General features: G+C 57.2%; 49 protein-coding genes and 1 pseudogene (2 of these 50 cut by a window edge). 20 read left to right on the forward strand and 30 right to left on the reverse strand.

Annotated features, from left to right (window positions below; translation table 11 throughout):
• The 12 genes from fdhF to AC2FJW_RS03325 all read right to left on the reverse strand — a co-directional run.
• Positions 1-663, reverse strand: the beginning of a protein-coding gene (gene fdhF / locus AC2FJW_RS03270) for a formate dehydrogenase subunit alpha (protein ID WP_496749196.1). 2121 nt of this gene lie to the left of the window's left edge; the window shows 663 of its 2784 coding nt (coding positions 1-663); its start codon is at positions 661-663; the stop codon falls past the left edge of the window.
• Positions 664-676: 13 nt separating this feature from the next.
• Positions 677-2380 (reverse strand): NAD(P)H-dependent oxidoreductase subunit E, encoded by a 1704-nt coding sequence (locus AC2FJW_RS03275; RefSeq protein WP_496749197.1) that lies wholly within the window; start codon positions 2378-2380, stop codon positions 677-679.
• A gap of 85 nt (positions 2381-2465) precedes the next feature.
• A complete protein-coding gene (locus tag AC2FJW_RS03280) occupies positions 2466-3347 on the reverse strand; it encodes a LysR family transcriptional regulator (RefSeq protein WP_142640095.1) in 882 nt (293 codons plus the stop codon).
• Between the two features lie 282 nt (positions 3348-3629).
• Complete coding sequence (locus AC2FJW_RS03285; protein WP_496749198.1) at positions 3630-5411, reverse strand: thiamine pyrophosphate-binding protein; 1782 nt, start codon at positions 5409-5411, stop codon at positions 3630-3632.
• Positions 5411-6820, reverse strand: a complete 1410-nt coding sequence (locus AC2FJW_RS03290; RefSeq protein ID WP_496749199.1) for an aldehyde dehydrogenase family protein — start codon at positions 6818-6820, stop codon at positions 5411-5413. Before AC2FJW_RS03290 ends, AC2FJW_RS03285 begins: the two co-directional genes overlap by 1 nt.
• On the reverse strand, positions 6801-7730 hold the full coding sequence (locus tag AC2FJW_RS03295) for a sugar phosphate isomerase/epimerase family protein (protein ID WP_496749200.1): 930 nt from the start codon (positions 7728-7730) through the stop codon (positions 6801-6803). Before AC2FJW_RS03295 ends, AC2FJW_RS03290 begins: the two co-directional genes overlap by 20 nt.
• Positions 7731-8165: 435 nt before the next feature.
• Positions 8166-9002, reverse strand: a complete 837-nt coding sequence (locus tag AC2FJW_RS03300; RefSeq protein ID WP_496749201.1) for a citryl-CoA lyase — start codon at positions 9000-9002, stop codon at positions 8166-8168.
• Positions 8999-10891, reverse strand: a complete 1893-nt coding sequence (locus AC2FJW_RS03305) for a bifunctional sugar phosphate isomerase/epimerase/4-hydroxyphenylpyruvate dioxygenase family protein (RefSeq protein ID WP_496749202.1) — start codon at positions 10889-10891, stop codon at positions 8999-9001. The genes AC2FJW_RS03300 and AC2FJW_RS03305 overlap by 4 nt, the downstream gene beginning before the upstream one ends.
• Positions 10891-12186: a TRAP transporter large permease gene (locus AC2FJW_RS03310; protein WP_496705417.1), complete on the reverse strand. Its 1296-nt coding sequence runs from the start codon at positions 12184-12186 to the stop codon at positions 10891-10893. The genes AC2FJW_RS03305 and AC2FJW_RS03310 overlap by 1 nt, the downstream gene beginning before the upstream one ends.
• On the reverse strand, positions 12183-12758 hold the full coding sequence (locus tag AC2FJW_RS03315; RefSeq protein ID WP_496692302.1) for a TRAP transporter small permease: 576 nt from the start codon (positions 12756-12758) through the stop codon (positions 12183-12185). Before AC2FJW_RS03315 ends, AC2FJW_RS03310 begins: the two co-directional genes overlap by 4 nt.
• A 30-nt stretch (positions 12759-12788) precedes the next feature.
• Complete coding sequence (gene dctP, locus AC2FJW_RS03320) at positions 12789-13799, reverse strand: TRAP transporter substrate-binding protein DctP (protein WP_496749203.1); 1011 nt, start codon at positions 13797-13799, stop codon at positions 12789-12791.
• Positions 13800-13899: 100 nt separating this feature from the next.
• Positions 13900-14982, reverse strand: coding sequence for a Gfo/Idh/MocA family protein (locus AC2FJW_RS03325; RefSeq protein WP_496749204.1), 1083 nt, complete (start codon positions 14980-14982; stop codon positions 13900-13902).
• A gap of 209 nt (positions 14983-15191) precedes the next feature.
• On the opposite strand from AC2FJW_RS03325, the gene AC2FJW_RS03330 reads away from it, so the two are divergent.
• The gene (locus AC2FJW_RS03330) at positions 15192-15845 is read left to right on the forward strand and encodes a GntR family transcriptional regulator (protein ID WP_496692299.1); all 654 of its coding nucleotides are present in this window, start codon (positions 15192-15194) and stop codon (positions 15843-15845) included.
• A gap of 374 nt (positions 15846-16219) precedes the next feature.
• Here AC2FJW_RS03330 and AC2FJW_RS03335 read toward each other — a convergent pair whose 3' ends face one another.
• From AC2FJW_RS03335 to AC2FJW_RS03355, 5 genes are read right to left on the reverse strand one after another with little or no spacing between them, the layout of a single operon-like run.
• Positions 16220-16594: a nuclear transport factor 2 family protein gene (locus tag AC2FJW_RS03335; RefSeq protein ID WP_142638874.1), complete on the reverse strand. Its 375-nt coding sequence runs from the start codon at positions 16592-16594 to the stop codon at positions 16220-16222.
• A complete protein-coding gene (locus AC2FJW_RS03340) occupies positions 16591-17487 on the reverse strand; it encodes an alpha/beta hydrolase (protein ID WP_496701111.1) in 897 nt (298 codons plus the stop codon). Before AC2FJW_RS03340 ends, AC2FJW_RS03335 begins: the two co-directional genes overlap by 4 nt.
• Complete coding sequence (locus AC2FJW_RS03345; protein WP_281973656.1) at positions 17484-17966, reverse strand: flavin reductase family protein; 483 nt, start codon at positions 17964-17966, stop codon at positions 17484-17486. The genes AC2FJW_RS03340 and AC2FJW_RS03345 overlap by 4 nt, the downstream gene beginning before the upstream one ends.
• Complete coding sequence (locus tag AC2FJW_RS03350; RefSeq protein ID WP_496696862.1) at positions 17966-18643, reverse strand: glutathione S-transferase family protein; 678 nt, start codon at positions 18641-18643, stop codon at positions 17966-17968. Before AC2FJW_RS03350 ends, AC2FJW_RS03345 begins: the two co-directional genes overlap by 1 nt.
• Entirely contained in the window at positions 18636-19826 is a 1191-nt protein-coding gene (locus tag AC2FJW_RS03355) for an LLM class flavin-dependent oxidoreductase (protein WP_496709669.1), read from the reverse strand. Before AC2FJW_RS03355 ends, AC2FJW_RS03350 begins: the two co-directional genes overlap by 8 nt.
• Before the next feature lie 101 nt (positions 19827-19927).
• Here AC2FJW_RS03355 and AC2FJW_RS03360 point away from each other — a divergent pair, with 101 nt between their 5' ends.
• Together AC2FJW_RS03360 and curA are read left to right on the forward strand one after the other, a co-directional pair.
• On the forward strand, positions 19928-20545 hold the full coding sequence (locus AC2FJW_RS03360) for a helix-turn-helix domain-containing protein (RefSeq protein WP_496692294.1): 618 nt from the start codon (positions 19928-19930) through the stop codon (positions 20543-20545).
• 658 nt (positions 20546-21203) lie between these two features.
• Entirely contained in the window at positions 21204-22235 is a 1032-nt protein-coding gene (gene curA, locus AC2FJW_RS03365) for an NADPH-dependent curcumin/dihydrocurcumin reductase (protein ID WP_496749205.1), read from the forward strand.
• A gap of 678 nt (positions 22236-22913) precedes the next feature.
• Here curA and AC2FJW_RS03370 read toward each other — a convergent pair.
• The gene (locus tag AC2FJW_RS03370; RefSeq protein WP_496749206.1) at positions 22914-23150 is read right to left on the reverse strand and encodes a hypothetical protein; all 237 of its coding nucleotides are present in this window, start codon (positions 23148-23150) and stop codon (positions 22914-22916) included.
• A gap of 332 nt (positions 23151-23482) precedes the next feature.
• On the opposite strand from AC2FJW_RS03370, the gene AC2FJW_RS03375 reads away from it, so the two are divergent.
• The 4 genes from AC2FJW_RS03375 (at position 23483) to AC2FJW_RS03390 (ending at position 28643) form a co-directional block, all read left to right on the forward strand.
• Positions 23483-25114 (forward strand): arylsulfatase, encoded by a 1632-nt coding sequence (locus tag AC2FJW_RS03375; RefSeq protein ID WP_142638882.1) that lies wholly within the window; start codon positions 23483-23485, stop codon positions 25112-25114.
• A gap of 97 nt (positions 25115-25211) precedes the next feature.
• A complete protein-coding gene (locus tag AC2FJW_RS03380; RefSeq protein ID WP_496749207.1) occupies positions 25212-26189 on the forward strand; it encodes an HAD family hydrolase in 978 nt (325 codons plus the stop codon).
• A 56-nt stretch (positions 26190-26245) separates the two neighbouring features.
• Positions 26246-28189 carry a cytochrome c3 family protein gene (locus AC2FJW_RS03385; RefSeq protein ID WP_496749208.1) on the forward strand — a complete coding sequence of 648 codons (1944 nt, stop codon included), beginning with the start codon at positions 26246-26248 and terminating at the stop codon, positions 28187-28189.
• Between the two features lie 145 nt (positions 28190-28334).
• On the forward strand, positions 28335-28643 hold the full coding sequence (locus AC2FJW_RS03390) for a hypothetical protein (protein ID WP_496749426.1): 309 nt from the start codon (positions 28335-28337) through the stop codon (positions 28641-28643).
• Here AC2FJW_RS03390 and AC2FJW_RS03395 read toward each other — a convergent pair.
• Positions 28629-29246 (reverse strand): annotated as a pseudogene (locus AC2FJW_RS03395) (tyrosine-type recombinase/integrase); the annotation flags it as partial. The gene AC2FJW_RS03390 and the pseudogene AC2FJW_RS03395 overlap by 15 nt on opposite strands.
• Before the next feature lie 340 nt (positions 29247-29586).
• Positions 29587-31869: an adenosylcobalamin-dependent ribonucleoside-diphosphate reductase gene (locus tag AC2FJW_RS03400; protein WP_496749209.1), complete on the reverse strand. Its 2283-nt coding sequence runs from the start codon at positions 31867-31869 to the stop codon at positions 29587-29589.
• A 128-nt stretch (positions 31870-31997) separates the two neighbouring features.
• Here AC2FJW_RS03400 and AC2FJW_RS03405 point away from each other — a divergent pair, with 128 nt between their 5' ends.
• The gene (locus AC2FJW_RS03405; protein WP_281973647.1) at positions 31998-32429 is read left to right on the forward strand and encodes a DUF1489 family protein; all 432 of its coding nucleotides are present in this window, start codon (positions 31998-32000) and stop codon (positions 32427-32429) included.
• Here the strand turns inward: AC2FJW_RS03405 and hisG are convergent, their stop codons facing one another.
• From hisG to hisS, 3 genes are read right to left on the reverse strand one after another with little or no spacing between them, the layout of a single operon-like run.
• Positions 32430-33119, reverse strand: coding sequence for an ATP phosphoribosyltransferase (gene hisG, locus AC2FJW_RS03410; protein WP_271952535.1), 690 nt, complete (start codon positions 33117-33119; stop codon positions 32430-32432).
• Positions 33116-34204 carry an ATP phosphoribosyltransferase regulatory subunit gene (locus tag AC2FJW_RS03415; protein ID WP_496749210.1) on the reverse strand — a complete coding sequence of 363 codons (1089 nt, stop codon included), beginning with the start codon at positions 34202-34204 and terminating at the stop codon, positions 33116-33118. The genes hisG and AC2FJW_RS03415 overlap by 4 nt, the downstream gene beginning before the upstream one ends.
• 3 nt (positions 34205-34207) lie before the next feature.
• On the reverse strand, positions 34208-35695 hold the full coding sequence (hisS, locus tag AC2FJW_RS03420) for a histidine--tRNA ligase (protein WP_496749211.1): 1488 nt from the start codon (positions 35693-35695) through the stop codon (positions 34208-34210).
• A gap of 128 nt (positions 35696-35823) precedes the next feature.
• Between hisS and AC2FJW_RS03425 the strand changes: the two genes are divergently transcribed.
• On the forward strand, positions 35824-36018 hold the full coding sequence (locus tag AC2FJW_RS03425) for a SlyX family protein (protein WP_142638896.1): 195 nt from the start codon (positions 35824-35826) through the stop codon (positions 36016-36018).
• A gap of 4 nt (positions 36019-36022) precedes the next feature.
• Here AC2FJW_RS03425 and AC2FJW_RS03430 read toward each other — a convergent pair whose 3' ends face one another.
• The 3 genes from AC2FJW_RS03430 to dnaE all read right to left on the reverse strand — a co-directional run bounded on the left by AC2FJW_RS03430 (position 36023) and on the right by dnaE (position 40199).
• Positions 36023-36376, reverse strand: coding sequence for a hypothetical protein (locus AC2FJW_RS03430; protein WP_496749212.1), 354 nt, complete (start codon positions 36374-36376; stop codon positions 36023-36025).
• A gap of 20 nt (positions 36377-36396) precedes the next feature.
• Positions 36397-36609, reverse strand: a complete 213-nt coding sequence (locus AC2FJW_RS03435; protein ID WP_496749213.1) for a YMGG-like glycine zipper-containing protein — start codon at positions 36607-36609, stop codon at positions 36397-36399.
• Between the two features lie 89 nt (positions 36610-36698).
• A complete protein-coding gene (gene dnaE / locus AC2FJW_RS03440; protein WP_496749214.1) occupies positions 36699-40199 on the reverse strand; it encodes a DNA polymerase III subunit alpha in 3501 nt (1166 codons plus the stop codon).
• Positions 40200-40542: 343 nt separating this feature from the next.
• Between dnaE and xdhA the strand changes: the two genes are divergently transcribed.
• From xdhA to AC2FJW_RS03480, 8 genes are all read left to right on the forward strand, one after another.
• Complete coding sequence (gene xdhA, locus AC2FJW_RS03445) at positions 40543-41904, forward strand: xanthine dehydrogenase small subunit (protein WP_496749215.1); 1362 nt, start codon at positions 40543-40545, stop codon at positions 41902-41904.
• Positions 41901-44225, forward strand: a complete 2325-nt coding sequence (xdhB, locus tag AC2FJW_RS03450) for a xanthine dehydrogenase molybdopterin binding subunit (RefSeq protein ID WP_496749216.1) — start codon at positions 41901-41903, stop codon at positions 44223-44225. The genes xdhA and xdhB overlap by 4 nt, the downstream gene beginning before the upstream one ends.
• On the forward strand, positions 44225-45160 hold the full coding sequence (xdhC, locus tag AC2FJW_RS03455) for a xanthine dehydrogenase accessory protein XdhC (protein WP_496749217.1): 936 nt from the start codon (positions 44225-44227) through the stop codon (positions 45158-45160). The genes xdhB and xdhC overlap by 1 nt, the downstream gene beginning before the upstream one ends.
• On the forward strand, positions 45157-46674 hold the full coding sequence (locus AC2FJW_RS03460) for an ABC transporter ATP-binding protein (protein ID WP_142638946.1): 1518 nt from the start codon (positions 45157-45159) through the stop codon (positions 46672-46674). Before xdhC ends, AC2FJW_RS03460 begins: the two co-directional genes overlap by 4 nt.
• 35 nt (positions 46675-46709) lie before the next feature.
• The gene (locus AC2FJW_RS03465; protein WP_142638948.1) at positions 46710-47792 is read left to right on the forward strand and encodes an ABC transporter permease; all 1083 of its coding nucleotides are present in this window, start codon (positions 46710-46712) and stop codon (positions 47790-47792) included.
• Between the two features lie 2 nt (positions 47793-47794).
• On the forward strand, positions 47795-48715 hold the full coding sequence (locus tag AC2FJW_RS03470; protein ID WP_142638949.1) for an ABC transporter permease: 921 nt from the start codon (positions 47795-47797) through the stop codon (positions 48713-48715).
• Positions 48716-48749: 34 nt separating this feature from the next.
• Positions 48750-49823 carry a BMP family ABC transporter substrate-binding protein gene (locus tag AC2FJW_RS03475; RefSeq protein ID WP_281973637.1) on the forward strand — a complete coding sequence of 358 codons (1074 nt, stop codon included), beginning with the start codon at positions 48750-48752 and terminating at the stop codon, positions 49821-49823.
• Positions 49824-49968: 145 nt separating this feature from the next.
• Positions 49969-50727 carry a nuclear transport factor 2 family protein gene (locus AC2FJW_RS03480; RefSeq protein WP_496749218.1) on the forward strand — a complete coding sequence of 253 codons (759 nt, stop codon included), beginning with the start codon at positions 49969-49971 and terminating at the stop codon, positions 50725-50727.
• 15 nt (positions 50728-50742) lie between these two features.
• Here the strand turns inward: AC2FJW_RS03480 and AC2FJW_RS03485 are convergent, their stop codons facing one another.
• Together AC2FJW_RS03485 and AC2FJW_RS03490 are read right to left on the reverse strand one after the other, a co-directional pair.
• A complete protein-coding gene (locus tag AC2FJW_RS03485) occupies positions 50743-51975 on the reverse strand; it encodes an HlyD family secretion protein (RefSeq protein ID WP_142638954.1) in 1233 nt (410 codons plus the stop codon).
• Between the two features lie 3 nt (positions 51976-51978).
• Positions 51979-52383 (reverse strand): hypothetical protein, encoded by a 405-nt coding sequence (locus AC2FJW_RS03490; protein ID WP_142638956.1) that lies wholly within the window; start codon positions 52381-52383, stop codon positions 51979-51981.
• A gap of 145 nt (positions 52384-52528) precedes the next feature.
• Between AC2FJW_RS03490 and AC2FJW_RS03495 the strand changes: the two genes are divergently transcribed.
• The 3 genes from AC2FJW_RS03495 (at position 52529) to AC2FJW_RS03505 (ending at position 54650) form a co-directional block, all read left to right on the forward strand.
• Positions 52529-53596: an NAD(P)/FAD-dependent oxidoreductase gene (locus AC2FJW_RS03495; RefSeq protein WP_496749219.1), complete on the forward strand. Its 1068-nt coding sequence runs from the start codon at positions 52529-52531 to the stop codon at positions 53594-53596.
• The gene (locus tag AC2FJW_RS03500) at positions 53593-54246 is read left to right on the forward strand and encodes a DUF938 domain-containing protein (RefSeq protein WP_496749220.1); all 654 of its coding nucleotides are present in this window, start codon (positions 53593-53595) and stop codon (positions 54244-54246) included. The genes AC2FJW_RS03495 and AC2FJW_RS03500 overlap by 4 nt, the downstream gene beginning before the upstream one ends.
• A 68-nt stretch (positions 54247-54314) precedes the next feature.
• Entirely contained in the window at positions 54315-54650 is a 336-nt protein-coding gene (locus AC2FJW_RS03505; RefSeq protein ID WP_142638962.1) for a carboxymuconolactone decarboxylase family protein, read from the forward strand.
• 65 nt (positions 54651-54715) lie between these two features.
• On the opposite strand, the gene AC2FJW_RS03510 is transcribed toward AC2FJW_RS03505, so the two are convergent.
• Entirely contained in the window at positions 54716-57223 is a 2508-nt protein-coding gene (locus tag AC2FJW_RS03510) for a GcvT family protein (RefSeq protein ID WP_496749221.1), read from the reverse strand.
• A 141-nt stretch (positions 57224-57364) separates the two neighbouring features.
• Positions 57365-57671: the 3' portion of a hypothetical protein gene (locus AC2FJW_RS03515; RefSeq protein ID WP_496749222.1), read on the reverse strand. Its footprint extends 1040 nt past the window's final position; the window shows 307 of its 1347 coding nt (coding positions 1041-1347); its start codon lies beyond the right edge, outside the window; its stop codon occupies positions 57365-57367.

Genomic DNA, 57671 nt, shown 5'->3' on the forward strand with positions numbered 1-57671 from the left:
CTTTTCGTCCAACACAGTGGCTGGCATCAATGCACCGGTCGGACAGGCCTGAACGCATTCACCACAGGCTACACAAGTAGAATCGCCCATCGGGTCGTTCTGATCGAACACCACCTGCGCAGTGTGACCACGCCCGGCCATCCCGATCACATCATTGACCTGCACATCCCGGCAGGCCCGGACGCAGAGGTTGCAGTTGATGCAAGCATCCAGATTAACCCGCATCGCGATATGGCTGTCATCCAGCAACGGGATTTTCCCAGGCTCTTTGGCCGGGAACCGGCTGTCGCTGACATCGTTCAGCGCGGCCATATCCCAGAAATGGCTCGAAGCATCATGCGCGACCTCAGGCTGATCAGCTACCAGCAGTTCCATGACCATTGCGCGCGATTTCTCGGCCCGGTCGCTGTCGGTCTTGACCACCATGCCCTCGGCGGCGGGGCGGATGCACGAGGCGACCAGAGTACGCTCCCCCTCGACCTCGACCATACAGGCGCGGCAGTTGCCGTCTGGTGTGTAACCCGGTGCAGGTTTGTGACACAGGTGCGGGATGATCAGGCCTTGGCCGTTGGCCGCGTCCCAGATCGTGGTGCCCTCGGGCACGGTGACGTCATCGCCGTTCAGATTGAAGGTGACGGTCTTGGTTGGGCTTGCATCAAGCATGGCTCTGTCTCCCTCAGATTTCGTCAGCGAAGTGTTTCATGACCAAGCGGATCGGGTTCGGGGCCGCCTGCCCCAGACCGCAGATCGAGGCATCGCCCATGACCTGACACAGGTCTTCCAGTAAATCCTGGTCCCACGTGTCAGCCTGCATCAGCTTAACCGCCTTTTCGCAGCCCGCCCGGCAGGGCGTGCACTGGCCACAGCTTTCATCTTCGAAGAACCGCAGCATGTTCAGCGCCGCATCGCGGGCAGTGTCCTGATCGGACAGAACCACCACGGCGGCGGATCCGATAAAGGTGCCATGTGGCTGCAGCGTGTCAAAATCCAATGGGATATCGTCCATCGACGCAGGCAGCAGACCCGAGGATGGACCGCCGGGCTGATACGCCTTGAAAGTCTGCCCTTCGACCATGCCACCAGCGGCCTCAATCACGTCCAAAATGGTCGAACCCGCCGGCAGCAGGTAAACACCCGGCTTGGCCACCCGCCCCGAGATTGAATAGCTGCGCAGGCCCTTGCGACCATTTTTTTCGACAGAGTTCAGAATCTGCGGCCCTTCGCGGCAGATTTTCGACACCCAATAGAGCGTCTCGACATTGTGCACCAAGGTCGGACGGTTAAAGACCCCAACCTGCGCCACAAACGGAGGCCGGTGACGCGGCAAGCCTTTCTTGCCTTCGATCGACTCGATCATCGCGGATTCTTCGCCGCATATATAGGCACCGGCACCCCGGCGCAGATCGATATATCCCTTTTCAACCAGGCCAGCTTGTTCCAGCTCGGCAATCTCGCGGCGTAGAATTTCCAGCACCGCCGGATATTCATCGCGCATGTAGATAAAGCAGGTCTCGGCCTCTACCGCCCAGGCAGCTATCAGCATGCCTTCAAGGAAGACATGCGGCGTGCGCTCGAGGTAGTAGCGATCTTTGAACGTGCCAGGCTCGCCTTCATCGCCATTCACGGCCAGATAGCGGGTGCCTTCGTTCATGCGAACGAAGCCCCATTTCTTGCCGGACGGGAAGCCAGCACCACCCAGACCGCGCAAGCCCGAGGACAGGATGTCTTCCTGTACTTTCTCCCAATCACCGCTCTCGCGCAGCTCTTTCAGCTTGGCATAGCCGCCGTTTGCTTCATATGCCGCAAAGGTTTCATAGGCGGGCAAATGGGCGTGGGTATCATCCGCAGCAATCGCAGCCTGCACCTTTTCAGGGGTGGCATGGTCGATATGGTTATGCCCGATCTCCAGCACAGGCGCAGTATCGCAACGACCCATGCAAGGCGCACGCAGGACACGGACGTTGGAAGGATCAAGACCGTCTTCCAACGCCTTTTGCAACTGCTGGGCACCGGCCATTTCGCAGGACAGGGAATCGCAGACGCGGATGGTCAGCGAGGGGGGCGGTGTTTCATCCTCTTTCACCACATCGAAATGGGCATAGAAGGTGGCGGTCTCGTAGATCTCGGCCTGACCGATGCGCATCTCGACGGCCAGCGCAGCAATATGATCGGCGCTGATATGGCCATGCGCATCCTGAATCAGATGCAGAAATTCGATCAGCAGGTCGCGGCGGCGGGGACGATCGCCCAGCAGGCGCGTGATCTCGGCCTGTGCCTCATCCGTGAACTGACGGCCTTTGGGCGTGTGCCGCCCCTTGCCTTTACCTGACTTCCAGACGCCCTTGGGTGCGCCTGATGGCTTGGTATCTAATGGTGCCATGATGCCCTCCGATTCAGGCCCCGTGTCTCATCAGACTAGCATATCGTCAAATCGCATATTTCAATCGCACGATAACGACACCTTATCACCGCAAAGACGTCACCACCGCGCGCAACGCTCCAACCGTTGGCAGTTCCGGATCGCGTGTCAAGGTCGCCAGACAGATAGGTTTGCTGACCACCGGATCGACCAAAGGCAGAACCTTTGTTCCCTTCAGATCCCCCAACGCCCGTACCAACACGCGTGGCACCACTGTGGCCGCCAATCCCTCACGCGCCATAACCATTGAGGCAGTGAACCCGCTGGTTTCCGCGACCACATGAGGATGCAGGCCCTGTTCGGCGAAAATCCGGTCTAATATGCGGCGGTTCTGCATCTGCGGTTCAAGTAGGCTGACCGGAAATTCGGCGACCCGCGCCCAGGGAATTGGCCCCGTTTCGTCTGTCATATGAGACGGGATCAACAGGACATAGGTTTCTTCATACAGCGACTGTACCTGCCGCAAATCGGTGCCGATACTGTCGCCATATGTGATGCCCGCATCCAGACTGCCTTCGTCCAGCCGATGTTGAATGGCCGTAGCCGACATCGTTTCGATCCGAGTGATGATGCGCGGATGCGCCTGCTGCAGACGCTTGATCAACCGGCCCGTAAAGGCGATTGCGGTCGGGATCACGCCCAGTATCAGAGTCCCCGTGATTTCCCCCTTTGCCGCCTGCACCTGCTGTTCCAAGGCCTTGGTGTCGTCCAGAATGCGCCGCGCCCGCTGGACGATCATCTCGCCCTCTTCGGTCAGGCCCTGAAACCGGTTGGCGCGGCGGACGATGGACACGCCCAACCGATCCTCTAGGTTGCGAATACGCATTGAAAACGCAGGCTGGGAAATCCCGCATTCCTCGGCTGCCTTTGCAAAATGCCGGTGCCGCGCCAAAGCGCTGAGCAGTTGCAGGTCGCGGATTTCGATCATGTGGCGGCATCACTCATATCAGGTCGGTGCCGACACTAGCGGAATTCCTTGGGATGAGGAAAGCAGGAGTTAAACCCGGCCCCTCAACTCCGCATTCAACATCATGCGCCAAACGTTGCCACGCAATGTTTGAAGGACCCCGGCGCTTTGGAGGTGTTCCTCTTTTTGTAGCCCGCTACTGGTGATGCTGTTTGATTTTTCTTCGCTCACCTCTGCGAGAATGAAACCACTGCAGGCCTGTTCGAGGCACACCCCCGGTGAGGCATTCCTCGAACAGGCTTTTCACGTCGCAACGTGGGATACATCTTTGTCTGGTGAGTATATGTCCAAGATGTTCCAATGTCCGGTCGTTGGTGTCGGGTTATTGATCATTGGGACATCAAGAACAGTGGGTTTACCGCTGGCTATCGCCGCTTCCAATGCGGGCAACAGCTCGTCAGCAGCGCCCAGCCTGTGCCCCTCTGCGCCGTAGGCCCGTGCAATTTCTGCATAACCCGGTCCGTTGGCCGGCGCTTCGGCCGACCCTGGGAAGGTTGTACCATAGGTCAAACCGTAATGCGCCTTCTGAAGACCTGCGATCGTGCCGAAGGCGTTGTTGTTCATAACCAGCCAGATGATACCCAGATCAAGCTCGACCGCAGTCGCAAGCATCGACGGGTTTTGGCCGAAACCACCATCACCAACCAGGCTGATCACCACACGATCAGGTGCTGCCAGCTTCGCGCCGATCGCGCCCGGAGGGCCAAAACCCATTGTAGCAAAACCACCTGGGGTCAGGATCGAACCGGGTGTCAGGATATCGAATTGTTGTCCGACGCCGTTCTTATTCCATCCGACATCCGTTGTGATGATGGCATCCTCGGGCAGTGCCTTGCGGGTATCTGCCAGAATACGCTCGGGCATCATCGGAAACGCTGATGAGGTGGCCATTTCCACATTGCGTGCTTTGAAGCCCATCCGGAAATCAGCAATCTTTTGTTCAACGGCGGGGCGCTTGAAACCGCCCGGATACATTTTGCGGGCAACCCGGCTGAGGACGCGCAACGCAGCCTTGGCATCCGCAACAACGCCGATCTCGGTTGGATAGTTCCGGCCGATCTCTTGCGGTTCGATGTCGATATGAATGACCTTCGATCCGGGAATATTGAACGTGTAGCCAGGGTACCAACTTGAACAATCAGCCTCTTTGAACCGTGTTCCCACGGCAAAGATGTAGTCCGCGTTCAGGCAAGACTGATTAACCAACTCGGTGCCCCAAAACCCGGTCATTCCCAAAACAAGCGGATGGTCGTCCCGCAGGGCGCCTTTACCCATCAAGGAATGCGCGACGGGCAGTCCCATGTGTTCAACGAACTCGCGCAGTTCCTCGCTGGCCTGTGCCAGTAGGATACCACCTCCTACATATGCGACTGGGTTTTCGGCTTTAGCCAACGCTTCGACAATCTCGCGCGCTGTCTCGTCGTCAATCGACGGTTTCTTGAGCGCGCGCGTGTTGTCGCGGATACGGTCGAAACTGTCCGCGGGGATCACCTCTGAAAAAATGTCCATAGGGACATTGACCAGCACCGGCCCGGGCTGGCCACTTTCGGCCAGATGGAACGCCTTCTCCAGTATCTCAGCCATCAGGTCTGCGCGGTCCACCCGCCAGGCGCGTTTGACAAAGGGGCGATAAATCTCCCACTGGGCAGCGTCCGCGTGCAGGTTAACCTCCTGATGCGGATGCTTGCCATAGTAATGCGTAGGAATGTCACCCGCGATCACGACCATGGGGATACAATCCAACGCCGCATTGGCGACCCCGGTGGCGCAATTAGTTAGTCCCGGGGAGAGATGGGACAACACCACCGAAGCCTTGCCCGTCACGCGCGCGTAAGCGTCCGCCGCGTGGCTGGCGATCTGTTCGTGCCGCACAGTTACGAAATCAATGGGACTTTCCGCCAGCGCGGCCAGAACCGCGATATTCGTGTGCCCGCACAGGCCGAATACGTGCTTGACCTCACGGCGTTCGAAAAAGTCAACGATATGTTCGGCAACGGTTTTGCTTTCCAGTTTCGCTCCGTCCATCACGCGACCTCCTGTCCGTAGAACTCACCGAACAGCTCCGGCTCCGAGGGGCGATCCTCAGGCGTAGGACGACTGACCCAAGTGTAGTTCATCATATGTTTCATGGTGACGTTTTCATTGGTGATGTTCCCGCCCCAGATGCCGCAGCCGAGGCTGCTGGTCATAGGCATGCCATTGGTCCAAGCACCAGCGTTGGCCTTGGACTGAGGCTGTCGAACCATCATGCGGCTGACCGGAGCCAGACGCGCCAACCGGTCGATGTGATCGTCATTATGGCTATAAATCCCGCAGGAATGGCCCTTACCTCCGGTGTTATAGATCTGGCTGACCGTTTCCAGCGCGTCATCGAATGTGTCGAAGTGATATAGCGCCATCAGCGTGGTCAGTTTTTCCTTGGAGAACTTATGCTGCGGCCCGATTTGCCCCTGATTTTCAACCATCAGAAACTTGCGATCTTCTGGGATGTTAAAACCGGCGACTTTGGCCGTTTGCTGAGGCGGACAGGCGATGGTCGGGAACGTACGGTTACCCTTTTCATCCCACATGGCCGCTTCGAGCATGGCCTTCTCTACGCCAGAACAAAGATAACCACCTTCGGCTTCAAGCGCCTTGACCATATCATCGTAAACCGAGCGCTGGATGATAATGTTGCCATCTGCCGAACAACCAGACCCAAAGTCAGACGTCTTTGAAATCCGTGTATTTTGGGCAGCGATATCCAGATCCGCAGTTTCATCAATGACGATAGACGAATTGCCTGCGCCGACACCGTAAGCCGGACGCCCTGAACTATAGGCCGCTTTAACCATCGGCTTCCCACCTGTTGCCAGCGTCAGATCACAAATCTCCATCAGGTGCTGGGTAAGAGGGATCGAAGGTTTGCGGATCGATTGGAACAAGTCTTCCGGGGCTCCTGCTGCTCGACAGGCTGCGCGCATAACCTCGACCATTTCATAGGTCGTGACTGCTGTGCGTGGATGCGGGCTGAAGATGACCGCATTACGGGCGTTAGCGGCGGAAACACCGGTCACCGGTGGTGTCATCGCCGGGTTTGTCATTGGGATCAGGGATGCGATCACACCCGCAGGCTTGGCGTATTTCACCAGGCCTTTTTCCTCATCAACCTCGACGATCCCAGTCGACGGGGTGCGCAGGACATCGCGCAGTACCATGTGTATTTTGAACCGCTTTGCAGGGCGTCCTTCGCGGTCACCAATGCCGCTTTCGTCCACCCCCTGCTGAGCCAATCGCGTAAAGGTTTTTTCGTTCCCCGCGTACCACGCTATGGCCTGAGACAGACGGTCCAGCCTGTCCTGTTCCCAATCCTCGATTTTGGCCATGGCCGCGCGGGCACGTTCCAACATATCAGCCGCCAGTCGGCGGTCGTCTTCAGTGAGCTCTTTGCCCATGATGATCCTCTTGGTGTTTTAGAATTGCTGCATTGGGCATGCGGCGCTGAGATCGCGCCTCACCGAATGTTCGCTTGGCGTGGCTCAGACAGCGACGCGCGTGCTCTTCGTATCCCAACTCGGCCACGCGGCTTTGGTTGGGCAGTTCAATGGAATAGTCGACAGGGGGCATCCGCTCGATGACGCCGGTGAAATCAATCCAACCTTCACCGGGATAAAGCCGCGCATCGCGGGCCAGTTGGATCATGCCCTCACGCGTATCCGCGATGCCTGGTAGACAGTCAGAGATATGCAGAAAGTGAAACAGGTCCGAAGGGACGTGCAGCAGTTCTCCCAGATCCACCCGACTTAGGTGCAGATAAAGCGTATCGACCAGAATACCGCCATTCGGCTGATCGGAGGCGCGGACAATATCCAGCGCCTCGTCCAGTGTACGCAGGCGTGAAAAGCTGGGGAACTCCAGATCGACCGTCAGCCCGTAGGGCGCGGCCAGTTCGCAGGTCTCGGAATAGACGTCAATCAGGAAGTCGCGATCATCACGGGTGTTGGTCCACGCGCTCATGATCATGCGCTTTGCACCAAGCTCTCCGCCTATTTCCAAAGAGGGTTCAAAACTGCGCGGGTCGACATCTTCGGTGATGCGCGCAAGCTCGACATCAAGAACTTTCAAACCCGTAGTAGAAAGAGCGGTTTTGGTGGCCTGCACCTGTGCCCTGTCGATCGGGGATTGAGTAAACTCACCGGGCACATGCATCGGAATGAAACGCGGGCTGACGGCATCGTAACCGGCCCGGGCAGCAATGTAGACTAGCTCGGGCGGCGTGCAGCCGATCAGCGTCAGATGCGCCAAGGAATAGAGAGAGGGGCATGAGCCGGCCTCTTCGGGTTTCACCATGAACGACAGCTCCATACGTCTGCGAATCTAATTTTCATCATACTTAGTAAAAAATATCTGATATTTTTTAAAATATCAACTCTTAGCGACGCGGCTTAAACTGAAACCACCGGACGGGCTCCCGGTCGGGTTTAATCATTTTTTTACAAAAGCTTATATGATGATCCAATCGCTCTGAACTGGCGAGGCCCCACAGAGGCATCGTGAAATCGGACGCGTCTGCGCCGTGATCATCACCGGGATAGGCAAGCCAATCAGCCGGAACCCTGGCGCCATCAAGGCGCGCAGGCTCTGGCGATGCCGTATTGATCGGCCTTGGTGCGGCTTTCTGAAGAATCGAGGCTGCCGCAGATCATGACTTTGGCATTGGGAATTATTGAATGTGGTTTTAGATCGACATCGTTTATACGACCAACGCCAACAGGGCCGGCCCGGAAAGATCTAGATGTCTCACATCTCATCATTCCTGTCTTCGTAGAGGGGTAAGTAATTCGGGGGCATAGGGCCTTTGTTCCGACCGCCCTGGTTCATCTGTTCCCAGGCGTGGGCAAGAATTCCAACCGAACGGGACAAGCAAAACAGCCCCCGCGACAGGGGCGCGGGAAAGCCAAGTTCGCAAAAGATCACGGCTGTCGCGCCATCGATGTTCATCGCAATCGGCCGACCGCCCCGTTGACGACCAAGTTCGGCCTGAACCCCTTCTCCGATGTCTGCAAAGCGACCTGAAACGGTGCCATCATTTGCCGCATTGCGAACGAGCTGCATCAGCCGGGGTGCACGCGGATCGACGGGCTTGTGAAACCGGTGTCCGAAACCTGAAACGATCTTGCCGTAAGTCTCGCGCCAACTGTCCAGACCATTCCGAACAGCATCATTCAGCGATGCCCCGGCATCTATGCGATCGGCGATATCATAATAAAGCTCGGCGCACTGCTCGCCTGCTCCGCCATGTACATCGCCCAGCATATTCACTGCAGTCGCGATCGCATTATTGAGACCTACTCCACAAGTAGCAGCCATACGCGCAGCCGCAATCGAGGGAGCCTGCGGGCCGTGATCCACACCTGCGACCAGAGCGGCCTCAAACAGGCGCGCCTGAGCATCGCCCGGCAGATCGCCTCGCACCATCATCCAGATCATCTGCGGAAAGGATACATTCCCGATCAGGTCCTCTATGGCGTTGCCACGAAATGCGATGTACCCGGGCTTCATATCGATGATGGAGGTGCGCCACCATTGGCGAACGGCGCGCTCATCACTTGTCATGTTTTCATCCAGCGCGCTCATGGCGTTTGCACCTCTTTCGCCGCCTGAGTTTTCCTTTGCGCGGCGAGGCGAATAGGGGCGTTGCGCGCGCCAAAACCTGCATAACCAGCGCGGCGTTCAACGATTTCAAAGAAAAAACCGTTGAAAACGGGACGGCTATAGATCTGAAAATACTCTGCTCCCCCCGCGCGATCATAGAGGATATTGCCCCCATGCAGTTGGGTGATCAGGTCGTCACTCACCCCAAAAGTCGCCTGCAGATCAGCATAATAGTTTTCTGGAATAGTCAGGCTGGGGAAACCAGACTTAAGCAGTTGAGCAGAGGTTTCAAAAATATCATCGGACTGGAAGGCGATATGTTGAACACCTGCCCCAAAGCCTTCTTCAAGGAACGATGCCGCCAGCGTTCGGCGACCGACGGCCCCGTTCAAGTTCAGACGCACTTCGCCTTCGGGGCTTTCGATGGCCTGGCTTTGCACGACGCCCGACGGGTCGGCCACGTTCACGATTGGCGACTTTGCCATGTCGAAGGTCGAGATGTAATACAGCAGCCAGCTTTGCATTTCATCGTGGCGCATTGTCTGTGCCAGATGGTCGATACGGCGCAATCCGGCGGGTTGCATGGCTTTGGTTTTGGCAACCGGTTCGAATTCGATATCCCATACCCGATGCAGATCGGATTTCTCATCGATGAAATGAACGACGTTGCCACCAACACCACGGATTGCAGGGATATCCAGCTCTCCTGTTCCCACCGGCTGTAAGAAATTCGGGGCGCCCAGCGCGGTTGCACGTTGAACCGTCTGATCCGCATCTTTGACACGCAATCCCATATCACAGACCGATGGGCCATGGCCCAGAAACGCCGAATGGGCAAAGCCTTCTTTTTCGGTATTCACAACGATGTTGATCGCGCCTTGCCGCCACAATTCGACAGACTTGGTGACGTGCTTTCGCTCCATTCGAAAACACATTGCTGACAGCAGGTCTGCCAGTTGTGCCCCGCTTGTTTCATCGGCTGCAAACTCTACGAATTCGAAGCCTGACGCATAAACGCGTTCTGGCAGGTTTGGGATGCCGAAATCGGTTCCCGGCTCGGTCCGGAATACCTCATCCAGGAGGTTCACCAGCGACCTGTAGCTGTCTCGGGCAAGTGTTCGGCCGCCGGGTTGAGGAGCTGCTTCGTTGACGCGCGCAATGGACCAATGCCCTTTGTATCCTGCTCTGGCCAGCACGCGCACAAAGCCTGCTAGGTTAAGTGATCCAAGCCCAGGTAGAAGCCCGAAGTGCCTTTTGAGTCTGCGAATATCCATCTCAAGCCGGGGCGCATCGGACAGTTGCACATGGAACAATCGCTCTCCGGGAATGTCCCTAAGGCGGGCGGGTTTGGAACCGTCAGCGAGCGAGAAGAAAGAGTTTAAAGCCAGTCCAAAGTAAGGGCTGTCAATCGCCTCGACGACGCGCAACGCCTGTTCGTCCGAGTGAATGAGATCGGACCACGGCAAACCCATATAAGCCAAGCGAAGCCCCATCCCTTTTGCAATCTCGGTCGCTTCGCTGAGGTCTGAGATCACCTGATCCTCGGTGGCAGCAGGGTCCACTTCGAATGCAGAGCCAATTAGCAGCAGATCCGTTCCCAATTCGCTCATCAGATCGAGTTTGCGCTTCAGCCGATCAAAGGCACGTTCCCGCTCGCTGTCGGCCTGGCCTTCAAGGTTATGGAAGGGTTGCAGCAGACAAATCTTTAGTCCGAGATCTGATGCAATGTCCCGAATTCGCGATGGTGGCCCGTCAAAAGCGGTCAAATCCGGTTCATGCAACTCGACACCGCTAAAGCCCGCATCAGCGATTGCACTTAGTTTTTCGGCCAGATCACCGGGGATCGACGTTGTCGAAACCGAGAGACACATTACCCCTGATACCCAAACATACGCGGCAACCACAGAACCAGATCGGGCATCAGCATCATGATCACCAAGGCGAAAATCAACACCGCCAAGAAGGCCCAAATCTCGGAAATGATTTCACGCAGTGGAATATCCGAAACAGCATTAATTACGAACAGCAGAATCCCGTAGGGCGGCGTGATCAGACCGATCATCGAATTCACGACGACCAGCACACCGAAATGCACCAGATCAATACCAAGCGCTTCGCAAGTCGGGATGAACAAGGGCACAATCACCAGAATGATCGTTGTCGCGTCCAAAACGCACCCCAGGGCAAGGATCAGCAGGTTGACGAGGATCAAGAAGACGATCGGACTGACATCCGAACCTTCCAGCAGCGCCGAGATAGACTGTGGGATTTGCTCCTGAATCACGATGAAGTTCAAAATGAACGCGCCACCAATGACAACTCCAACCGCTGCAGAAGAACGGGCGCTGTCAACGAAGACCTGATAAAGGCCACGGAACGACAAGGCGCGATAGAAGAACCCTGCCAGCAGCAGGGCATAGAGTGCGGCCACGGCCGCGGCCTCGGTCGGTGTCGTGACACCCCCGTAGATGCCATAGAGCAGGATGGCGGGCATTAGCAGCGCAGGAAACGCATTGGCGGTTTTGGCGGGCAATTCGCGCAACGGAACAGGTTCTTCCAAGGCAAAGTTCCGCTTTCCTGCCAGATAATAGTTCATCGCCATGAGGACGACGCCCATTATCAGTCCCGGCAGAATACCGGCCAGAAATAACGAACCGATAGAGGCCTTGGAAACAAGCGCGTACAATACCATCGGGATTGAGGGCGGAATGATAGGGCCGATTGTTGCCGAGGCCGCCGTGATTGCGGCTGCATAGCCTCGGCTATAGCGGCCATCTTTGGTCATCATCTCAATGATGATTTTACCAATTCCCGCCGCATCCGCGACAGCAGAGCCGGACATGCCGGAAAAGATCAGAGATGCCACTACGTTTACGTGTCCGAGGCCACCCTTGAAACGCCCGACCGCCGCAACGCAGAAGTTCAGCAGTCGATCCGTGATCGACCCCGCATTCATGATATTGGCGGCGACAATAAACAAAGGCACGGCAAGCAGGATCGTGCTTTTGTAGAAGCCTTGTAGGATCTTCTCGCCCGCTAGGGCGACATCCAGTCCGGCCGTGCCTAAATACACCAATGAGGCTAAGAGGATGGAATACCCAATAGGTGTCCCAATGCCCGCCAGAAGAAAAAGAGCGAGCAGGCAGGAAAGAAGTTCGATACTCATTTATTTGCTTCCTCGTCGTCTACGACGTCGACACGGGGATGATCGTCAACCACGTTGTACCCAACGACCAGTTCCAACTCTGTTTTTGGAGGGCCATTGCGCAAGACGTCGAAGAATAACCACGCGTATCGCGCTGCTACGACCAGCATGAATACCGCATATATCGAAAACACAGTGCGCAACGGTATCTTCTCGCCCGAGAACGGATTGCGGACAGTCGCTGTCTTGCGGATTTTCATCCAGTCGATGTAGTCCCAGGTCGGCAGGAAGCTATAGAGCATCCCGATCACAATCGCTGCGGCCGCCAGCATTGCAAAGATCTGGCGAACGCGCGTCGGCACCGAAAGATAGATGATGTCGAACTTCACATGATCCCGTTCGCGCACGATAAAGGCGCAGCTGAAGAAGATCACCCAGACCCAAAGAATGCCGATCAATTCTAGCGTCCAACCGGCGGGTGTAAAAAAATACCGCAAGAGAATTTGCAGAAGGAAGATCAGGAAGATTGCCGCCAGCATCCCGCCGGCAATCGCTTCGGTCAGTCGGGAGAACCCCTTGATAAAGGCCTTCATTGCGGTTCTCCCTCTCTTGTCTTGCTGAACTTAGTTGCCCAGAGCGTTAATCCGATCCAGAATCCCCTCGGGCCAAGAGCCAGCGAATTCGCTGTCCAGATACATGGACTGTACCTGATTGCGGAACGCATCGAGATCAGGTTCGTAGATCTCCATCCCTTGCTCTTTCAGGAAGCTGACAAGGTCCTCTTCTTTCTGAAGCTGCTTTTGGCGACCAGATTCCGCGGCTGCGTCTGCGGCTTCCTGAACTTTAGCCTGCTGTTCCGGTGTCAGCCCGTCCCAGACACCCTTGCCAATGGCGATATAGTTAAGGTCCACCAGATGCGACGTCAGAACGATCTGATTGGTCACTTCATAGAACTTGGCGTCAACCACGGTCGGCAGTGGGTTGTCCTGACCGTCAACCGCACCTGTCGACAGAGCGGTGTAAACCTCTGAGAAGGCCATTGGCGTCGGGGCTGCACCCAGAGCCTTGCCTAGAAATTGCCATGCGTCAGTGCCCGGCATCCGAAGATTCACGCCGTCCAAGTCCGCTGGTGTCGTCACGGTCAGTTCATCTTTGGGCTGGCGCAGGTTCACCTGACGTCGGCCCAGATACATAACCGACAGGAGTTTAACACCCAGCTCTTCCTCAGCCTTTTGCTTGAACGCATCCATCAAGGGATCGGTAAAGACAGCCACCTGATGCGCGGCGTCCTGATGGACATAGCCTGCAGTAAAGATCGAAAACTCAGGGAAGAACTGTGCGAGTTCCTGCGCCGAGGTAATCGACATTTCCAGGTTGCCCCGGCTGATGGCGTCAAGTTCGGTGCCCTGTGCAAAGATTGTGCCGTTATAGCTGGGCTCATAATTTGCGAACTCGGCAACCATTGGCGCGAAGACATCTGCCATGGCGACCGAGCGCTGGTCGGTCTCCGATCCTGATGTTGCGAGGCGAAGTTGCACTTTGTCTTCCGCCAGCGCACCACTTGTTGCGCTAAACAGAACACCGGTTGCGACCAGGGCTGATACTGCAGCCCTACGGGTAAGTTTGGTAATCACTTTGCTCCTCCCTGAGACATCATGAAGCTTCTTTTTTGCGATTCAGAGTTTTGACCTATTTTGGACATTTTGCAAGATTTTTTACAAAATATCAGATATTTTATATTACAGATACATTTGCCTTTGGCGTATTTTGCAGGCTTTTTATCCTGACCTTCTCGCCCATTCTGCAGGAATTCTGTATAGCTTCAATGACTTGAAGTGTTCTGAAACCTTCCCATCCGGACACAATCGGATCTGCTTCGTGCCGAGCAACTTCAACAAAGTGCCTGAGTTGATTGACCAGCGGATCAGATGCACCCTTCTTCAACACGGTTGATGAGATTGGCGTCCACCAATCCCGTTGATCACCTTGGTAGTTCCATAGTCGAAGATCAGGTACGGACAACGATCCATAAGAACCACCGATCATGTAGCTACTCTCCGCTGTCGACGGATAGATTGGATATTCCTGAGACGTCATCTCCCAGCTCCACGGGGCGACGATGCTGTCGGACACGCTTATGGTCCCAATCGCTCCGCTTTCAAACGTCAACAGAGCCCCGGCGACATCTTCGTTGTCATAACCGCGTTGCGATGAAGCCGACTGCGCCTGTACCGCCACGACCTCTCCGGCCAGATACCGCAGAAGGTCCACATCATGGACAAGATTGACCGAAATGGGCCCTGCACCGGGTTTCTTTCGCCAGGGCGCGGCATCAAAATATTCGTCGGGCTTATAGAACCAGCAATTCGCGTGGACAGCACGAACATCCCCAATCCTCCCATCAACAATAGCTTCTTTGGCTGACTTGATCAGGGGGTTATGCCGACGATGATGTCCGACCATCAGAGGCACATTGGCCCTCTCCGCTTCCTGGACAAGCTCCAGTGCTGCGGCAGCTTCCACGGCGATCGGTTTTTCGACGAGAACAGGACACCCATGTCGCACACATGTAAGGCCTTGTTCGACATGAAGCGTCGTAGGGGTCGCAAGCACAGCGCCGTCCGGCGTCTGAGTTGCAAACATTTCCTCAAGGGTCTCGTAGCATGCCACCCCGTGCTCAACGGCGTAAGCACGGCCTTCGTCACTGGGATCGACGACCGCAACAAGGTCAACATGGCGCAACGCCCGGATAGCGTCTGCGTGGCGGCGTCCAACAAGGCCAATGCCAACAATGGCAATGCGAAAGTTCTTAGACACTTTTGCTTCCTTCCGGATGGTTCGAAAAATCCCGAAACCGACATTTGCGACTGAGCTGCATTGCTCAATTTGGACATGAAGGTATTGGGGTTTTCGCGATTCCGCAATAATATATGATATTATTATTTTTACCATACATCAGTTGGGATTGCTGATGTCTCCGAAAAATGCTAATTGAACGAAGAAACTGAGAATATCGGGTGAAACGCATGGCGAAACAGCCGTCTACGATAGGTGCAAGCACCTATCAGCGCATCAAGCGGGATATCATCTTCGGGGCGCTGCAACCCGGTTCCAAACTGAAGCTGGACGCATTGAAGGAACGCTATGCGGCGAGCCTTTCGACACTTCGTGAAACCCTAAACAGGCTTGCCAGCGATGGGTTTGTCGAAGCTCCCGAACAACGGGGATTCCTGGTTGCGCCGGTCTCCCGAGAAGACCTGACCGAAATATCAGAGCTGCGTGTCCTGTTGGAATGCCACGCGTTGGAGTTGTCCATTGCGAACGGCGACACGGATTGGGAAGGCAACCTCGTTGCCGCACATCACAAACTGCACCTGATAGAACGGCAACTTCTCAAGGGCGACGAATCCGAGAAAGAAACCTGGAAACGTTATGATTGGGAGTTCCACCAAGCGATGATCGCGGCCTGCAACTCCAAGAACCTTCTGTCTCTGCACTCGATCATCTACGACAAATACTTACGTTATCAGATGCTCGTGCTGACCAATCGTGGCGAAGAAGCCATCAAGGAGCATAAGGGTATGTTCGATGCAGCATTGGCCAGAGACGCGAACACGGCAAAGAGGTTATTGGAAGACCACATTCGAAATGGCCTCGCGCATACCTTGGAGGCTATGTGACCTCTCCCCCCTTTACTGTGACACCGGTACTTTTAAGCTAAGAGCTGAATACGGTGATGCAGTGCTTCCGATGGCGTCTCAGGATCTAGTTAGAAATCTACATCTTCAGCGTGCCCCTGAGCAGCTTTTCATCATCCGATGATGGTAAAGCACTTCTTCTCGCTCTCTTCGACAATCCTGTGCAGTTCCTCGAACCGATCCTTGTTCCCATTGGTAATGCCAAGTTTGGGCCTTAGCTGTTTTCGCATCTTTTCATTACGCAATAACGGATTGCGCGAAACGGAGCTTGATTGCCGATGCAGCGGTTTGTCAAAGCGAGATAGGTTCCCTCTTACAAAACTGCTGCGTGCTTGGCTGCATCAAAGGCTGTCGGGTCAGCTTGTACGTTGCTTGTAATACGTGTCTTTGTGGACAATCAGCCCGTCTCGGTAGGTCAGGATGTCAACGCTTAGAAACTCTTCTTTTGAACCATCCTTGTGCACGGCTGTACGGCGATATTCGCAATAAGCCTTGTTGCCGGAAATAGCGCAGTCGAGCGTTTCCCAATGCACGTTCGCGACCTTTTCAAACAGGGCTGCAAAAGCACCACGAATGGTTTCGGCTCCTTCCAGACGCACGCCATGTTCTTCGGGGCCAACAGCGTGATCAAATGTAGCGTCGGTTGCGAAGTGTCTCATTACAGAATCAATGTCATTGGCGTTAAACGCGTCACCGACAGAGTCGACTAGGTCTCGGGTCAAAGCGGTCATGATTTCGGTCCTTTTCCTTGAAGCATATCGCAAGTGTGTTTGAAGAAGGGGCTCGCCGGGTCGACCAGCACATTCAGTTCGTCAAAGTGATCCACATCGGGCACGAAATAGAGACCCATCTTGCGGTCTGCTGTTTCGTATTTTTCGACATACATTCGTGCTTGCCTGTGGAACTCATCGGTTTCCGCGCCGCCGACGACGACCAGCTGAGGGGCATTGGTACCCGGAGGGTGCTTGGTCATCGGGCTTTCGGCCTGGGCTTCTGCCGGATCCATTCGGATGCCCGCATTCAAAGCCTCGGTCAGGCGGACCGGCTCAAGATAGCTGAGCGGTGAGACCGGAATGCCAGATTTAATCAGGTCTGCGGGCAAGTCATCGTCAAATGCCGGCCAATCGGTCGCCATCATCATCTGGGTAATATGGCCGCCAGCGGAATGGCCCATAACGCAGAGACGGTCTGGATTGATGCCCAATGCGCCCGCGTTGCGCCAGACAAAGGACATGGCCTCACGCGCTTCTTCTGAAATTCTCGTGATGGTCACAGACGGGCAAAGATCGTATCCGATGACAACAACATTGAACCCCGCCTCAACAAACGGCGGCGCAATGAAGCTGTAGATCGATTTGTCGCCACGCTGCCAATAGCCGCCGTGGAAATAGACCAATGTCGGTGCGGCGGTGTCCGCGCAGCGGAAGACATCCAGCTTTTGTTTTTCGCCTTCTCCATAGCGGATATCTAGGCTGCAATCGGATGTTGCACGCGCGTGCGCGCTGTCGCGGCTCCACCCGGGAATGACGGTCACTTCATAGTCCGGCCGCCCAGCCCGCAAATTGTACTGCGCGTCGAATTCGTCAGGGCTGAACCGGGTGTGGAAAGTCAGATGATCACTCATGATACTGCCTCCGATTGGGGCGCGGAAAAGAACGCGCCGCGACAAAAGACCAGCGGAGGAACGGGTGCATGGGCATAGTTCACGACACGTCCCAAGAGGATTTCATGATCACCCGCATCAACCCGGTTGTGCACGGTGCATTCCAGATGCGCAGATGCACCGGGGACCAAAGGCGTCTTGGCCCCAGGAGTCCATTCCGTATCGGCAAACCGGTTTTCCACATTGCTGGCAAAATGCAACGCCAAAGCTTTCTGATCCGCGGACAGGATGTTGACCGCGAAATGATCTGACCTGGACAGCGTCGGGAACACACGACCCGATTTTGCGACACAGACAGAGATCACAGGCGGTTCGAGTGAGACCGAGGTGAAGGAGTTGGCGGTCAGGCCCCATGGCATGCCCTCGGGGTCATAAGTGGCCACGATTGTGACCCCTGTCGGAAAAGCGCCTAGCGCACGGCGAAAGTCACGCAAGTCCATCACAGAACTCCTTCACTGACACAGGCCTTTTCAAGGGCGGCCCACTCATCCGGGTTTGTGCCGAAATGACGCATGACGTGACCCCGGTATGCGGGGCGTTCCGCCAATCGTTCGTACCACGCTTCGACATTGGGCAACGGTGGGCGGTCGACCTCGACATTGAAATAGCGATACGCCACGCAACCCAGCGGAATATCCGCCATGGTAAAGCTGTCGCCACAGACATAGGCCTTATCCGCAAGGTGCTGATCCAGAATGTTCAGCGTTTCATGCGCCTCATCGCGAAGTTTGGCGATCTGTTCCTGGTCCCGTTGGTCGGATTGGGTGCGCACAGTTGCAAAAAACAGGTAAATCACCGGCCCGAAGGCGCGGCTGGCGGACCACTCCATCCATTGATCCGCGATGGCGCGGGTCTGTAGGTCAGAGGGGCTAAACGTTCCCGCGCCGTACCGGTCGCAGAGATACCGCACAATGGCGAGGCTTTCCCAAAGCGCGAAATCCCCATCGCGGATCGCCGGGATCATTTTGTTGGGATTGATCTGCGCGTACATATCAGTGTCGAGCTTGCCAAAGCTGCCCCCGGCCAGTTGCAGCGTATAGTCCAATCCCAACTCATTGGCTGTCCAAATCACCGGAATAACGTTTGATGAATAGGGCCGCCCCCAAATTTCAAGCATGCTCCAACATCCTTTTCTGCGCGATGGATTGTGTCCCGAATTTTGGAACGACATGCTCAAACAGTCGATGCCAACTGGACAGGATTTTCTCGTAGGGAACGCCAGTGTATTGCTGCATCAACATGAGGTGGTCGAGGCCGATGGTTTCCTGCCGCTCGGCAAAACGATCCGCTACATATTCGGCGTCACCAACCACAATGATCCCGCGTTTATTGAGGAAATCGAACCAATCCATCTCTTCGTCCTCAGAAGTCATCTCTTCGCCGACATCAAGATAGCCATGTTTTGTCCACTCGCCCTTGGGGCGCGACCCGCCGAGGAATTCGTAATAGGCATTGATCGGGCCACGAATGGTGTTCACCGCCTCCTCCATGCTTTCACCGACATAGAACGCCGTGCAGACGCCAACGCCTTCTCCTGGTTTCACATCGCGCCCTTCACGTTTGGACAGCGCCTCGCGGTAGGGTTCCCAGCAGGCCAGTGTCGCCTTGGGTCCAGCGGCCATCGAGATCACACCCCACCCTTTTTCACCAGCAAGCTTGAATGTGGGAGGCGCATTCGACATGAGCCAGACCGGCGGGTGCGGATCAGAATACGGGCGTGGATGCACGTATATCGCTTTGTACTCGCCATTCTCGTCGTGATAGCGCGGGTCCAGCGGTTCAAAAAAACGGTTGGTTTCTTTCCAGCCTGGAACTGGGAACTCATAGAACTCACCTTGATGGGTGAAGGCGTCGTTGGTCCACGCCTTCAGAATAATATCCAGGCTCTCTTGATAGAGGCGCATCACCTTGGCGTTGTCGCGCCGATCCGCATCCGAGTTGAACTGGATGGTCGAGCGCTCATTGATGCCCTTGGCGACACCAAAATCGAACCGGCCCAGCGACATGTTATCCAGCATCGCCGCGTCTTCGGCCACGCGCAATGGGTGCCAGTCCGGCAAGATGATGGGCGCCGTTCCAACCCGCAGTTTTGTGCAATGAGCAGCCACATGCGTACCCATCTGGATCGGGTTGGGCGGCGCGTTCATATAGCCGTTATGGGCAAAGTGATGTTCTGTGAACCAGGCGGTCGTGAATCCAGCCTGCTCTGCCAGCGAACATTGTTCGAGGATCATCTCCAGTGTCCGGATCCAGGGAATCGTCTCACCAGGACTGAAATTGGCAATCAAATCAAAGCGCATAGCGATCTCCCGGACAGATGTGGTAAGTTGAATTATCACCCAATTTTCAACTAAGTTGAATTTTACTCGAAAAATCAACAAAAATCTCTTATCCCGAATGCATGAATAGCAACGTTACTGATACTGACACTCAACGGCTTGGCAGCGAAATCCGCGAAGTGCGCAAGGCGCGTGGCCTGACGTTACAAGACCTTTCGGAAACGGTATCCTGCTCGACGGCGTATCTGAGCCGGATCGAGCTGGGATCAGCAAAAGCATCGGCGGAGCTTCTGCGAGAGATCAGTGAAGCGCTCTCGGTCGATCCCAACTGGTTCTTTCCCAAGCAATCGGGTGTCGGACCATTGGAACGCAAACATGTCGTACGCAAAGAAAATCGCAGGGCGCTTTCCAACATGTACACGCGAACAACCCAGGAGTTGGGATTCGAAGACGAACTGCTATCCAGCACACTATCCGGACAATGCTATCTGATCCTGTCACGGTTCCGCCCAGGAGCCGGTACACCGCCTGAACCCCAGGAAGGTTATTCTTTCGAGGGCGAGCAACATGCGATCGTCTTGAGTGGCGAAGTGGAGCTGCGCCTTGGTGAAGAAATCATAGTTCTTCGCAAAGGCGACAGCTTTTCCTACCCTTCAATGATCGCGCATCGGTTCCGCAACCGGACTGACAAAGAGGCCACAATGGTCTGGGCGATGTCGCCAATACGAATTACTTGGTGATTGTTGGCCAGCTATCACTATTGCGAGAATTGCTTTTGATACAAAGCAACGGATAATGGCATTCGGAAAAGCCCACAGATCTGACCTAACTGCTTGGGCCAAAACCAGTCATTTGGTCAATAGAGACAACAGTTGGCTTTGTCCTGCGATCTGTAAATTCGACCACTAATCGCCGCTACGGTCTGCATGAATGGTTATCCTTTCCGCTGAACAGCGGCACCAGATCCTCCACTCGCGCTGCATTTGAGACGCTGCGTGCGCTTGCAGCTAACCAACGCGATCTCGCTCTCTTCGATATGACCATCGACAGTAAATTGTGCGGCTGTGGCTTGGTCACGATTGAAGTCTATGATGTCATGGCTTCTGTTCAGATCCATGAGCAAGCTTCAGACCTGCAAAGCAAGACTCAGAGACCCCTCCACTTCGAGATTCATGAAGGAACCAGAACCTCAGTCGAGAGGTGAATGGAAGACGAACCAAAGGTCGGGTTTGATTACTTTTTAGCAGGGCGTTTCCATGAGCGTTTGGGCATTTCAATGCGCAGATCGTGCGTGATTGGGCCACGTCTATAGGTTTTTCGAACTCGTTGGTGCTGTCGTGTTGCTCTGCAGCGGAATTTGGTCTCTGTTGCAAGAAAGCCGTCTTATGAGAGGTCACAATGCCCCAAACATCCGCCACCAATCGTCGTATTGTTCTCGCCAATCGCCCAACCGGACAACCGGACGAGAATACACTGCGCCGCGAAACCACGAGCGTTCCTGAACCTGGACCAGACGAAATGCTGGTACGTACGGTGTACCTGTCGTTGGATCCTTACATGCGTGGCCGAATGAATGACGCAAAATCCTATGCCGAACCCGTTCCGATTGGCGGTGTTATGACGGCGCAGGTCGTCGGGCAGGTGGTCAAATCCAACATCGAAGGATACGAAGTCGGAGAGTATGTGCTCAATACAAGCGGGTGGCAGGATTTTGCTGTCTCAGACGGAACGCAGGTCGTTAAGTTGGGTAAATCTCCGGACAACCCGTCTTGGTCGCTCGGAATTCTCGGAATGCCAGGCTACACGGCTTATGCCGGGCTTCTGAAAATCGGGGAGCCAAAAGCCGGTGAAACAGTTGTTGTGGCTGCCGCAGCCGGCCCGGTAGGCGCAACAGTCGGTCAGATCGCAAAGCTAAAAGGATGTCGCGTAGTGGGCATCGCAGGCGGTTCTGAAAAATGTGCTCATGTAGTCGAAAACCTTGGATTTGACGCGTGTTTGGACCATCGATCTGATGATCTGGCGGCGCAACTGCGCGAGGCTTGTCCAAGTGGAATTGACGTGTATTTCGAAAACGTTGGCGGCAAAGTTCTCTATGCCGTATTGCCGCTCTTGAACCCGTTTGCACGGGTGCCCGTCTGCGGGATTGTATCCTGGTACAACCTGCCCGGCCTACCGGACGGCCCGGATATGGGCCCTGCGATCATGGGCACGATCCTGCGGATGAAAGTCAGAATGCAGGGTTTCATAATCTTCGACAACTTCGGTGCCGACGTGTATCAGGAGTTTGTCCGCGATATGACGGCTTGGCTCAAAAACGGTTCAATAAGCTACAAGGAACATATGGTTGAGGGGCTGGAAAATGCTCCGGAAGCATTCAATCAACTGCTGGCCGGCGGAAACTTTGGAAAGATGGTCGTAAAAGTTGGTTAGCCGGACACGCAGCCAGACATTGCATCGTTCTTTGGATGGTTCCATCGTCAAAGTAACGGCCCAAAGCTGCAGTTGAGCCAAAGGTTCGATCTTCTCGGCTGATCCCGAAATCTGCCATTCGGACTACTGGAAGGATGCGCCACTTTCAGAAGTTTAGTCGCCCGCCACGGCATTTGGATAACGCTCGACAGGGATTTTGCGTGGGGGCACATTGCTCTGGGAGGCGTATATGTCGCCAGCGGCGACGCAAATGCAGCCGTCGACGCTGTGCATCAGTCACTTATCCTCGAACCTAACGGATACGAGGCTAACCTCTTCATGGGTTTCTATCTCCAGTTTGCGGGGGACGCCGCAAGTGCCGTGGACTATCTGTTGATCGCCAAACGTCTTATTCCTGTGCAGACTTACGCGTAGACGCTGCCCTATGAATGTTCGCTCCAACAACCCGGTCTCTAGGTTGGTGCATCTCACCTTTGTGCAGACTGGGCTGATCGTGTTGAAAAACTCCGATTTTCGTGAAGATGGGTGAAATACTTGCCTGCAGGAGGCCTTTCCGAGAATTCGTCGAGGGGTCGGCCTAAAACTCGCGTTGACATTGTCCGGAGCTCTCAGGGCCCCTACCAAGCACAGGGTTTCAATTTAGCCGCCGTAACGGATTCTGGCGGAAAAATGCAGCCGTCAGATACTCGAGTTTTTCAACACAATCGGCTCATAGCGGCCATCGAAGCAAACGCAGCATCCTATGATATTGTAATACGTCAACGTCGGGTTGGCGCTGACGTCAGACATCTCGCATCCCTCTTCAGGCGGAATTTGTCCGGCACCTTGCATGTAAATTTTCTGCTCCGGATCGCCGAAGAAGCCGAGACAGAAGCCTAGTGAAACCGCCTGCGCCACTTCGCGGAGCGCATCCACAAAGGCCGGGTCTGTGTCCTGACTTTTATCGGCAAAGATGACCGGAAAGCCTGCTGTGCGCGTGGGCCTCCGGCTTGTGCGCCAAGGACTCCGCTTGCAGGCCATGGCAGTTCCTGATGACGTGCCGGTCCGCAACGGCCTAGACACAATGGCCGACAACCGAAAGATTGCCCCAAAAAAAGAAAGTGTTGCGCCATACATTCAACTTATGGATAGTTGATCCCACTCGAAATGTTCTACGGGCGGACAAAGGCAAGCAAAGCCTCTCGCTTGGTGCTTGTCTGCGACCAACTCAAGTTTCACTGTTAGCGAATGTGAGGGAGTGACCGATTATGCCAGTTTCGTATTTGAACAGGGCCGTCGCGGCCGGGTTCCTGATTTTAAGCATTGGGATTGCGCCGGCGCTTGCCCAAGAAGGCAGCGCGGGCGGCAAGCCGAACGTTCTCGTCATTTGGGGCGACGACATCGGCCAGTCCAATATCTCCGCATACACAATGGGGTTGATGGGTTATCAAACGCCGAATATCGACCGGGTTGCCAGAGAAGGTATGATCTTCACCGACTACTACGGTGAACAATCCTGCACGGCTGGCCGGTCATCCTTTATCATGGGCCAGTCGGTCTTCCGCACCGGCCTTTCCAAGGTCGGCCTGCCCGGTGCCAAGGAAGGTATGCAGATCGAAGATCCCACCATTGCCGGCCTCCTCAAAGCCGAAGGCTATGCCACCGGTCAATTCGGCAAGAACCATCTGGGAGACCGGGATGAACACCTTCCGACGAACCACGGTTTCGATGTGTTTTTCGGAAATCTCTACCATCTGAACGCCGAAGAAGAGCCGGAAAACGAGGACTACCCGAAGGATATGGTGTTCGCAGACGGCACGACGTTCCTTGAACGGTTCGGTCCGCGTGGTGTTTTGAACGTGACCGCGACCTACGGCGAAAATGAAATCACGCAGAATATCGAGGATACCGGGGCTCTGACCCGGAAGCGGATGGAGATTGTGGACGACGAGACATCAGATGCTGCAATTGCCTGGATGGAGGAACAGACCAACGCCGGCACCCCTTGGTTCCTGTGGTGGAGCGGCACACGGATGCATTTCCGTACCCACGTCAGCGAAGAGAACCGCGCGCTCGCGGATGAGTTATACAATGGGGAAAAAGCTGATGAATACACTGCCGGCATGATCGAACACGACATGGATATCGGCAAGTTCCTCGAAAAGCTTGACGAGCTCGGCATCGCCGATAACACCATCGTGTTCTATTCCACTGATAACGGCGTCCATATGAACACATGGCCGGATGCCGGAATGACCCCGTTCTGGGGCGAGAAGAACACCCAGTGGGAAGGCGCCTGGCGGGTGCCTGCTATGGTCCGCTGGCCCAGTAATATCGCGCCCGGAACGATCTCGAACGAGATCGTGCATCACATGGATTGGCTGCCAACATTCCTGGCCGCTGCAGGCAATGAAACCATCAAGGAAGATTTGCTCGAAGGCATCACCGTTCCGGAAATGGCAGGCCGCGAGTATCGCGTCCATCTCGACGGCTACAACCTATTGCCAATGCTCAAGGGTGACACGGACAAGAGCCCGCGTAATGAGATCTTCTACTTCACTGACGACGGCGACCTCGCGGCGATCCGGCTCAACAACTGGAAGATCACCTTCCTCGAGCAGAAGGCCTGGGGAACTCTCCGGGCCTGGATGGAGCCGCTGACGCCGCTGCGCGTGCCGCTGATCTTCAACCTGCGCCGCGACCCTTATGAACGCGGTTACCGGACGTCGAACACCTATTACGACTGGCTGATGGACCACGCCTTCATGCTGGTGCCGGCCCAGGCTTATGTTGGGCAGTTCCTGGCAACTTTCGAAGAATACCCACCGCGGCAGGAGGCGGCTTCGTTCAGCCTCGACAAGGTAATGGAGAAGCTGTCGCAGCCGGGCGGCTCGCAGTAGACTCATCCCACTTCGCCCCGACGGAGTATTCCGTCGGGGCGCGTAATTTTCCGGTTGCCTCGGCATCCCTTTCCCTGCACTTGCGGAGGTTGTCCCTATGCGTGCTCTGCTATTTTCAATTCCTTTGACAATTCTGTTTGCATCAGCTCCGCTCGCTGACCCTTTGCCGTCTTGGACGGACACGGCCACCAAGGATCGGATCATTGCGTTTGTCGAAGGCATAACGGACCCGGATTCACCTGATTATGTCACCCCGGCCGCGCGTATTGCGACCTTCGACAATGACGGCACGCTCTGGGCAGAACAACCGGTCTACTTTCAACTGCTATTTGCCATCGACCGATTGAAAGAAATGGCCGCCGCTGATCCCGGGGTGCTCACGTCTGACGTGCTGCGGGCCGCAGTCGAAGGCGACATGGAGACAGTGGCCGCCTCGGGCACTGAGGGACTTTTGGAAATCGTCTCCACCACCCACTCCGGCCTGACGGTGGACGAGTTCCAGGCCGCCGTGCGCAGCTGGCTGGACACGGCCAGGCATTCCGGCACAGGCCTGGCCTATGACCAAATGGTCTATCAACCCATGCTGGAGCTCTTGACCTATCTGCGCGATGAAGGCTTCCGTACCTACATCGCCTCAGGCGGCGGCCTGCATTTCATCCGGGTGTTCTCTGAAAGCGCCTATAACATTCCGCCCGAGCAGGTCATCGGATCCATCGGAAATGGCAGTTATTCCGCCGGGGACGGACCGCCGCGGGTGATGAAGGACCCCGGTTTATTCTTCATCGACGACAAGGCAGGTAAGCCCGTTGCTATCGAGGCCCGCATCGGGCGCCGGCCGGTGATCGCAGTGGGAAATTCCGATGGAGACTTCCAGATGCTTGAGTGGACTACTGCGGGCGATGGTGCGCGGCTGGGCATCCTGCTGCACCATACTGACAGCGAACGCGAATACGCTTACGGCCGTGAAAGCCATATCGGGCAGCTTGCACGCGGACTTGATGAAGCAGCCAGCCGCGGTTGGCTGGTAATCGACATGGCCCGTGATTGGGAGCGGATCTGGCCGAGCCGCGAATGAAGCCCTGCACCATCCCTGTGCATGAACGACCCAGAAAATCGGATGGCCCTCTGAAAATGCAGATTGTAGTCTTGATCCTTCTCTTGCTGCTGGGTCTGCCAGCGATGGCCCAGAGCCTTGACGGCTACTTGGGGTCGGATCGTTGCACCGGTTGCCATAAGGACAGTGCCGCAGGCTGGGCAGGATCGCATCACGCTCAGGCCTGGACAACGCCGTCGCGGGAGACGGTCGCAGGTGACTTCGGCGGAACGGCCTTTCACCATGACGGTATGACCGCCCGGTTTCAGACAGGAGCAGAGGGCGAATACTACGTCGAGGTGATCGAAAAGGATGGATCGCAAGCGGAATACAAAGTGCATTCGGTTGCGGGGATCGAACCGCTGCAGCAATATCTTCTCGAGACCGAACCGGGGCAGCTGCAGAGTTTTGACGTGGTCTGGGACACCGAAGAGGGGAAGTGGTTCCACCTTTATCCGGACCAGACCCTGCCTCCGTTGGATGGTCTGCATTGGACGGGTCCCTACAAGACCTGGAATGCGCGCTGTGCGGAGTGCCACGCCACCGGGTTCCGCAAAAACTACGACGCACGCCGTTTAAGCTATGCATCAACCCAGGTCGAAATAGGCGTTGGCTGCGAGGCTTGCCACGGACCGGGAAAGGACCACGTTGATTGGGCTGATACATGGGAAACGACAAGGACACCGCCGTCCGCAAACCATGGATTTCCTGTGGATTTCGCCGATCCTCGGCAGGCAGTCGAACAATGCGCGACGTGCCATTCCAGACGCGAAGCCAACTTGGACGGCAACCCGGTGCCAGGCACGCGTTTTCATGATGCCTACACGCTCGCACTTTTGCGCCCAGGACTTTACCACGCGGACGGGCAGATCCAGGACGAGGTCTATGTCTACGGCTCCTTTCTGCAATCTAAGATGCACGCTCGGGGCGTGACTTGCCTGAATTGCCACGGCGCACACAGTCTGGACCTGAAGGCAGAAGGCAACGGCCTTTGCACCCAATGCCACAGCCCGGCGGGCAATCCGGACTTCCCAACACTCACAGCAGCAGACTACGACAGCCCTGCACATCACTTCCACCCGGAAAGCAGCGCTGGAGCGAAGTGCCAGTCCTGCCACATGCCAGAACGCGTCTACATGGGCAACGACTGGCGCGCCGATCACTCCTTCCGCATTCCCCGGCCGGATCTTTCGCCGGTGACGGGAGCACCGGATGCCTGCACCGCCTGCCACCGCAGCCAGGACGCAGCCTGGGCAGCTGCACAGATTTCCGCTTGGTATCCGGACGACAGAAACCGTGGCCGGCATTACGGGGAGGTGCTGGCGCGGGGACGTGCCGATGCGGCAGCGGCGGCCGGCGACTTGACCGCGCTGGCGCAGAATACCAGCCAGCCGGGCATCGTGCGGGCCACTGCGCTCTGGCTTTTGGAGCAGTCCAACGACCCGCTGTTCGCCGCTAGGCTGACAGACCTGCTGCGGGACCCGGATCCGCTTGTCCGCGCTGCCGCGGCCTCTCTGCAGCGCCTTGCACCGCTTCAGGAAAGGGGCAAGCGCCTGGCCGCTGTCTTTGCCGACCCTGCCCGCAATGTGCGCATGGCCGCTGCCCGCGCGATGCTGGGTGATACGGAGAACCGCCTCCAGAATGGAACCGCTAGAGAGCTGCAAGCCGCCATGGCTGAATGGCAGGATGCCATGGCAAACCGGCTCGATTTTCCTGAAACCCACCTCCAACTGGGCGGTGTGGCACTGAGCATGCGCAACATGGGCATGGCCACATCCGCGTTCCGCGAGGTGGTGCGGCTGGATCCGCAACGGCTGGATGCATGGATGATGCTGGCCAGGATCACAGCGGCAACCCAAGGACGCGTTGCTGCCGCCGCGGTTGTGGCAGAAGCTCTGTCAGCCAATCCGGAACACCCCGCACTTCTGGCCGCACAGGCAGAGCTGGAAGGAAGACCTGCGCCGCAAGGAGATAGCGAGTGACTGCTCTTGCCAGAATCCGGAACCTCAGAGCGGACCGCTGAGCTGCTCAGCTTCTGCTATCCCTGAAGTCACCCTGCATACAATGAAACGTTAGCTCAATAGGCACTGCCTATGAAAACGATCTTGACCGCAATCGTGCCGGCAGTTGCCGGCATCCGGGCCCGCGTCTGCTCAGAATACTAACTGGAACTACGAGGCAACGATCTACCTGTTCGCGCCCGAGACCAAAACCGCAATCGATACACCCGCATGGCAGATCAAGGACGCACTCATGTTTGGCGACGCGCTTGAGAATCTGGACTTTGCCTTTATGGAAGCCTTTGCCGCCAGTAACGGGAAATGGAGCTTTCTCACCGACTATATGTACACGGACCTGTCCCTCGGCAACGACACGCCCGAGCCTGTGCGCTCGGAGTTGAGCACGTCGATGACGACCCAGATCCTGAACGGGTAGAGCATCTTCAAATTCGACGCCCAGATATCGAACAGTACTGTCGATTTTGGTGTGACCTAGCAGCAGCTGGGCAGCGCGGAGATTGCCAGTTTTTCGATAGATTTCCGCAGCCATTGTCCGGCGCAAAGAATGCATGCCGTACCCACTCGGCTCTAACACGATGGCCGTCACCCAATCGCGGACAATTCGACCGTACTGTCGCCTCGAAATGTGTTGGCGGTCGTGAAACCGGCTGGGAAACATGAAACGGCAGCGGATCATTTCCGGTGACGTGATCCAAGGGGCAATCGTATCGCGCGTGTTTTCAGGGAGTTCGAACTGAACGGGACGCCGAGTTTTGCTTTAGATAACGGACACCCTTTCGCGAACGCGATCATCCCTCACCAGGTCGGTGACGGCCAGTTTCACCAGATCGCACCCGCGAAGCTTGCTATCAATCGACACATTGAACAGCGCAAGATCGCGCAGGTTGTCCACCAGTTCGAGCCACACGCGGATCGCCCAAACCTGTTTCGGAAGCAGCGGCCGTTTCTGGCCGACAATCCGGCCCATATTCCAGGCTTTTCGTTTCGGAGTGACGGCGGGAAGTTGGACTCTTGGCATGATTTGCCCTCCGATCCTCCCTCCATCCCCAGACATCAGCACCGCGCTGACGAAGTTATCGTACAAGCGGAGTGAATGCCTGCTCTCGGAAGTCGGCCGAGAACACCATTTCTGCCGATGCATTCGGCAGCTACGAGCCCCTTGCCAATTGCTATTGGCGTCCGCAGCGAATGACCGCTTCAGCCCAGCGACATCTCATTCGTTTGTCCCTGTCAGAGTTGCGAACGGCGCCAGAAGAAATCCGAGGCCGTTTACTCATTCCATCAACCAAAATGACCTATTGAAACGTTTAGGTCATGTCGTGTGACACGTCACATACAACAGAATCCACTACTTCAGCTCACCCGCATTTAGAGTGACCGCAGCTACGGCAGGTCATGCATCCTTCGATCATCACCATGTCGAACTGACCGCAGGACGGGCAGGCTTTGCCGCGGGGGCCGTCGAGGTTGACCACTTGCGCCTGAGGGTCGGATTTCAGCCCCATCCCTTCGCCCTCAAGGAAGCCGATATTGATCAGGTGCTGCTCGATCACTCCGCCAATCGCGGCCAGGATCGAGGGGATGTATTTGCCTTTCACCCAGGCCCCGCCGCGCGGGTCGAATACCGCCTTGAGTTCCTCGACCACAAAGGACACATCACCGCCCCGACGGAACACGGCCGAGATCATGCGGGTCAGCGCAAGCGTCCATGCGTAATGCTCCATGTTCTTGGAGTTGATGAATACCTCGAACGGACGCCGGCGGCCGCCAATGACAATGTCATTTATGGTTAGGTAAATCGCATGCTCGCTGTCGGGCCATTTCAACTTATATGTTGACCCCTCAAGCGATTGTGGGCGGTCCAGCGGTTCAGACATATAGATGACATCGCCGCCATCAACCTCGTGCGGCGCATCCGCGCTTTCTCCAGGAGCTTTGTCGGCACTCTCTGATACGGTCAGAACCGACCCTGTCACATCGTTGGGGCGATAGGTCGTGCACCCTTTGCAGCCCTGATCCCAGGCCTGCATGTAGACATCTTTGAAAGCGTCAAAGCTGATATCCTCGGGGCAGTTGATCGTCTTGGAAATCGAGCTGTCGATCCATTTCTGTGCCGCCGCCTGCATCTTGACATGATCAGACGGAGGCAGCGTCTGCGCGTTGACGAAATAGTCGGGCAGGTCCTTATCACCAAACTTGTCGCGCCACATCTGAACGGCGTAATCCACGACTTCTTCTTCGGTGCGTGAGCCATCTTTTTGCAGGACCTTGCGCGTATACGCATAGGCAAAGACCGGCTCGATCCCCGAAGAGACGTTGCCCGCGTACAGGGAAATCGTCCCCGTCGGGGCAATCGACGTCAGCAGCGCGTTGCGGATGCCGTGTTCGCGGATCGCATCGCGTACGTCGTCATCCATCTGCAGCATTGTGCCGCTGGCCAGGTATTTCTCAGCTTCGAACAAGGGAAACGCCCCCTTTTCCTTTGCCAAATCGACCGACGCCAGATACGCGACGCGGGCGATTGCGTGCAACCAGCGCTCGGTCTGACGCGCCGCCTCGTCAGAGCCATAGCGTAGACCCAGCATCAACAGTGCATCGGCCAGCCCGGTGACACCCAAACCAATGCGGCGTTTATCTTGCGCCTCGGCCTCTTGTTCGGCCAGCGGGAATTTCGAGGCGTCGACCACATTGTCCATCATGCGAACGGCGGTGGCGACCAGCTCTTGCAGCGCGGCCTCATCCAGATGCGCGGCATCCTCGAAAGGTCCGGCCACCAGACGCGCCAGGTTGATCGAGCCCAGCAAGCAGGCGCCATACGGCGGCAGGGGCTGTTCACCGCAGGGGTTCGTCGCCGCGATGGTCTCGACATAGCTGAGGTTGTTGGCCGCATTGATCCGATCGATGAAGATCACACCTGGCTCGGCATAGTCGTAAGTGGCCTGCATGATCTTGTTCCATAGATCGCGGGCCTGGATGGTGTGATAGACCTTGCCATCAAACACCAGTTCCCACGGGCCATCGGCCTTGACTGCCTCCATGAACGGATCTGTCACCAGAACCGACATGTTGAACATGCGCAGACGGGCCGGGTCGGATTTGGCGGTGATGAACTGTTCGATATCGGGATGATCGCAGCGCATGGTCGCCATCATCGCCCCGCGGCGCGACCCCGCAGACATGATCGTGCGGCACATCGCGTCCCACACATCCATAAAGCTCAGCGGCCCCGAGGCGTCCGCCGCCACCCCGTGTACATCCGCGCCACGCGGACGAATGGTTGAGAAATCATAGCCGATCCCCCCACCCTGCTGCATGGTCAGGGCGGCCTCTTTCAACATATCGAAAATACCGCCCATGCTGTCTGGTATGGTTCCCATGACAAAACAGTTGAACAGGGTCACCCGGCGTGCAGTGCCCGCACCGGCGGTGATGCGTCCGGCGGGCAGATATTTGAAATTCTCCAACGCCTCAAAGAACTTGTCTTCCCAATGAGCAGGGTCCTGTTCCACGCGGGCCAGATCCCGAGCGATACGGCGCCAGCTGTCTTCAACCGTTTGGTCGATGGGTGTTCCATCCGCCTGTTTAAAGCGGTATTTCATGTCCCAGATCTGCTCGGCGATGGGGGCGGCAAAGCGGCTCATTGGTGATTCCCTGTCTTGAAAGAGGTATCCAGATTAGCCCAATTCGCACCTTCACCACAACACCTTGATGAAGCGGTGCAGAAGGCTACAATATAAAGGTAGCCTTGGGACGACTCTGTGGGAAAGCTGTGGATAAGTACGTAAACCTCATAAAACTGTCCGTCGGATCAGAAAGCGTCGACACGCTGATCGCATGGCAGGAGAGTCGCATGCCTCTGTACGAGGACGGATTGCCGCGCCACGTGACACGCATGTGGCCCAAACGCGAGGCAGAGATTCTGAATGGCGGATCAATCTATTGGGTGATCAAAGGCGTTGTGCAATGCCGTCAGCGCATCCTACGAATGGACGAAGTGATCGGGGATGACGGCATTCGCCGCTGCGCCATTATTCTGGATCCTGAGGTTCATCGCACCCAGAACGCCCTGAAGCGCCCCTTTCAGGGGTGGCGTTATCTCAAGCCCGAGGACACCCCCGCCGATCTGCCAAAAACCCGCGCGCAGGACGATGCCCTGCCCGATGATCTGAACCGCGCGCTGGCGGATATCGGCGTGCTGTAATCAGGCCAGACGGTCGAGCACCTCAGTCAGAACATCCTTGTCTTCGTCCGTATACTTGGCCACCCGGCTGCGCCATAGGGTTGCCTGCGATTGCAGGATCAGCCCGTCTGTCAGGATTTTCAGGTGGTTGGCGCGCAGGGTTTCCCCCGTTGACGTGATATCGGCAATCGCTTCGGCGGTTTCATTCATTACCGTGCCTTCGGTCGCCCCCTGGCTGTCGACCAGCGTATAATCGGCCACGCCCGCATCTGTCAGAAATTCACGCACCAACCGGTGGTATTTGGTGGCAATCCGCAGGCGGTGGCCGTGGGTCTTGCGAAAAGCCGCTGCCGCCGCGTCAAGGTCATCAAGCGTGTCCACGTCGACCCAGCAGGCTGGCGTAGCGATGATCAGATCGGCCTTGCCAAACCCAAGCGGAGATACTTCTTCGACCTGCTGTTCCCAGCGCGGCAGTTTTTCATGCACCAGATCAATTCCGGTGACGCCAAGATGAATGCGACCAGCAGCCAATTCACGCGGAATTTCCCCCGCCGATAACAGGATCAGCGAGACACCCTCGATCCCTTCCACCTTACCGGCATATTCGCGATCCGACCCACTGCGAGACAGGGTGATGCCGCGCTTTTCGAACCACGAAAAGGTCTTTTCCATCAACCGGCCCTTTGAAGGCACGCCCAGTTTCAGGCTCATTGGGCGTCCTCCTCAATCTCCAGCATCAGGTCCGGGCGCAGCACGCCGCCAACTGCGGGGATTTCTGCCCCTTTGCCCAAGTGGCGGGTCAGTGCATCATAGCGCCCCCCAGTGGCAATGGGCGGCAAATCCGGCCGGCCCTCGGCGTAGAAACCAAAGACAAACCCATCATAATACTCCATCGAGGTCCGGCCATAAGACGCTTCGAAGTCCAACCTGTCCACATCCACGCCGCGCGCTTGCAAGGCCGCGATCCGCGCCTCAAGCCGGTCCAGTGCCGGCGTGATCTGCGGCAAGTCCACCGCCACGTCGCGCAGCTGTTCAAGCGCAAAGGGCATGGTTTCTCGGACGTTCAGCAGGGTTTCCAACCCGGCCAGTTCGTTGTCGGAAATCGGTGGGGTATCACGATCCTCACGCAGGGCTTCGATCCGCGCCTGAATTTCAGAGGCGCGGCGCTTGCCGATCATAGGCGCGTCGGTTGCCAAAGGGTCAGTAGCCTCGAGTAAGGTCTTGCGTCCTTCAGGCCCCGGCTTGCGCCCAGCGAAACGGTCCAGCAAGACGCGAAAACGGCGGGGCCGCCACAGATGACGCATCAGGGCCGCCTTGCGCCGGTCGGAAGTCCTCAGCCCCTGGACAGCAGCGGTCAGAATACCGATATCCCCGGTTGCCGCCCGCAGGGGCAACCCACGCAGTTGCAACGCAAACAGCGAAAACACTTCGGCATCGGCACTGGCCGGATCGGTGCGATCAAACACCTCATACCCGACCTGGGTATATTCATTCGCGCGATCCGGATCGTGTTCCTGCCGCCGAAACACCTCACCCGAATAGGTATAGCGCGCCGGTTCGGCACCGTCGGACATGTGCATTTGCACCACCGGCAGCGTAAAATCCGGGCGCAGCATTTGTTCACCATGCAACGCATCCGAGGTCACGTAAGCACGGGCACGAATGTCTTCCCCATAGAGGCCCAGCAACGTTTCAGCCGGTTGCAACAGAGGCGGATCAACAACCCGGGCACCTGCGGTCTCGAAACGCACCCGCATCATTGCTGCGCGCGTCTGTATCTGAGTACGGTTGGCCATGGCTCAGTCCTGATTGTCCAGAATTTCGCGCACCTTGGCGACCAGATCACCGCGCGGAACCTCGAACTGGCTTGGGCGTTCTTTCCATTCCTCAAGCGTGGCGCTTTCGGCTATCTTTGCACCAAGGATCAGGTCCTTGATCTGCACGATCCCATTCGCCTTTTCGTCGCCACCTTCGATGACCGCAATGGGTGAGTTCCGCTTGTCCGCATATTTCAGCTGATTGCCAAAATTCTTGGGGTTGCCCAGATACACCTCGGCCCGGATACCTGCATTGCGCAGCTCGGCCACCATGGCCTGATAATCCGCCATGCGGTCGCGATCCATCACGGTGACAACCACAGGTCCCTTGGCCTGTGCGCTGATCCGCCCCTTTTCGCGCAGAGCAGCCAACAGGCGGTCGACACCAATGGAGACACCAGTCGCTGGCACTTCCTGTCCAGTGAAACGCTTGACCAGATCGTCATAGCGCCCGCCGCCTGCGACAGAGCCGAACTGCCGCTTGCGGCCTTTCTCGTCAAAGATATCAAAGGTCAACTCGGCCTCATAGACCGGACCGGTGTAATAGCCCAACCCACGCACGACCGATGGGTCAATCTCGATCCGATCCGCGCCATAGCCGCCAGCTTCCAGCAAGGTCCCGATCTGTTCCAGTTCGCCAATGCCATCCGCACCGATTTGGCTGTCGCCCACGGCGGCACGCAGATTGGCCAACGTTCCTGTGGTATCTGCAGCTTTGGAGGTCAGGAAGGCGATGACCGGTTCTGCCTGATCATCGCTTAGACCCACGCCGTCGATGAAGGCACCTGACGCGTCCAAACGACCCTTGGTCAGCAATTCGCGCACGCCTGCTTTGCCCACCTTATCGAACTTGTCGATGGTGCGCAGCACGCTGTCACGGGCGGCGGCGTCTTCGCCCAGACCCATCGCCTCGAGCACGCCGTTCAGTACCTTGCGATTATTCACCCGCACCAGATAGTCACCGCGCGGGATGCCCACGGTTTCCAGCGTATCCGACAACATGGCGCAAATCTCGGCATCCGCCGCCATTGATGCGGTACCCACCGTATCCGCATCACATTGATAAAACTGACGAAACCGCCCCGGCCCGGGCTTTTCGTTACGCCAGACCGGACCCATCGCATAGCGGCGATAGGGTGTGGGCAGATCGTTGCGGTGCTGCGCGTAGACTCGGGCCAGAGGCGCGGTCAGGTCATAGCGCAGGGCCATCCAATCGCCCTTGTCGTTCTCATCGAATTCCTGCCAGGCAAAGACGCCTTCGTTCGGGCGATCCACGTCAGGCAGGAACTTGCCCAGCGCCTCGACCGTTTCGACCGCGCTGCTTTCCAGAGCGTCAAAGCCATAGCGATGATAGACGCCCGCGATGGTCCGCAGCATCTCGGTGCGCTGCGTGACTTCCTGGCCGAAATAGTCGCGAAACCCTTTCGGCGTCACGGCCTTGGGGCGGGGCTGTTTCTTGGGCTTGGCCATTTGGGGCGTCCTTGGGCGTTAAGTGTTCCGCGCGCGGTCTATCCCATGGCCCGTTTCGGGGCAAGGCGCGCTTTCGCTGGCCTTGCACAGCCGGTGCCGTTATGACCGGCCCGAGACAGGAGTTTCCAATGCAACATCTGGAAGAGCAGATCGCCCATCTGACCCGTACGGTCGAAGATCTGAACACAATCGTCACGCGGCAGCAGGATGAGATCGACAACTTGACCCGCCGGGTTGAGGTGCTGATGCGCCGCGAAGGTGAACGGGCACAAGAAGGATCAGGCGGCATCATCCTAGGAGACGAACGCCCGCCGCATTATTGAGCGATCACAAGCCCAGCGTCGTCTTCACCGCATTATCGACTACCCCGCCCAGCAGGGCGTTTTGGTCCTCGGCACAGCCCTCTCTCAATGCGGCTATGAAGGTCTCGCGCAGTTTCGCTTTGTCCTCGTTCGTGCTTGCGTGATCATTGATATCAATCTGGCGGTTATAGATCGACAGTGCTGTCATCTTCTCGACAACCGCAAAGATATAGGCCTCATCACCGTCCGACTCTTCAACCACCGTTGCACAGGTATGATACATGACGGGCAATGCGTCCTGAACCATTTGTTCAGCAGCTTCGTCGGCGATGGCCATGCCCGGAACGATCATGCACAGGCTTGCGAGAGCGGTTTTCATTTGGGTCAAACGCATCGTAGTCATTTCCAGTTATGTCCAATAAGGGCACCGGCCACGCCGCCGATTGCCGCGCCCTTGCCATCACCAATCAAAGCACCGACGCCCGCCCCGATCAACGCGCCTTCGATGGTGTTCTTTTTCTTCTTGTCGTCCGCCACCGCCGACCCGGCGGTGACCAAGGCCATCGACGCGGCCAATATCATTGTTCGAAAACCGAAATGTGGGATCGTCATATGGTTGCCCTCCTGTGGCATCACCAGAAAATCTCTTTCAGTCCTCAGCCTATCCGGCGGGCGAATGTCAGGCAACTTTTCCGGGGCGGTCAGATTTCCTCAACCGACATCACGCCGTCCAGCGACTTGATCGCCCCTTTGATCTGCGGGTTGATCGGGAATTCCTGGCCAAGGTCCATCTCGACATCTCCCGGCAGGCCAGGATCAAGCAGGCACAGATGGATAGGCCCTTTCGCAGCCCCCTTGGCTGCGCCAGCGGCATCTTCCAGAACTTTGGCAACTGTGGGCAGAACCTGCGGCTGATTAACAAAAATGCGCAGCCCGGTCGCCCCTGCCTCGGCCACGACCGCATCTACCGGCCCGACGGACCGGCCTAGAAGTTTGAGTTGATCGGCCTCCATCGTTGCTTCGGCGGTCAGCACCACCTGTGCACCGGTTTCCAGAAACTCACGGGATTTCTCCAGCGTTTCGGAAAACAGTGTGACCTCATAGGCACCTGTAGGGTCAGAAAGTTGGGCAAAGGCAAACCGGTTTCCGCGCGCAGATTTCCGTTCCTGCCGCCCAGCCACTACACCGGCCATCTTGGCGATCAGCGGACCCGAGCGTGCCTTTTCCATCACCTCATCCAGTGTCAGTACCTGCTTGCGTTTTAGGGCAGGCATATAATCATCCAGCGGGTGGCCGGATAGGTAAAATCCGATGGCCTTGAACTCTTCGCTCAAACGCTCGGCAGGCAACCAGTCCGGCGTCGGCGAAAGGCGTGGCTCGGGCAGGTCGTCGCCCGCCTCGCCGAACAGCGATACCTGGTTCGAGTTCTTCTGATCGTGGATCGCAGCTGAATATTGCACCAGTGGATCAAGGCTTTCGAAGACGCGGCGGCGGTTCTTGTCGAGTTCATCAAACGCGCCAGCACGCGCCAGCATTTCCAAGGGCCGCTTGCCGACCTTCTTCAGATCAACGCGGCGGGCAAAGTCGAAGAGGTTGACGAACGGTTTGCCTGCGCGTCCTTCTACTACCAAATTCATCGCCTCAACGCCGACGTTTTTCAACGCGCCCAGCGCGTAAACCAGATGCTGATCCACCACGTCAAACGTGGATTGCGAGCGGTTCACGCAGGGCGGTATGTAAGGCAGTTCCAACCCTTTGCGGACTTCCTCGAAGTAAACCGCCAGCTTGTCAGTCAGATGGATATCGCAGTTCATGACCCCGGCCATGAACTCGACCGGGTGGTTCGCCTTCAACCAGCCGGTCTGATAGCTGACCACGGCATAGGCGGCAGCGTGGGATTTGTTGAAGCCATAGTTGGCGAATTTATCCAACAGGTTCCAGACCTCGGTCGCCTTAGCCTCGTCCACGTCATTCTCAGCAGCGCCTTTGAGGAACTTAGGCCGCTCGGCATCCATCGCCTCCTGAATTTTCTTACCCATCGCGCGGCGCAGCAAATCCGCTCCGCCAAGGCTATAGCCCGCCATTTCCTGAGCGATCTGCATAACCTGTTCCTGGTAGACGATAATGCCTTGGGTTTCGTCCAGGATATGGTCGATGGAAGGGTGCAGCGTGTCCCGTTCGCTCAGCTTGTTCTTGACCTCGCAGAACTTGGGGATGTTCTCCATCGGGCCCGGACGGTATAGCGCGACGAGGGCGATGATATCCTCGATACAATCCGGTTTCATCCGCTTGAGCGCATCCATCATGCCCGAGGATTCCACCTGGAACACCGCTACGGTCTTGGCCGCTGAGTAGAGTTTGTAAGTCGCTTCATCATCCAGCGGGATGGCGTTGATCTGGTTCGCGGCCCCCTCGGCGGCTTCGTACAGCTCGGTGCCATCAGCAGCGATGTGCAGGTCGCGCCCGGATTTGAAGATCAGATCCATCGCATTCTGGATCACGGTCAGGGTTTTCAGACCCAGAAAGTCGAATTTAACCAGACCGGCCTGTTCTACCCATTTCATGTTGAATTGGGTCGCAGGCATGTCGGAACGCGGATCCTGATACAGCGGCACCAGCGCATCCAGCGGACGGTCGCCAATCACCACACCAGCCGCGTGGGTCGACGCGTTTCGCAACAGCCCCTCGACCTGCTGGCCATAAGTCAGCAGACGGTCCACAACCTCCTCGTTACGCGCCTCTTCCCGCAGCCGGGGTTCATCTTTCAACGCCTTCTCGATGGAGACGGGTTTGACGCCTTCCACCGGGATCATCTTGGACAGACGGTCCACCTGCCCATATGGCATCTGTAAAACCCGCCCGATGTCACGCACGGCGGCCTTCGACAGCAGCGCGCCAAAAGTTATGATCTGCCCAACCTTGTCGCGCCCATATTTCTGCTGCACGTAGCGGATCACCTCTTCGCGGCGGTCCATGCAGAAGTCGATATCGAAGTCAGGCATCGATACCCGTTCGGGGTTCAGGAAGCGTTCGAACAGCAGCGAATAACGCAACGGATCAAGGTCGGTGATCGTCAGCGCATAGGCCACCAGCGACCCCGCGCCCGAGCCCCGCCCCGGCCCAACCGGGATGTCCTGATCCTTTGACCATTGGATGAAATCGGCAACGATCAGGAAATAACCGGGAAACCCCATGCCCTCGATGATGTCCAGTTCGAAATCCAGCCGCTTCTGATACTCTTCAGGGGTTACCGCATGCGGGATCACGGCCAGACGTTTCTGCAGACCTTCATTGGCGATGCGGCGCAGCTCGGCCACCTCGTCATCAGCGAATTTCGGCAGGATCGGATCGCGGCGATAGGCCATGAACGCACAGCGCCTGGCGATCTCGACCGTGTTTTCGATTGCTTCGGGCAGATCGGCGAACAGGGTCGCCATTTCCTGCTGCGACTTGAAATAATGCTGTGCGGTCAGACGGCGGCGGCCATCCTGCTGATCGACATAAGCGCCCTCGGCAATACAGATCAGCGCATCATGCGCTTCGTACATGTCCGTGGTCGGGAAGTAGACATCGTTGGTAGCCACCAGCGGCAGGTTCTTGGAATAGGCCATTTCAACATGGCCGCGCTCGGTCAGACGTTCGGCCTCGGGCTGACCACCTTCGCCTGGATGGCGCTGTAGTTCGACATACAGACGATCCGGGAACATGGTTGCAAGGCGATCCACCAAGACCTCGGCCGCTGGGCGCTGCCCTTGCTGCAACAAGCGACCCACCGGTCCGTCGGGGCCGCCAGACAGGCAGATCAGACCATCCGAGCGCCCTGCCAGTTCATCCAATGTCACCTGCGGCAACTGCCCGCCCTTGTCCACATACAGGCAAGAGCTGAGCTTCATTAGGTTTTCATACCCGGCCTCTGACTGCGCCAGCAGCACCAGCGGCGCGGGGGCTTTCGCTTTCTCGCCCGGTTGCAACTGCAGATAGGTCAGATCGACCTGACACCCCATGATCGGCTGAACACCCGCCCCGCTGGCGGTGACCGAAAACTCCAACGCAGAGAACATGCTGTTGGTGTCCGTGACGGCGACGGCGGGCATCTCAAGCTTTTCACACAGACCAGGCAGCTTTTTCAGCCGCACGGCGCCTTCCAGCAGGGAATATTCGGTGTGAACGCGGAGGTGGATGAATCGTGGAGTGCTGCTCATGCCGCCCACGCTATCGCAGCCAGTGGTGGTACAAAAGCCTGAACCGTAGGTTCGGATTGCCAAAAAAACAGGCGTTGATTGTTCGGGAAATCCATAAGGTGCTTCGGACTCTGAGGGTGAAACATGCTACAAAACCTTTTAGTTTCAAGATGATGAACATCGAAACCATATGAAACACAAGGATCGGACCAATGAAATGATACATCAGAAGCGCGGTTTTTCTTGCCAGATTGGCTGCGCTGTTTCTAACATCTAGTGGCAAGCTATCCGCCCGCACTCTTTCTACGTCGCATCGAAGGAGAGCATTCAGAGGCGCAATTCGGTAACGCGACGGGTTTCACGAATGGATATCACGTTTCTTCTGAACGGAGAGACAGTGGAGTTGGCGAATGTCGATCCGACAGTCACCTTGTTGGATTGGCTGCGCGAGGATCGCTCTCTGACCGGCACCAAAGAGGGCTGCAACGAAGGTGATTGCGGTGCCTGCACTGTCATGGTGACGGATCAGGGAGGAGCCAAAGCTCTGAACTCCTGCATTCTGTTCCTGCCTCAGCTCCACGGCAAAGCGGTGCGCACCGTCGAAGGCGCCAGAAGCCCGGATGGGCAGGCCCACCCGGTTCAGCAGGCAATGGTTGATCTGCACGGGTCGCAATGTGGCTTTTGCACCCCCGGCTTTGTAATGTCGATGGTGGCCGGACATGCGAATGGTGCAACCGATCACGACACACAGCTGGCCGGGAACCTGTGCCGCTGTACGGGCTATGCGCCGATTATCCGTGCCGCCAAAGCCGCCGAAAAGCACCCAGTTCCCGTCTGGATCAAGGACAAGCCTGACGCAGCACCCGCCGCGTCTCCTATGCTGCCGCGGTCCTCGGACGAGCTTGCCGCCATTTATGCCGACCACCCCGAGGCCACCCTGGTCGCAGGCGCGACTGATGTGGGCCTTTGGGTGACCAAACAGTTGCGCGACCTGAAAACAGTAATCTTCATGAACGGTTGCGATGATCTGAAACAGATCACGGTTACAGACGATGAAATTCACCTTGGTGCCATGGTCGATATGAACCGCATGGGCGAAGCGCTGGGGGATCTGCACCCCTCTTATGCTGAAATGATCCGCCGCTATGCCAGCGTACAGGTGCGGCACGCCGCAACCGTAGGCGGTAATATCGCCAATGGGTCACCAATCGGTGACAACCCGCCTGCACTGATTGCCCTGGGCGCCAGCCTGCACCTGCGCAAAGGCGACACAAGGCGAACGCTGCCCTTGGAAGAGTTCTTCATCGACTATGGAAAACAGGATCGCGTACCCGGAGAATTCGTCGAAGCCGTAAGCTTCCCGCGCCAGGCGGATCGGTTGAAATGCTACAAGCTCAGCAAGCGGTTTGATCAGGATATCTCGGCCGTTTGTGGGTGTTTCAACATTACCGTTGCAGAAGGTACCGTCACTCAGGCGCGCATCGCATTTGGCGGAATGGCGGGTGTACCGAAACGCGCCACTCAAGTCGAAGCTTCGTTGACCGGCAAGCCATGGACAGCTGCTACCGTTCAATCCGCTCTGACGATGTTTGCCGAGGATTACGCGCCAATGTCAGATATGCGCGCCTCGGCTCATTACCGCCTTGAGACGGCGAAAGCGATGCTGGAGCGTTATTTCCTTGAAGATCAGGGCCAGGTAACCAATGTGCTGGAGGTGTCGGCATGAGCGTGACAAAACCACTGCCTCATGACGCCGCGCCGCTGCATGTCTCCGGTTCGGCCCGCTATGTGGACGATATCCCAACACCAAAAGGCACGTTGCATCTGGCCTTTGGTCTCAGCCCCATCGCCAAGGGCACAATCGCCGCGATTGACCTGTCTGCAGTCAAGACCGCTGACGGTGTCGTCATGGTGATGACCGCCGAAGACCTGCCCTTTGCGAATGATGTCTCACCGTCCATTCACGATGAACCTTTGTTGTCGGACGGCTCTGTCCACTATATCGGGCAGCCCGTGTTTCTGGTTGTCGCCACCAGCCATCTGGCCGCGCGCAAAGCTGCACGACTGGGCAAGATCGACTATACTGAAGAAACACCAATTCTGACGATTGAAGAGGCGCTGGCCGCCGACAGTCGGTTCGAGGACGGCCCGCGCATCTACACCAAAGGTGATGCAGACGCCGCCATTGCAGGCGCGGCGCATGTGATCGAAGGCAGTTTTGAGCTTGGCGGGCAAGAGCATTTCTATCTGGAAGGTCAGGCTGCACTGGCGATGCCGAATGAGGGTGCTGATATGCTGGTCCACAGCTCGACCCAGCACCCGACTGAGATTCAGCACAAAGTGGCAGAGGCTCTGGGCGTTCCCATGCATGCTGTGCGCGTTGAAACCCGGCGCATGGGCGGCGGGTTCGGGGGCAAGGAAAGCCAGGGCAACGCACTGGCTGTTTCCTGCGCAGTGGCTGCGCGGGCAACCGGCACAGCCTGCAAGATGCGCTATGACCGCGATGACGACATGATCATCACCGGTAAGCGGCATGCCTTTCGCATTGGCTATAGGGCCGGGTTCGATCAGGATGGGCATATTCAGGGGGTATCCTTTCTGCACCACGCCATATGCGGATGGGCACAAGACCTGTCGCTGCCCGTCGCGGACCGGGCGATGCTGCATTCCGACAATGCGTATCTGCTGCCCAATGCGCGGATCGAAAGTCACCGACTGAAAACCAACACCCAATCTGCCACCGCCTATCGGGGGTTTGGAGGCCCTCAGGGTATGGTTGGAATCGAACGCGTCATGGACCACGCCGCGCATGAGCTGGGTCTGGACCCGGTCGAGCTGCGCCGCAGGAACTACTACGCTGCCCCGGCGGGTACCGATGACCATGCCCCTGATCGCAGTGGCGGCGATACGCCAAACACCACCCCTTATGGCATGGAAGTCGAAGATTTCGAACTTCACGGCATGACCGAAGCCTTGTTGAATTCCAGCGACTATGCCGCGCGCAAGGTAGCAATTCAGAAATGGAATGCCGAGAACAGCGTGATCAAAAAGGGCATCGCCTTCTCTCCGGTCAAGTTCGGCATTTCCTTCACCCTGACCCATCTGAATCAGGCCGGCGCGCTGGTGCATGTGTACCAGGACGGGTCCGTGCACCTGAACCATGGCGGTACCGAGATGGGCCAGGGCCTGTTTCAAAAAGTGGCCCAGGTTGCCGCCTCACGCTTTGGTATTCCGCTAGAGATGGTGAAAATCACCGCCACAGACACGGCCAAAGTGCCGAACACCTCGGCAACGGCGGCATCCTCGGGAAGCGATCTCAACGGCATGGCGGTGAAAGCCGCCTGTGACACGATCCGCGACCGGATGGCAGAGTATCTGGCCGAGCGACATCAGGCCGACCCGTCGGCTGTCAGCTTCCGGGATGGTCATGTATCGGTTGGTGAGGAACGCTATACCTTTGCCGAAGCGGCTGCGCTGACCTATCAGGGCCGCATCAGCCTTTCGGCCACCGGCTTCTATAAGACACCCAAGATCGAATGGGACCGGATCAAAGGCCAAGGTCGTCCGTTTTTCTACTTCGCCTATGGCGCCTCGATCACCGAAGTTGCCGTGGACACACTAACCGGTGAGAACCGCATCTTGCGCACGGATATCCTGCATGACGCGGGCGCGTCGCTGAACCCTGCGCTGGATATCGGTCAGGTCGAAGGTGGCTATGTGCAGGGCGCGGGTTGGTTGACGACCGAAGAACTCGTCTGGGATGGCACAGGCAATCTGCGCACCCATGCGCCATCGACCTACAAGATCCCAGCTTGTTCCGACCGCCCCGACATCTTCAACGTTGCGCTTTGGGAGGCTGAAAACCGTGAGGACACGATCTATCGCTCGAAAGCAGTAGGCGAACCTCCATTCATGCTTGGGATATCCGCCTGGCTGGCACTGTCGAATGCGGTGGCGGCCTGCGGAAACAGCTACCCCGCATTGGATGCCCCCGCCACGGCAGAAGAAGTCTGGCATGGTGTCCAAAGGATGAAGGGGGACGACTGATGGGATTTGACCTTGAGACTTTGAGGGAGGCGGTCAATACCCATGGGCGCGTGATCCGGGTAGTCATCGCCGGGATCAAGGGCTCGTCCCCACGTGAGGTTGGTGCCGCAATGCTGGTCTGGGAGGACGGGCAATCCGGCACGATCGGCGGCGGCACACTTGAGTTTCAGGCAGCCGAAGCGGCGCGGATACAAACCGCCCAATCGCGCCTGACCCATCACGCGCTTGGCCCCGACATGGGCCAGTGCTGCGGTGGTGCTGTTTCCTTGCTAAGCGAGGTCTATGACCGCAACAACATCAACGATCTGGACGACAGCATCATCGCGCGCCCAACATCGGGCCAGGACATGCCACTGTCGGTCAAACGCCTGTTGACCGAAGCCCGCGGACAGGGGATTGCACCAGAGGCACAGCTGATCGAAGGCTGGATGGTCGAGCCGGTCCACAAACCAGCGCGTGCACTGTGGGTCTGGGGCGCGGGTCACGTCGGTCGCGCCTTGGTGGATGTCCTGTCACCGCTGCCCGATCTCGCAATCACTTGGGTCGATACAGGATCCAAGCGGTTTCCGGAAACCGTACCGAACGGAGTCACCGCCGTCCCTGCCGCGAAACCAGCGGAACTGGTTCGGCATGCGCCGCGTGATGCTGAACATCTGGTGCTGACTTATTCACACAATCTGGACTTGGAATTGTGCAACCGTCTGCTTTCGCACGATTTCCGCTTTGCGGGGCTGATCGGCTCGGCTACGAAATGGGCGCGGTTCCGGTCTCGGCTGGCGGCGCTGGGGCACTCGCCCGAGCGGATCAGCCGGATCACCTGCCCGATTGGCGACCCGGGCCTGGGCAAGCACCCGCAGATGATTGCCGTGGGCGTCGCAGCACAACTGCTGCGCCCGATCGGGCAAAACAATTTGAAGAAGGATCTGAGCGCGTGACCACTCCATTGCTAAGTTTGCAAGGACTGACCAAAGCCTATCCCGGCGTCGTGGCCAATGATCAGGTGTCCTTTGACATCGGTGAGGGCGAAGTTCATGCCCTGTTGGGCGAAAACGGCGCGGGAAAATCCACGCTGGTCAAAATGATCTATGGCTTGGTGAAGCCCGACAGCGGCACCATGCTGTTGCGTGGCCAACCCTTTGCTCCGCCCGAGCCGCGTGCCGCGCGTGCTGACGGAATCGCGATGGTATTTCAGCATTTTTCGCTGTTCGACGCGCTGAACGTGGCCGAGAACATCGCATTGGGGATGGAGAACCCGCCACCAATGGGCGACCTGGCCTCGCGCATTCGGGAAGTTTCGGAAACCTACGGCCTACCGCTGGACCCCTTTCGTACAGTCGGTGACCTGTCTGCGGGGGAACGCCAACGGGTTGAGATCATTCGCTGCCTTCTGCAGGATCCAAAGCTTTTGATCATGGATGAACCGACCAGTGTTCTGACTCCGCAAGAAGTCGATATCCTTTTCGAAACGCTGAATAAATTGCGGTCTGAAGGCACATCGATCCTGTATATCTCGCACAAGCTTGAAGAAATCCGCACCCTATGCGACCACGCTACGATCTTGCGTCTGGGCAAGAATGTGGGCGAATGCGTTCCGTCTGAAACCTCGGCCCGGGAGATGGCCGAGTTGATGGTCGGTTCAACCCTGCAAACACCTGAGCGCGGAGGCCGCGAGTTCGGCGAGGTCGCGCTGGATGTCAGCGGGCTTTCCGTGCCCTCACCGTCTGAATTCGGCACCGCGCTGAAGAATGTCCACATGACAGTTCGCAAGGGCGAAGTGCTGGGAATTGGCGGTGTTGCCGGCAACGGACAGGACGAACTGCTGGGTGTCCTGTCTGGCGAAATCCAGACAGCTGCCGATGCGATCAAATTCGATGGCCAGCCGATTGGCAAACTGGGCCCAACCGCACGGCGCAAGCTGGGCGTACTGACCGCCCCCGAAGAGCGGTTGGGACATGCAGCCGCCCCAGACATGAGCCTGACCGAAAACGCCCTGCTGACCGGATCGGTCCGCGAAGGGTTGGAAAGCAACGGGTTCTTGAAATGGGCAGATACCAAGAGCTTTGCTGAAAAGATCATCAGCGCCTTTGATGTGCGCACGCCGGGGCCCGAGAATGCGGCCCGGTCATTGTCAGGCGGCAACCTACAGAAATTCGTGATCGGACGCGAAGTGTTGCAGAACCCCGATGTGCTGGTCGTGAACCAACCCACATGGGGGGTGGACGCCGCTGCCGCTGCGTCGATCCGACAGGCCATTCTGGACCTTGCCGCCAAGGGCACGGCGGTGGTCTGCATCAGCCAGGATCTGGACGAATTGATGGAAATCTCGGACAGCTTTGCCGCCCTGAACGAAGGCAGGCTCAGCGCGCCACGCACAACCACGGGTCTGACCGTGGATGAGATCGGCCTGATGATGGGCGGTGCACATGGCATGGAGGTAGCCCATGTCTGATGCAAAACAAAATATGACGACGGGGGTGTGAGCAGATGATTGTATTGGAGAAACGGCCACAGCCGTCCAAGGCGTGGTCTTATGCGACCCCGCTTGTGGCGGTACTGGCGACGATGCTGTTTGGCGGCATATTGTTTGCCGTCCTGGGTAAAAACCCGGTTCAGGCCATCGGCACCATTTTCTGGGAGCCTCTGTTCGGTGAATTCGCCTTTTATTACCGCCCGCAGCTGCTGGTGAAGGGCGCGCCGTTGGTGCTGATTGCGATTGGCCTGTCGTTAGGCTTCCGCGCCGGTATCTGGAACATCGGCGCCGAGGGTCAGTATATCATGGGCGCCATCTTTGGCGCGGGGGCCGGGCTGGCCTTTTACCCGCTGGATGCCTGGTATGTCTTTCCGATCATGGTGATGGCAGGTGCGCTTGGCGGTTGGCTCTGGGCCTCTATTCCGGCCTTTCTGAAGGTGCGCTTTGGCACCAATGAAATTCTGGTCTCGCTGATGCTGGTCTATGTGGCTGAGCAGATGATGGCCTCGGTCTCGCTGGGACTGCTGAAAAACCCCGAAGGGTTCGGTTTTCCGGGTTCACGCAATCTGCAATCCTATGAGAGTGCGCATAATGCCGAGCTGATCGCAGGATCGGGGATGCATTGGGGCGTTGTGACCGCACTGATAGCCGTGATCTTTTCCTATATCCTGCTGAACCGGCACATGCTGGGCTTTCACATCCGCCTGACGGGTGAGGCCCCGCGCGCAGCCAAATTCGCCGGGGTAAACCCAGCACGACTGATCCTGTTCTGTCTTGGCCTGTCAGGCGCACTGGCCGGGCTGGCGGGGATGTTCGAAGTCTCGGGCCCCTCGGGTGTTGTCAGCATCGACTTTAACGTTGGCTATGGCTTTACCGCGATCATCGTGGCCTTTCTGGGGCGACTGCATCCGGTGGGCATCCTGCTAGCCGGTGGCCTAATGGCGTTGACCTATATCGGTGGTGAAATTGCGCAGTCCCAAATGGGTCTTCCTGCCGCGGCTATTCAAGTATTCCAGGGGATGCTGCTGTTCTTCCTGCTGGCCTTCGACCTTTTGACCAACTACCGCATCCGTGCGGCCCGTAGCGAGGTGGCGTAATCATGGACCTTGGTGAGATTAATCCCGTACTTCTGGTCGCGTCACTTATGGTGGCTGCAACCCCCCTGCTTCTGGCCGCGATCGGTGAATTGGTCGTAGAAAAAGCAGGAGTTCTGAATCTTGGCGTAGAGGGCATGATGATCGTTGGCGCGATCAGCGGTTTTGCGATCTCGGTCGAGACTGGGTCGCCCTGGCTGGGCTTTGTCGCCGCGGCCATAGGCGGTGCAGTACTGTCCCTGCTGTTTGTGCTGCTGACGCAGGTGGCGCTGGCCAATCAGGTTGCCAGTGGCCTGGCGCTTACTCTGTTTGGTTTAGGGTTCAGCGCCCTGCTCGGTCAAAGCTATGTGGGTGTCAAACCCCCCAGCATGGGCGATATCCATATCCCGGTGATCAGCGATATTCCGGTGATCGGCCCGATCCTGTTTCAGCATGACCCGATCCTTTATGTCGGCATCGCTTTGACAGCGGCTGTCTGGGCTACGCTTAAATACACTCGCGTCGGACTGATCCTGCGCGCGGTAGGTGAAAACCACGATGCGGCGCATGCGCTTGGCTATAAAGTGATCAAGATCCGCATCATGGCGATCCTGTTCGGCGGTGCCTGTGCCGGGTTGGGTGGGGCCTATATCAGCTTGATCCGGGTGCCACAGTGGACCGAGGGCATGACAGCCGGTGTCGGCTGGATCGCCTTGGCCTTGGTCGTCTTCGCCAGTTGGAAGCCATGGCGCGCCCTGCTGGGTGCCTATTTGTTCGGCGGTATCACCGTGTTGCAGCTGAATTTGCAGGCAGCGGGCGTTGCCATCCCGGTCGAGTATCTGGCAATGTCGCCCTACATCATCACGATCCTTGTGCTTGTGATCCTTTCCGCCGACAAAAGCAGCGCACCTGCCTCACTCGGCCGGATATTCCATGCCTCGCATTAGACGGGGACAACTGAACCAACTTGGGGAGTAACACATGAAAATTACCACATTTCTGGCAAGCGCTGCCATGGCGCTGGGTTTGGCAACTACTGCCATAGCCGAAGACAAAACCAAGGTCGGCTTTGTATTTGTCGGCCCGGTGGGCGACGGCGGCTGGACCTATGAACATAACAAGGGCCGTCTGGCGGTTGAGGAAGAGTTCGGCGACAAAGTCGAAACCGTGTTTGTTGAATCCGTGCCCGAAGGCCCGGATGCAGAGCGGGTGATGACCCAGATGGCGCTGGAAGGTGCAGACCTGATCTTTACCACCTCGTTCGGATACATGGATCCGACCATCAACGTGGCCAAGAAATTCCCGAACGTGAAGTTCGAACACGCGACCGGCTATAAAACAGCCGACAACGTTTCGGTTTATTCGGCACGTTTCTATGAAGGTCGTGCGGTACAGGGCCATATCGCGGGCAAGATGACCAAGTCGAACATTGTTGGCTATATCGGGTCCTATCCGATCCCCGAAGTGGTCCGCGGAATCAACTCGGCCTATATCCACGCCAAGAAGGTCAACCCGGATGTCGAGTTCAAGATCATCTGGGCCTACACTTGGTTCGATCCGGCGAAAGAAGCAGATGCCGCCACTGTTCTGATCGAACAGGGCGCGGACGTGATCCTGCAGCACACCGACTCGACCGCACCGCAAGCAGCTGCGCAAGAGGCGGGCAACGTCATCACTTTCGGCCAGGCCTCGGACATGAGCGAATACGCTCCGTACCCGCGCGTCTCGTCGATCATCGATGACTGGGCACCTTACTATATTGCACGGACCCAGGCCGTCATGGATGGCACATGGGAAAGCGCCAATACATGGGATGGCATCCGCGAAGGCATGGTAGCAATCGGCGAAATCTCGGACGCGGTTCCCGCTGACGTCAAAGAAGAGGCACTGGCGCTGAAAGCGGCCATGGCCGCGGGTGAATACCACCCCTTCACCGGACCGCTGAAAAAGCAGGACGGTAGTGACTGGCTGGCCGAAGGCGAGACCGCAGACGACGGTACACTGGCCGGCATGAACTTCTATGTAGAAGGCTTGGAAGGTGAGATTCCGCAGTAAGGCGGCACAGGATAACGCAGAAAGGCCCGCCATGTGCGGGCCTTTTTTGATTTTGCCACCTGTTTTATGCCACTCTTGATCTTCGATAGCCCGAAACCAGCGCCAAGCACATTGATCCGCGGCTCTACCGATCAACGAGGACCAGATGAATTCAAAACGCGAATTGCTGCAGAAACTGTTGAAAGGTATCGAAACCGGGGATGCCGAGGCCGCAGCCGTCGTCAACGAAGAAAAATACATCCAGCACAATCCCCAGACCCATGAAGGCAGCGAGGGGCTGGCCACGTTGTTTGCCCGCCTGTCGAAAACAAATCCCAAGGTTAAATTTGTTCGCGTTTTTGAAGATGGCGAATTCGCTTTTGCCCATAACGAATATGATTTTGCCGAAGTTAAGGCCGCGTTCGAGGTCTTTCGGTTTGAAGACAGCAAAGCTGTTGAGCACTGGGATAACATTCAGCTCCTGCGCGGCCCAAACGCTTCGGGACGCGGCATGCTTGATGGGCCAACTGAAATCACGGATATTGACAGAACCGAACAGAACCGGGAATTGGTCGGCAACTTCTCGCAAACAGTCCTGATAGACCGGCAAACCGAGCGGATGAAGGCGTTTGTTGATGCGAACCTGATACAACACGATCCCGATGGCGTTGACGGCATCGACGCCTATCGCATGGTGCTTGAAGCTAGATCAGACGCGGAGTTGATCGTTCAGTATCACCGCGTCCATCGTGTGCTGGCAGAAGGGAATTTCGTCCTGTGCATGAGCGAAGGTGCCAGTCACGGAAAACATACCAGCTTTTATGATCTGTTTCGGGTCGCAGACGGAGTGATCGTCGAGCATTGGGGCACTATGGAAACCATAGCGCCCCGTAGCGAGTGGAAGAATGACAACGGCAAATTCTGATCTACGTAAGAGCCGTTAATGCCCAGTCAGAACCAGCGTGTTCACCGGCATCAGGATCAAACGCAGGCGCAGACCCGCCGCATGAACCACTCCGATCGTGTCAACCACATGCAGGAAAGCAGAGTGCCAAAAACCCAAATCTTCATGCTCCAGCCGCTCGTGGTTATCGGTGTAGACATTCGCCAGACAGTTGCTGCCGGGCGGGATATCATCCGCCATGCCCTTATAAAGCGGTTCAAAATAGACCAGGATCGAGCCCGGCACCTTGTTGGACTGCACGTCTCTAAGCTCGTCTGACGGGCGAATTTGTCCCGATGGGATCACATCCTGAACTTCGACCACCACAACCGGAATAACCGTGAACGGCTTGGTCATGCAGCCCAGCTCTCCGACCATGCCGGGTTTGATAACCTGCGCCGACATCTGATTGAACGCAGCCTGAAAGCGGTCATGCCCGGAATTTGACGGCACAAGAATACCTGCTGGACGTAGCAGAGGACTGACGTAATCGCCAACCTGCAAGCCGAACTGTTCGATCCTCCCCGTCACACCCGCGTTGATCACAGTCTTGTCCAGCTCGGTCAAAGCAGCATCCAGGTTCGCATTGGCGCTGGCCAGTTGGGCCGGGATCAGCTCTTCGATTTGCTGTACGACGGCAGCGCGTTGCGATTCAGCCGCAACCAGCTTGGCCTCTCGTTCAGCGACAAGGTTTTCCAGCCGGTCAATCTCGGCCAGGCGGACGGCGCTTGACCCTTCGTCCCGCAGGGTCGTATTGCGTTGCAAGTCCTCTAGCGCCTGATCCAGCGCCGCTTTTGCGCCTGCGATCCCGGCGGCGGCCTCGGCCAGATCGGTCTCCGCGACTTTCAGTGATGCCTGAACTTGCGCGATCTGCGCATGCGCTGCCTCAACCATTGCAGTCTGAGTGAAGTCCTCGATCCGGAAGATTGGCTGCCCAGCAACAACCTGTTGATTGTTGGAGACATAGACCTCGGACACTCGCCCACCCAGTTGCGGCAGGATCGTCACCGTGCGGAAATACGAGGCCGCAGTTTTGCTGGCTGGGTGAAAATAGAACAGAGTGGTGATCACGGTCAGCGCCATAATGGCACAGGTTGTCAGACCCCAGCGCAGCTCGTACCACATGGTGAACAGGGTTATCTCATGCCCGATGCGTTTTCCCTGCACAAAGCGGCGGAACAGATAATCGGGCAGCACTGTGACCAGCGCGCACATCAGTGTTTCAAGCATGTCCTATTGCTCCTGCTGCGCGACGGGTTCGGGGGATGGAACGGGATCGGGATCAGCAGGCGGTTGCGGCGCCAAAGATCGGATCGCATCGGCAATGGCACGCAAGGGCGCACCTATGTCGGGAAACTGGAATCCGGCGACCAGAATGGCTGCAATCCAGAACAATCCGTTATGAGTGAACAAAGCCAGCAGCGCAAGAATTCCCACAAGCTGAAACTGCGGGTGGTTGGATTCATGCGCGAGCTTTTCGGGGATCGAATGCAGGGTGAAATAGCCAACGCCGATCAGGATGATCACCACAACCGTGAAAATGAACATGACTGTCAAAAGAAAATCGCTGCCATCCGCCTGGGTCACGTAAGACGGAATGTGCCCCGTGGCCAATGGGTGTAAATCTGCTGTGCTCACCCTGCCCTCCTCTAAATGCTTTCCACTTCTTTGGATGGGTTGATGCGCAAATTCAACCCTGCTTAAAGTCTCAATTAGAATTCTACGGTCGTGCAGGGCGCATTCGACGTCAGAAAATCACGACTGCGGCCAGCAAAGGGGCGACATGATAGATTTCCTGATTATCGGCGGCGGTATTGCCGGGCTTAGCGCGGGCGCGCGGTTGTCAGAGCGCGGCCAGGTCACCGTGCTCGAAGGCGAAGAGGCGCTGGGCTATCACGCATCAGGCCGGTCCGCGGCTATGTTTGCACCCGCCTATGGTCCGCCTGCTGTTATTGCCCTCAACCTTGCCAGCGCAGCGCATTTTGAGACGAATGACTATCTGTCGCCACGCGGCTGGGTTCTGATCGGCGGGAAAGACCAACACGATGTGTTTCACCGGGATGCCGATCAACTTGGCGGCCGACAGATTTCCTTTGACGCGGCTCAATCCCTTATCCCGATCCTGAACCCCGAAACCGTCGGGTTCGCGGCGCACAGCGACAGTGAACAAGATATAGATACCGACCGCATGATGCAGGATTTCGCCCGGACGATCCGTGGGAATGGTGGATCCGTTCTGACCCGGCAAAGCGTCACGGCAATTCGCAAACATAGGCACTGGATCGTCGAGGCCACCGAGAGCTTTGAGGCACGACACATCGTCAATGCAGCCGGCGCCTGGGTTGACGAAATCGCGGCGATGGCCGGTATCGCCCCGATTGGTATCCAGCCGCGCCGCCGCTCAATGGCCCGTATCCCGGCCCCCGGCGGGCATGACTTGCGCGCCTGGCCCATGATGTTGGGTGCGGGCGAAAGCTGGTATGCTAAACCCGACGCGGGCAAATTGCTGGTCTCACCTGCCGATGCCGATCCGACCGCCGCCCATGATGCATATGCCGATGACATGGTTCTGGCCGAGGGCTTGGCCCGGTACGAGGCAATGGTCACCGAGCCTGTGACACGGGTCGAAACCAACTGGGCGGGCTTGCGCAGTTTCGCACCGGATGGCAGCCTGGTTTTGGGGCCCGATCCGACCGATCCTACGTTTATCTGGTCTGCCGGTCAGGGTGGTTACGGGTTTCAGACGGCCCCTGCTGCATCCCAACTGGTAGCGGATCTGACAGTCGGCAACCAATCAAGTCTGGACACGGCGACCATCGCCTCTCTGAGACCAGACAGGTTGCACAGATGAACAAGCGCCCGTTACCCTCCAACGCCAGCGTCGCGACTGTAGGAGAGAACGGTCAGTTGGTCGCTCCGGCAGCCAGCCGTAACGTCAGGGCTTTGTGCGACCTTCTGGACCAGTTCGCCCCTTTGACCGGACAAGCGCTGGAACTGGCAAGTGGCACCGGTCAGCACATCGCAGCCTTTGCCGAATGCCGCCCCGGCATGCATTGGCAACCCAGTGAGGTTGAATCCGAACGGCAGGCCAGCATCAATGCCTACACCGCGGGCCTGCCAAATGTGTCTAAAGCAGAAGCTCTGGATGCAACTATCGAGGGTTGGCATCAGCCGTTTGGCGGCAGGGATCTGATCGTTCTGATCAATCTCTTGCACCTGATCAGCTGGGCCGAAGTGGAAACGCTTGTCGGCGAGGCAGCTCAAGCACTGAACGCGAATGGCCGGTTGATCCTCTATGGTCCCTTCATGCGCAACAATCGCCTGACCAGCGCGGGGGATCAACGATTTCATACAGCTCTGGTCCAGCAGGATGCTGAAATCGGATATAAAAACGACGGAGACGTTTCTGAGCTTTTGACCAATCACGACCTGAAAATCCTGGAAGTCGCGGAGATGCCTGCAAATAACCTGGCCTTCATCGTGGAAAAATCTGACACCTGATCCAGATCAAAGCCCGACCGAGGCCAACTAAACATATTCCAAACATACGATGTTAAATGGAATGTAGCATGCCCTGGCAGGAAAAGATCAACGACACGCGAAAAGGTCTTCGCAATTTGAACGGCGCAATCCCTGATACCGCCCGCGCCTTCGGTGCGCTTGGCGCGGCGGTCAAGCAAGGCGGAACGCTAGACTACAAGACCAAAGAATTCATCGCTCTTGGCATATCCATAGCGGACCGATGCGAACCCTGTATCATGCTGCACACCGAAGCTTTGATCAAAGCCGGCGCGTCACGTGACGAGGTTTCGGACGTTCTGTCCATGGCGGTTCAGATGGGGGGCGGGCCGTCGATGATGTACGCCTCTAAGGCGCTGGACTGCTTCGACGAGCTGAGTGCATGAAAAAAGCCCGCGTGCTGCGGGCATTAGAAGGCGGCACCAAAAAGGTGCCGCCGTTCTTATCCAGATCAGCCGTTCTTGCGGATGGTTTCGTTTTTCGGATCATAGGGGCTGTCGCAGGTGACGACCGCATCCCACAATTTGTCCTGAAGCTTGACCTTCAGCTTGGTGCCTTCCACCGCCAGATCGGGCTTCACATAGCCCATGCCGATGGATTTCTCGAACGCCACCGAATAACCGCCCGAGGTCAGACGACCGACGCGTTCACCTTCCGGCGTATACAGCACTTCACGGCCCCACGGATCGGCATCCTCCGGTCCGTCAATCAGCAGGGTGCAGCATTTCACGCGTACGCCAGTCTCTTCCAGCTTGGCCTTGCCATAGAAGTCCTTGGACAGATCGACAAAGCGCGGCAGGTCGGCTTCCAGCGGGGTCGCGTCGCGGCCCAGTTCGGTGCCGAAGGCGCGATAGGATTTCTCCTGACGCAGCCAGTTCTGGGCGCGTGCGCCGACCAGCTTCATGCCATGCTTCTCACCCGCTTTTTCCAGCAGGTCGAATAGGTAGTTCTGCATTTCAATCGGGTGGTGCAGTTCCCAACCCAGCTCACCGGTATAGGCCACGCGGATCGCGTTGACCGGGCACATGCCCAGTTCGATCTGTCGGGCTGACAGCCATGGGAATCGCTTGTTGGACAGTGCGGTTTCCGGATCGGCCTCTTTGATGACCTCTTTCAGAACGTCCCGCGATTTGGGTCCGGCGATGGCGAAGACGCCCCATTGGGTGGTCACGTCCTGGATCTCGATGTAACCGAACTCCTCCATCTTGTCCTCGGCCGCCTTGCGCAGGAAGTCGGCGTCATACTCGGTCCAGGCACCGGCGGAAACGATGTAATAGTTGTTCTCGCCGTTACGGACGATGGTGTATTCGGTGCGGGTGGTACCGTGCGAGGTCAGCGCGTAGGTCAGGTTGATACGACCGACCTTGGGCAGCTTGTTGCAGGTGAACCAATCCAGGAACTGGGTCGCACCGGGGCCTTTGACGACATGCTTTGTGAAGGCCGATGCGTCGATCAGGCCAACGCCTTCGCGGATCGCCTTTGCTTCGTCAACGGCATGCTGCCACCAGCCACCGCGGCGGAACGAGCGGGCATCATGGTCGAAGTTTTCGGGTGCATCCAGCGGACCGAAATAGTTCGGGCGCTCCCAGCCGTTAACCCAGCCAAACTGTGCGCCACGCGCTTTCTGACGGTCATAGGCCGGAACAGTCCGCAGCGGGCGGCAGGCAGCACGTTCTTCATCGGGGTGGTGCAGGATATAGACGTGCTCATAGCACTCTTCGTTCTTGCGCGCCGCGAACTCGGTGGTCATCCAGTTGCTGCTATAGCGTTTGGGGTCCAGCGAGGCCATGTCGATCTCGGCTTCTCCATCGACCATCATCTGGGCCAGATAATAACCGGTGCCACCCGCAGCGGTGATACCAAAGCTGAAGCCCTCGGCCAGCCACATATTGCGCAGACCCGGCGCGGGTCCAACCAGCGGGTTACCGTCGGGGGTGTAGCAGATCGGGCCGTTGAAATCGTCTTTCAGACCGGATTCAGCACAGGACGGCACACGTTCGGCCATCGCCATGTACTGATCCGCAATCCGGTCCAGATCGAGCGGGAATAAGTCTGCGCGGAAACTATCGGGCACGCCATGTTCAAACCGCGCAGGCGCGCCATGTTCATAGATACCCAAAATCCAGCCACCGCGTTCTTCGCGGGCATAGGATTCGTTGTCGGCATCACGCACAACAGGGTGTTCCGGGTTGCCCGCCTCGCGCCATTTGACCAACTCGGGGTCTTTGTCCATGACGATAAAGGTGTGTTCGACCGGGATCGCAGGCATCTTGATACCCAGCATCTTGGCGGTGCGCTGTGCGTGGTTGCCTGATGCGGTCACGACATGTTCGGCGGTGATCACAACCTGCTCGTCGCTTTCAACAAGGTTGCCGCCCTTCTCGACCATCTTGGTGCAGGTGACTTCCCAATGGGTGCCGGTCCAATGGAAGGCATCGGCCTGCAGCTTGCGAACGATCTCAACACCGCGTTGACGCGCACCCTTGGCCATCGCCTGTGTCACGTCTGCTGGGTTAATATAGCCGTCCTCGGTGTGATAGATCGCGCCCTTCAGGTCCGAGGTCTCGATCAGCGGCCAGCGTTCCTTAATCTGGTCCGGAGTCAGCCATTCATAGGCAACGTCACAGGTTTCGGCGGTGGACGCGTACAGCATGTATTCGTCCATGCGCTCCTGGGTCTGCGCCATGCGCAGGTTGCCAACCACGGCGAAACCCGCGTTCAGGCCGGTCTCATCTTCAAGCTGCTTGTAGAAATCGACCGAGTATTTGTGGATATGCGTGGTCGCATAGGACATGTTGAACAGCGGCAGCAAACCCGCCGCATGCCAGGTCGAACCTGATGTCAGTTCGTCCCGCTCAATTAGCATGACATCGTCCCAGCCTGCCTTGGCCAGATGATAGGCAATCGAAGTGCCGACGGCGCCGCCGCCAACGACCAGTGCTTTGACTTGGGTTTTCATAGCCGGGTGTCTCCCCTTGGAATCTGTTGCCACCATATGGCGCAATCAGCGCCCACCGCGCGACATTCATCCGACCAGTGATATAAAAAAAACGACCCTCAGACATCTGGGGGTCGTTTTTCCTAAAAGTTTTGAACTTTCTCAGCCGCCAGACAGCGAGCAGGTCTTGCGCGCATCTTTGAAGGCGCATTTGCCCGAAGACCCTGCGCCACCCTTGTTCACACGAATCTCGGATGCTTCGTTCACACGTTTCCCAGAAGCATCGGCAGTTTCTGAACCTTTAAAAAACGACTTCAGGCCGCCGAACAAACCGCTCGAGCTTTTCGGTTCGACCTCTTTTTCTTCCGACCCACCCGTTAGCTTCCCGAAAAGTCGCCCAAAAACACTGCCGCCAGATCCATCCGCATCTGCGTTTTCAATTTCCAGACCAGCCAACCCTTTGCGATAC

The organism is Ruegeria sp. CDSA020 (genome assembly GCF_059612345.1).

What these genes read in the sequence shown, in the direction of transcription:
- AC2FJW_RS03275 (WP_496749197.1), bottom strand. Translation starts at nt 2,380, where the DNA reads ATGGCACCATTAGATACCAAGCCATCAGGCGCACCCAAGGGCGTCTGG.
- AC2FJW_RS03280 (WP_142640095.1), bottom strand. Translation starts at nt 3,347, where the DNA reads ATGATCGAAATCCGCGACCTGCAACTGCTCAGCGCTTTGGCGCGGCAC.
- AC2FJW_RS03285 (WP_496749198.1), bottom strand. Translation starts at nt 5,411, where the DNA reads ATGGACGGAGCGAAACTGGAAAGCAAAACCGTTGCCGAACATATCGTT.
- AC2FJW_RS03290 (WP_496749199.1), bottom strand. Translation starts at nt 6,820, where the DNA reads ATGGGCAAAGAGCTCACTGAAGACGACCGCCGACTGGCGGCTGATATG.
- AC2FJW_RS03295 (WP_496749200.1), bottom strand. Translation starts at nt 7,730, where the DNA reads ATGGAGCTGTCGTTCATGGTGAAACCCGAAGAGGCCGGCTCATGCCCC.
- AC2FJW_RS03300 (WP_496749201.1), bottom strand. Translation starts at nt 9,002, where the DNA reads ATGAGCGCGCTGGATGAAAACATGACAAGTGATGAGCGCGCCGTTCGC.
- AC2FJW_RS03305 (WP_496749202.1), bottom strand. Translation starts at nt 10,891, where the DNA reads ATGTGTCTCTCGGTTTCGACAACGTCGATCCCCGGTGATCTGGCCGAA.
- AC2FJW_RS03310 (WP_496705417.1), bottom strand. Translation starts at nt 12,186, where the DNA reads ATGAGTATCGAACTTCTTTCCTGCCTGCTCGCTCTTTTTCTTCTGGCG.
- AC2FJW_RS03315 (WP_496692302.1), bottom strand. Translation starts at nt 12,758, where the DNA reads ATGAAGGCCTTTATCAAGGGGTTCTCCCGACTGACCGAAGCGATTGCC.
- AC2FJW_RS03330 (WP_496692299.1), top strand. Translation starts at nt 15,192, where the DNA reads ATGGCGAAACAGCCGTCTACGATAGGTGCAAGCACCTATCAGCGCATC.
- AC2FJW_RS03335 (WP_142638874.1), bottom strand. Translation starts at nt 16,594, where the DNA reads ATGACCGCTTTGACCCGAGACCTAGTCGACTCTGTCGGTGACGCGTTT.
- AC2FJW_RS03340 (WP_496701111.1), bottom strand. Translation starts at nt 17,487, where the DNA reads ATGAGTGATCATCTGACTTTCCACACCCGGTTCAGCCCTGACGAATTC.
- AC2FJW_RS03345 (WP_281973656.1), bottom strand. Translation starts at nt 17,966, where the DNA reads ATGGACTTGCGTGACTTTCGCCGTGCGCTAGGCGCTTTTCCGACAGGG.
- AC2FJW_RS03350 (WP_496696862.1), bottom strand. Translation starts at nt 18,643, where the DNA reads ATGCTTGAAATTTGGGGGCGGCCCTATTCATCAAACGTTATTCCGGTG.
- AC2FJW_RS03355 (WP_496709669.1), bottom strand. Translation starts at nt 19,826, where the DNA reads ATGCGCTTTGATTTGATTGCCAATTTCAGTCCTGGTGAGACGATTCCC.
- AC2FJW_RS03360 (WP_496692294.1), top strand. Translation starts at nt 19,928, where the DNA reads ATGAATAGCAACGTTACTGATACTGACACTCAACGGCTTGGCAGCGAA.
- curA (WP_496749205.1), top strand. Translation starts at nt 21,204, where the DNA reads ATGCCCCAAACATCCGCCACCAATCGTCGTATTGTTCTCGCCAATCGC.
- AC2FJW_RS03375 (WP_142638882.1), top strand. Translation starts at nt 23,483, where the DNA reads ATGCCAGTTTCGTATTTGAACAGGGCCGTCGCGGCCGGGTTCCTGATT.
- AC2FJW_RS03380 (WP_496749207.1), top strand. Translation starts at nt 25,212, where the DNA reads ATGCGTGCTCTGCTATTTTCAATTCCTTTGACAATTCTGTTTGCATCA.
- AC2FJW_RS03385 (WP_496749208.1), top strand. Translation starts at nt 26,246, where the DNA reads ATGCAGATTGTAGTCTTGATCCTTCTCTTGCTGCTGGGTCTGCCAGCG.
- AC2FJW_RS03400 (WP_496749209.1), bottom strand. Translation starts at nt 31,869, where the DNA reads ATGAGCCGCTTTGCCGCCCCCATCGCCGAGCAGATCTGGGACATGAAA.
- hisG (WP_271952535.1), bottom strand. Translation starts at nt 33,119, where the DNA reads ATGAGCCTGAAACTGGGCGTGCCTTCAAAGGGCCGGTTGATGGAAAAG.
- AC2FJW_RS03415 (WP_496749210.1), bottom strand. Translation starts at nt 34,204, where the DNA reads ATGGCCAACCGTACTCAGATACAGACGCGCGCAGCAATGATGCGGGTG.
- hisS (WP_496749211.1), bottom strand. Translation starts at nt 35,695, where the DNA reads ATGGCCAAGCCCAAGAAACAGCCCCGCCCCAAGGCCGTGACGCCGAAA.
- AC2FJW_RS03425 (WP_142638896.1), top strand. Translation starts at nt 35,824, where the DNA reads ATGCAACATCTGGAAGAGCAGATCGCCCATCTGACCCGTACGGTCGAA.
- AC2FJW_RS03430 (WP_496749212.1), bottom strand. Translation starts at nt 36,376, where the DNA reads ATGAAAACCGCTCTCGCAAGCCTGTGCATGATCGTTCCGGGCATGGCC.
- AC2FJW_RS03435 (WP_496749213.1), bottom strand. Translation starts at nt 36,609, where the DNA reads ATGACGATCCCACATTTCGGTTTTCGAACAATGATATTGGCCGCGTCG.
- dnaE (WP_496749214.1), bottom strand. Translation starts at nt 40,199, where the DNA reads ATGAGCAGCACTCCACGATTCATCCACCTCCGCGTTCACACCGAATAT.
- xdhA (WP_496749215.1), top strand. Translation starts at nt 40,543, where the DNA reads ATGGATATCACGTTTCTTCTGAACGGAGAGACAGTGGAGTTGGCGAAT.
- xdhB (WP_496749216.1), top strand. Translation starts at nt 41,901, where the DNA reads ATGAGCGTGACAAAACCACTGCCTCATGACGCCGCGCCGCTGCATGTC.
- xdhC (WP_496749217.1), top strand. Translation starts at nt 44,225, where the DNA reads ATGGGATTTGACCTTGAGACTTTGAGGGAGGCGGTCAATACCCATGGG.
- AC2FJW_RS03465 (WP_142638948.1), top strand. Translation starts at nt 46,710, where the DNA reads ATGATTGTATTGGAGAAACGGCCACAGCCGTCCAAGGCGTGGTCTTAT.
- AC2FJW_RS03470 (WP_142638949.1), top strand. Translation starts at nt 47,795, where the DNA reads ATGGACCTTGGTGAGATTAATCCCGTACTTCTGGTCGCGTCACTTATG.
- AC2FJW_RS03475 (WP_281973637.1), top strand. Translation starts at nt 48,750, where the DNA reads ATGAAAATTACCACATTTCTGGCAAGCGCTGCCATGGCGCTGGGTTTG.
- AC2FJW_RS03480 (WP_496749218.1), top strand. Translation starts at nt 49,969, where the DNA reads ATGAATTCAAAACGCGAATTGCTGCAGAAACTGTTGAAAGGTATCGAA.
- AC2FJW_RS03485 (WP_142638954.1), bottom strand. Translation starts at nt 51,975, where the DNA reads ATGCTTGAAACACTGATGTGCGCGCTGGTCACAGTGCTGCCCGATTAT.
- AC2FJW_RS03495 (WP_496749219.1), top strand. Translation starts at nt 52,529, where the DNA reads ATGATAGATTTCCTGATTATCGGCGGCGGTATTGCCGGGCTTAGCGCG.
- AC2FJW_RS03500 (WP_496749220.1), top strand. Translation starts at nt 53,593, where the DNA reads ATGAACAAGCGCCCGTTACCCTCCAACGCCAGCGTCGCGACTGTAGGA.
- AC2FJW_RS03505 (WP_142638962.1), top strand. Translation starts at nt 54,315, where the DNA reads ATGCCCTGGCAGGAAAAGATCAACGACACGCGAAAAGGTCTTCGCAAT.
- AC2FJW_RS03510 (WP_496749221.1), bottom strand. Translation starts at nt 57,223, where the DNA reads ATGAAAACCCAAGTCAAAGCACTGGTCGTTGGCGGCGGCGCCGTCGGC.